The organism is Ginsengibacter sp. (assembly GCF_057362405.1).
Map to the genome: position 1 here is coordinate 1 of NZ_JBMQQG010000078.1, position 48,887 is coordinate 48,887.

The 48,887-nt window shown below is 39.2% G+C and carries 37 protein-coding genes, 2 tRNA genes and 1 riboswitch; of the genes, 25 read left to right on the forward strand and 14 right to left on the reverse strand.

Annotation, left to right across the window (positions count from 1 at the left end; all coding sequences use genetic code 11):
* Positions 1-3: 3 nt before the first annotated feature.
* Positions 4-77 (reverse strand) — tRNA-Asp (locus ACO1O5_RS06735).
* 214 nt (positions 78-291) lie between these two features.
* On the opposite strand from ACO1O5_RS06735, the gene ACO1O5_RS06740 reads away from it, so the two are divergent.
* Together ACO1O5_RS06740 and dapA are read left to right on the forward strand one after the other, a co-directional pair.
* The gene (locus ACO1O5_RS06740; RefSeq protein ID WP_486269072.1) at positions 292-1,266 is read left to right on the forward strand and encodes an acetyl-CoA carboxylase carboxyltransferase subunit alpha; all 975 of its coding nucleotides are present in this window, start codon (positions 292-294) and stop codon (positions 1,264-1,266) included.
* A gap of 102 nt (positions 1,267-1,368) precedes the next feature.
* Complete coding sequence (gene dapA, locus ACO1O5_RS06745; RefSeq protein ID WP_486269073.1) at positions 1,369-2,256, forward strand: 4-hydroxy-tetrahydrodipicolinate synthase; 888 nt, start codon at positions 1,369-1,371, stop codon at positions 2,254-2,256.
* 86 nt (positions 2,257-2,342) lie between these two features.
* Here dapA and ACO1O5_RS06750 read toward each other — a convergent pair whose 3' ends face one another.
* Both ACO1O5_RS06750 and ACO1O5_RS06755 read right to left on the reverse strand, forming a co-directional pair.
* Entirely contained in the window at positions 2,343-3,245 is a 903-nt protein-coding gene (locus ACO1O5_RS06750) for a ribonuclease Z (RefSeq protein ID WP_486269074.1), read from the reverse strand.
* 49 nt (positions 3,246-3,294) lie between these two features.
* Positions 3,295-3,660: an STAS domain-containing protein gene (locus ACO1O5_RS06755; protein ID WP_486269075.1), complete on the reverse strand. Its 366-nt coding sequence runs from the start codon at positions 3,658-3,660 to the stop codon at positions 3,295-3,297.
* Between the two features lie 361 nt (positions 3,661-4,021).
* Between ACO1O5_RS06755 and ACO1O5_RS06760 the strand changes: the two genes are divergently transcribed.
* Together ACO1O5_RS06760 and cmk are read left to right on the forward strand one after the other, a co-directional pair.
* The gene (locus tag ACO1O5_RS06760; RefSeq protein WP_486269076.1) at positions 4,022-6,559 is read left to right on the forward strand and encodes an ATP-dependent Clp protease ATP-binding subunit; all 2,538 of its coding nucleotides are present in this window, start codon (positions 4,022-4,024) and stop codon (positions 6,557-6,559) included.
* Positions 6,560-6,685: 126 nt separating this feature from the next.
* On the forward strand, positions 6,686-7,390 hold the full coding sequence (gene cmk / locus ACO1O5_RS06765) for a (d)CMP kinase (RefSeq protein ID WP_486269077.1): 705 nt from the start codon (positions 6,686-6,688) through the stop codon (positions 7,388-7,390).
* A 29-nt stretch (positions 7,391-7,419) separates the two neighbouring features.
* Here cmk and ACO1O5_RS06770 read toward each other — a convergent pair whose 3' ends face one another.
* On the reverse strand, positions 7,420-8,646 hold the full coding sequence (locus ACO1O5_RS06770; RefSeq protein ID WP_486269078.1) for a 4-hydroxy-3-methylbut-2-enyl diphosphate reductase: 1,227 nt from the start codon (positions 8,644-8,646) through the stop codon (positions 7,420-7,422).
* 94 nt (positions 8,647-8,740) lie between these two features.
* Between ACO1O5_RS06770 and ACO1O5_RS06775 the strand changes: the two genes are divergently transcribed.
* Complete coding sequence (locus ACO1O5_RS06775; RefSeq protein WP_486269079.1) at positions 8,741-10,045, forward strand: alpha-amylase family glycosyl hydrolase; 1,305 nt, start codon at positions 8,741-8,743, stop codon at positions 10,043-10,045.
* A gap of 55 nt (positions 10,046-10,100) precedes the next feature.
* Here ACO1O5_RS06775 and ACO1O5_RS06780 read toward each other — a convergent pair whose 3' ends face one another.
* Both ACO1O5_RS06780 and ACO1O5_RS06785 read right to left on the reverse strand, forming a co-directional pair.
* Positions 10,101-11,642 carry a trypsin-like peptidase domain-containing protein gene (locus ACO1O5_RS06780; RefSeq protein ID WP_486269080.1) on the reverse strand — a complete coding sequence of 514 codons (1,542 nt, stop codon included), beginning with the start codon at positions 11,640-11,642 and terminating at the stop codon, positions 10,101-10,103.
* A 241-nt stretch (positions 11,643-11,883) separates the two neighbouring features.
* Positions 11,884-12,879: an acyl-CoA reductase gene (locus ACO1O5_RS06785; RefSeq protein ID WP_486269081.1), complete on the reverse strand. Its 996-nt coding sequence runs from the start codon at positions 12,877-12,879 to the stop codon at positions 11,884-11,886.
* Positions 12,880-12,987: 108 nt separating this feature from the next.
* Between ACO1O5_RS06785 and ACO1O5_RS06790 the strand changes: the two genes are divergently transcribed.
* The 5 genes from ACO1O5_RS06790 (at position 12,988) to ACO1O5_RS06810 (ending at position 16,184) form a co-directional block, all read left to right on the forward strand.
* Positions 12,988-13,335, forward strand: a complete 348-nt coding sequence (locus ACO1O5_RS06790; protein ID WP_486269082.1) for a 4Fe-4S dicluster domain-containing protein — start codon at positions 12,988-12,990, stop codon at positions 13,333-13,335.
* Positions 13,336-13,440: 105 nt separating this feature from the next.
* The gene (locus ACO1O5_RS06795) at positions 13,441-13,923 is read left to right on the forward strand and encodes a YybH family protein (RefSeq protein ID WP_486269083.1); all 483 of its coding nucleotides are present in this window, start codon (positions 13,441-13,443) and stop codon (positions 13,921-13,923) included.
* 81 nt (positions 13,924-14,004) lie between these two features.
* Entirely contained in the window at positions 14,005-14,994 is a 990-nt protein-coding gene (locus ACO1O5_RS06800) for a D-alanine--D-alanine ligase (protein WP_486269084.1), read from the forward strand.
* Between the two features lie 48 nt (positions 14,995-15,042).
* Positions 15,043-15,867: a PASTA domain-containing protein gene (locus tag ACO1O5_RS06805; protein WP_486269085.1), complete on the forward strand. Its 825-nt coding sequence runs from the start codon at positions 15,043-15,045 to the stop codon at positions 15,865-15,867.
* A gap of 11 nt (positions 15,868-15,878) precedes the next feature.
* The gene (locus ACO1O5_RS06810; protein WP_486269086.1) at positions 15,879-16,184 is read left to right on the forward strand and encodes a rhodanese-like domain-containing protein; all 306 of its coding nucleotides are present in this window, start codon (positions 15,879-15,881) and stop codon (positions 16,182-16,184) included.
* Between the two features lie 418 nt (positions 16,185-16,602).
* Here ACO1O5_RS06810 and ACO1O5_RS06815 read toward each other — a convergent pair whose 3' ends face one another.
* Complete coding sequence (locus ACO1O5_RS06815) at positions 16,603-18,768, reverse strand: TonB-dependent receptor (protein ID WP_486269087.1); 2,166 nt, start codon at positions 18,766-18,768, stop codon at positions 16,603-16,605.
* 46 nt (positions 18,769-18,814) lie between these two features.
* Positions 18,815-18,917, reverse strand: a riboswitch (TPP riboswitch).
* A gap of 95 nt (positions 18,918-19,012) precedes the next feature.
* Between ACO1O5_RS06815 and ACO1O5_RS06820 the strand changes: the two genes are divergently transcribed.
* The 8 genes from ACO1O5_RS06820 to ACO1O5_RS06855 all read left to right on the forward strand — a co-directional run bounded on the left by ACO1O5_RS06820 (position 19,013) and on the right by ACO1O5_RS06855 (position 29,525).
* Entirely contained in the window at positions 19,013-19,729 is a 717-nt protein-coding gene (locus ACO1O5_RS06820) for a head GIN domain-containing protein (RefSeq protein ID WP_486269088.1), read from the forward strand.
* Positions 19,730-20,509: 780 nt separating this feature from the next.
* Complete coding sequence (locus ACO1O5_RS06825) at positions 20,510-21,316, forward strand: sensor histidine kinase (protein ID WP_486269089.1); 807 nt, start codon at positions 20,510-20,512, stop codon at positions 21,314-21,316.
* Between the two features lie 2 nt (positions 21,317-21,318).
* Positions 21,319-22,086, forward strand: a complete 768-nt coding sequence (locus tag ACO1O5_RS06830) for a LytR/AlgR family response regulator transcription factor (RefSeq protein WP_486269090.1) — start codon at positions 21,319-21,321, stop codon at positions 22,084-22,086.
* A gap of 449 nt (positions 22,087-22,535) precedes the next feature.
* A complete protein-coding gene (locus ACO1O5_RS06835; RefSeq protein ID WP_486269091.1) occupies positions 22,536-25,766 on the forward strand; it encodes a SusC/RagA family TonB-linked outer membrane protein in 3,231 nt (1,076 codons plus the stop codon).
* 18 nt (positions 25,767-25,784) lie between these two features.
* Entirely contained in the window at positions 25,785-27,284 is a 1,500-nt protein-coding gene (locus ACO1O5_RS06840) for a SusD/RagB family nutrient-binding outer membrane lipoprotein (RefSeq protein ID WP_486269092.1), read from the forward strand.
* A 22-nt stretch (positions 27,285-27,306) separates the two neighbouring features.
* Positions 27,307-27,966 (forward strand): DUF5011 domain-containing protein, encoded by a 660-nt coding sequence (locus ACO1O5_RS06845; RefSeq protein WP_486269093.1) that lies wholly within the window; start codon positions 27,307-27,309, stop codon positions 27,964-27,966.
* A gap of 27 nt (positions 27,967-27,993) precedes the next feature.
* The gene (locus ACO1O5_RS06850) at positions 27,994-28,473 is read left to right on the forward strand and encodes a lipid-binding protein (RefSeq protein WP_486269094.1); all 480 of its coding nucleotides are present in this window, start codon (positions 27,994-27,996) and stop codon (positions 28,471-28,473) included.
* 131 nt (positions 28,474-28,604) lie between these two features.
* Entirely contained in the window at positions 28,605-29,525 is a 921-nt protein-coding gene (locus ACO1O5_RS06855) for a tetratricopeptide repeat protein (RefSeq protein WP_486269095.1), read from the forward strand.
* A 1-nt stretch (position 29,526) separates the two neighbouring features.
* Here the strand turns inward: ACO1O5_RS06855 and ACO1O5_RS06860 are convergent, their stop codons facing one another.
* Entirely contained in the window at positions 29,527-30,390 is an 864-nt protein-coding gene (locus ACO1O5_RS06860; RefSeq protein ID WP_486269096.1) for an alpha/beta hydrolase, read from the reverse strand.
* 128 nt (positions 30,391-30,518) lie between these two features.
* On the opposite strand from ACO1O5_RS06860, the gene ACO1O5_RS06865 reads away from it, so the two are divergent.
* The 4 genes from ACO1O5_RS06865 to ACO1O5_RS06880 all read left to right on the forward strand — a co-directional run bounded on the left by ACO1O5_RS06865 (position 30,519) and on the right by ACO1O5_RS06880 (position 33,066).
* A tRNA-Met gene (locus ACO1O5_RS06865) sits at positions 30,519-30,590 on the forward strand.
* 41 nt (positions 30,591-30,631) lie between these two features.
* A complete protein-coding gene (locus tag ACO1O5_RS06870; RefSeq protein WP_486269097.1) occupies positions 30,632-30,883 on the forward strand; it encodes a GIY-YIG nuclease family protein in 252 nt (83 codons plus the stop codon).
* Positions 30,884-31,077: 194 nt separating this feature from the next.
* Positions 31,078-31,944, forward strand: coding sequence for a GTPase Era (era, locus tag ACO1O5_RS06875; protein ID WP_486269098.1), 867 nt, complete (start codon positions 31,078-31,080; stop codon positions 31,942-31,944).
* A 129-nt stretch (positions 31,945-32,073) separates the two neighbouring features.
* Positions 32,074-33,066, forward strand: a complete 993-nt coding sequence (locus tag ACO1O5_RS06880; protein WP_486269099.1) for a chorismate synthase — start codon at positions 32,074-32,076, stop codon at positions 33,064-33,066.
* A 59-nt stretch (positions 33,067-33,125) separates the two neighbouring features.
* On the opposite strand, the gene ACO1O5_RS06885 is transcribed toward ACO1O5_RS06880, so the two are convergent.
* Positions 33,126-33,482 (reverse strand): YraN family protein, encoded by a 357-nt coding sequence (locus ACO1O5_RS06885; protein ID WP_486269100.1) that lies wholly within the window; start codon positions 33,480-33,482, stop codon positions 33,126-33,128.
* A 148-nt stretch (positions 33,483-33,630) separates the two neighbouring features.
* On the opposite strand from ACO1O5_RS06885, the gene ACO1O5_RS06890 reads away from it, so the two are divergent.
* Positions 33,631-34,212 (forward strand): DUF6580 family putative transport protein, encoded by a 582-nt coding sequence (locus ACO1O5_RS06890; protein ID WP_486269101.1) that lies wholly within the window; start codon positions 33,631-33,633, stop codon positions 34,210-34,212.
* Between the two features lie 21 nt (positions 34,213-34,233).
* On the opposite strand, the gene rnhA is transcribed toward ACO1O5_RS06890, so the two are convergent.
* From rnhA to ACO1O5_RS06905, 3 genes are all read right to left on the reverse strand, one after another.
* The gene (rnhA, locus tag ACO1O5_RS06895; RefSeq protein ID WP_486269102.1) at positions 34,234-34,707 is read right to left on the reverse strand and encodes a ribonuclease HI; all 474 of its coding nucleotides are present in this window, start codon (positions 34,705-34,707) and stop codon (positions 34,234-34,236) included.
* A 140-nt stretch (positions 34,708-34,847) separates the two neighbouring features.
* Positions 34,848-35,582: a choice-of-anchor J domain-containing protein gene (locus tag ACO1O5_RS06900; RefSeq protein ID WP_486269103.1), complete on the reverse strand. Its 735-nt coding sequence runs from the start codon at positions 35,580-35,582 to the stop codon at positions 34,848-34,850.
* A gap of 111 nt (positions 35,583-35,693) precedes the next feature.
* Entirely contained in the window at positions 35,694-37,364 is a 1,671-nt protein-coding gene (locus tag ACO1O5_RS06905) for an acyl-CoA carboxylase subunit beta (RefSeq protein WP_486269104.1), read from the reverse strand.
* 921 nt (positions 37,365-38,285) lie between these two features.
* Between ACO1O5_RS06905 and ACO1O5_RS06910 the strand changes: the two genes are divergently transcribed.
* Both ACO1O5_RS06910 and ACO1O5_RS06915 read left to right on the forward strand, forming a co-directional pair.
* On the forward strand, positions 38,286-44,708 hold the full coding sequence (locus ACO1O5_RS06910; protein ID WP_486269105.1) for an MBG domain-containing protein: 6,423 nt from the start codon (positions 38,286-38,288) through the stop codon (positions 44,706-44,708).
* 52 nt (positions 44,709-44,760) lie between these two features.
* The gene (locus tag ACO1O5_RS06915; RefSeq protein ID WP_486269106.1) at positions 44,761-46,755 is read left to right on the forward strand and encodes an adenylate/guanylate cyclase domain-containing protein; all 1,995 of its coding nucleotides are present in this window, start codon (positions 44,761-44,763) and stop codon (positions 46,753-46,755) included.
* A gap of 19 nt (positions 46,756-46,774) precedes the next feature.
* Here the strand turns inward: ACO1O5_RS06915 and ACO1O5_RS06920 are convergent, their stop codons facing one another.
* Positions 46,775-48,406 (reverse strand): sodium:solute symporter family protein, encoded by a 1,632-nt coding sequence (locus ACO1O5_RS06920; RefSeq protein ID WP_486269107.1) that lies wholly within the window; start codon positions 48,404-48,406, stop codon positions 46,775-46,777.
* 243 nt (positions 48,407-48,649) lie between these two features.
* The coding region (locus tag ACO1O5_RS06925) for a hypothetical protein (protein ID WP_486269108.1) at positions 48,650-48,887 on the reverse strand (238 nt) is incomplete at its 5' end.

Sequence of the window (48,887 nt, forward strand, 5' to 3'; positions counted from 1 at the left end):
AAGCGGACCGGACGGGACTCGAACCCGCGACCTCTGCCGTGACAGGGCAGCATTCTAACCAACTGAACTACCGATCCATTTTGTAATTCGGGAGCGCAAGATAGTAAAATTTCAACTCAGGCAAGCACCTAATCTAATTTTTAAGCGAATTCTTTAAAATTCGATATAACTGATTCATCGCCAGGTACCACATTATATAACGTGTAATAATAATTTCATTTTAATTTTCACTACGTAACTTTATCGCCTCAAAAAAACGAACCTGATTATTTTCTAATTGATAAACTTACTATGTCAGTAACTTTAAACCGACAGTTTTTAAATTTTGAACAGCCTATAAAAGAGCTCTACGAACGCGTTGAGGAAAATAAAAAACTTGCTTCAAAAAATTCCAGCGCAGAATATGACACAATAATTGCAAAGCTCGAAGAAAATATCTTAGTAAAAAGGAAAGAAATTACCGAACATCTTACGCCCTGGCAGAAGGTTCAGTTGAGCCGTCATCCGGACAGGCCGTACACTTTGGAATATATATTAAAAGTGTTTACCAACTTTATCGAGTTGCATGGGGATAGGAATGTTAAAGATGATAAAGCTATGGTCGGGGGCTTTGCCCAACTCGATGGCGAAACGATTATGGTAATTGGTCAACAAAAAGGAACCAATACCAAAATGCGTCAGATGCGCAACTTTGGAATGGCTAACCCGGAAGGTTACCGTAAGGCACTCAGGTTAATGAAGCTGGCTGAAAAATTTGACAAACCCATCATTACCCTAATTGATACGCCTGGTGCTTATCCCGGCCTTGAAGCTGAAGAAAGAGGACAGGGAGAAGCGATTGCGAGAAATATATATGAAATGTTGCGGCTAAGCGTTCCCGTTGTATGCGTGATAGTAGGGGAAGGCGCAAGTGGTGGCGCCTTAGGTATTGGCGTCGGCGATAAAGTGCTTATGCTCGAAAATACCTGGTATTCTGTTATATCGCCGGAAAGTTGCAGCAGCATTTTATGGCACAACTGGGATAAAAAAGAAATTGCCGCTGAGCAGTTAAAATTAACTTCTGACGATATGCTAAAGTTTGGTTTAGTAGACGGAATAATTCCTGAACCGGTAGGGGGTGCTCACTGGAACTACGACGAGGCAGCTTCCAATCTCAAAGCTTACATAAAGCCAGTTCTCGCCGATCTGAAAAAAATAACGGCGGCAGAAAGGATAAAGCTGCGAATCGAAAAATTCCGCAAAATGGGATTTTGGTCAGAAGAATAATATTTGTAATCCTTTAGATATCTTTAACCCAGAATTCCCCAATTGCCTAATCGCCAATTGCCAACATCATTGAATTTTTCCAAAATAAATTTCTAATTATCTATGTCTTTAAAAAGTACACATTCCGGAACAGGGGTTGCGCTAATAACACCTTTCAAAAGAAATTTTGAGGTAGATTTTGATGCCCTGGAGAGGCTTATCGAGAATCTTATTGCTAACGGTGTTGAATATCTTGTGAGTTTGGGTACTACCGGCGAAACCCCCACCCTAAGCAAGACGGAAATGGTTGATATATTAGATTGTACATTCGACAGGGTTAATCAGCGTGTACCCGTAGTAGTTGGTATTGGTGGAAATAACACCGCAGAGCTATTAGCAAGCCTGGAACTATTTTCATTGGATAAAGCCAGCGCTGTCTTGAGTTCAAGCCCCAATTATAATAAACCGTCACAAGAAGGAATTTTTCAACACTATAAAAAATTTTCGGAGGCGTGCCCAAAACCGGTAATACTTTATAATGTACCGGGACGGACGGGTAGCAATATTACAGCAGAAACAACGCTGAGGCTTGCACATGAATGCAAGAACATTGCAGGAATAAAGGAAGCGAGCGGCAACATGATACAATGTATGCACATTTTGAGAGACAGGCCTGAAGATTTTTTGGTAGTTAGTGGCGATGACCATCTTGCACTTCCGTTAATTGCCTGCGGAATGGATGGTGTAATAAGTGTTGCGGCTAATTGTTTCCCTAAAGATTTTTCTGAATTAATACGTTTGTCCTTGTCTCAGAATTTTGCGGCAGCCACCAAATTGCAATATAAATTGTTAGCTGGCATTGACCTTTTGTTCGCAGAAAATAATCCTGCAGGTGTCAAATGTTTTCTGGCAGAAATGGGACCGATAGAAAATGTCTTGAGACTTCCGCTGGTGCCTTTAAGTGCAACCATTCATCAAAAGGTAAAAGAATTTATTTCAACCTTATCTTAACTCCTTAATTGGTGGCACTTATTTAGATCTGATCAGACAGGCAATTCAATTCTTAAACAGACCTTGTAGGAATCTTCAGATAATTACTATATGATATAACAGGCACCTTCTTCGGCAACCTCCGTATTTTCAAAAACTTCACATGCCTCTGTTTTAAATTCATCGAGCGTTTCATACATGGATGAAAAATGTCCGAGCAGCAATTTCTTTACGCCTGCTTTTTTTGCAATCATGGCGGCTTGCCGCGCGGTTGAGTGAAACCTGCTTATAGCCTTTTCCTCCAGTACGTGGAGGTAAGTTGCTTCATGATAGAGTAAATCTACACCCCTTATCTTTTCAATTATTGGTTCGAAATAACTGGTATCAGCAGAATACGCATAGGACCTCGGAGGTTTCACGGGCGTAGTAAGCATTTCATTTTTTATTACGTTATTATCTTTTGTAATGAAATCTTTTCCCTCGTGAAGACTCTCATAAAATGACGTCGGGACATTGTATTTTTTTATTTTTTTGGGATCAATTTTCCTGGTATTCTTTTTTTCCCTGAATAAAAATCCCCAACATTCAACACGATGATTTACTTTAAAGCTCTCCACCTCAATTGTTTTGTCTTCATAAATAGTTTGCTCATTTTCTAAATCGTGATATATTACGATGTAGGGAAGATTTGCTTTGCAAACATCTAATTGTAAATTGATAATTTCTTTCAACGGGGCTGGCGAATAAATGTGAAGTTCACCCGAACGTTGGTTAAGGCCAAGACTTGTGAGCAGACCTATAAGCCCAAAATAATGATCGCCGTGTAAATGAGAAATAAATATTCTGGAAATTTTACTTCTTCGTATCTTATACAAAGTCATCTGCATTTGAGTGCCCTCACCACAATCAATCAAAAAAGTATGGTCGGGAGTTTGCAGTACTTGTGCAGTTGGATGCCGGTTATGTGCCGGCACCGCAGAATTGCATCCTAAAATGGTTACAGAAAACAAGGTTATGTTCTTAATTTTAGCATTTGATCACTAGTACCTGAATATTCGCTCAACTAAATTCTCTTTCAATTTCTTCCATTTGTACAATATCCCAGGCTTCACTTTCTGTTGGAGTCACATTCATTAACTCCAACAACTCCTTTTCGTCGAGGTACGTTTCAACTTCTGGCTGAATATTGCAAATAACCAAAGAACTATTTGCATCATAAAATGTTTGTTGTATAGTGACAAGAGCATTTGCAATCGATTCGTCAATTTTCTTAACGTTGCAAAAGTTTATTATTATATTTTTAGTAGATTTATTTAGGAATGGTAGAAGCGTTTCATTGAATTTTTCTGTCATATTAGCAGGCAATTCAGGTTCATCTATAGTTATGACGTGAAATTTTTCTTTGGTATCAATTTTGACTTTCATGCTTAATCAGTTTTTGAACTAATGATTTTGAATGAGTTTAATAGTAAATTTGTAAGGCAGATATTCAAAGTTATTAAAAAGAAAAAGTGTTGAATAAATAAATTGTATAATGTTTGAATGCAATTTTTTAGTTGGAAAAGCGTAATAAGATAAACAATAAGATATTTGTGTAGTTGCTGGCTGACTTTTTAATTTTAGTTATTGTACTTTCTTCGGGTTTGTGAATCAGCTTCAAGTGTTTTAAAATATTCCTTTCTTTTTTTAACCATTTATTGTATTGTTTTCAACACGCTGTGGATTGTTTTTGAGAACTGTTAGTAAATTTTATTCGTTATTATTGTAAAGTATTAAATTGTTTTAAATGGACAACAATTTTTCAGCCCAGGTAAAAGAAATTATTTCTTATAGCAGGGAAGAGGCATTACGCCTCGGCAACGATTTTATAGGCACTGAGCACCTCGTGTTAGGCCTTATAAGAGACGGTGAGAATACCGCTATAAAAATATTAAAATCGCTTAATGTCGATCTCTATGAACTCCGCAAGGAAATAGAACTGGCGGTTAAAGACAAAACCGGTAAAAATATCGCCAACATTAATTCTCTGCCGTTAACAAAACAGGCAGAAAAAGTTATAAGGATTACAGTATTGGAAGCCAAAGCAAACAAGAGCCCGCTGGTTGAGAGCGAGCATCTCATGCTTTCTATATTGAAAAATAAAGAAAATATCGCTACGCAAATTCTTAACCAGTTTGATGTAGATTATGATATGTTTAAAAATGAATTGGGGTATGTAAAGACAGATCCCAAGGCAGAATTTCAGGATGATGAAGGCGAAGAATTTGATGAAGAAAGAAAGTCATATTCACAACAACGTTCATCAAAAGGAGCCGCAGCCCAAGCCAAATCGAAAACTCCGGTTCTTGATAATTTTGGACGGGATATAACCCGTCTTGCGGAAATGGGTACATTGGATCCCATTGTTGGCCGCGAAATTGAAATCGAAAGAGTTTCACAAATTCTTAGCCGCCGTAAAAAGAATAATCCAATCTTAATTGGGGAACCCGGCGTTGGTAAAACCGCCATCGTTGAAGGTCTGGCTTTAAGGATTATTCAAAGAAAAGTTAGTCGTGTTCTTTTTGATAAAAGAGTGGTTTCTCTTGATTTGGCTGCGTTGGTTGCAGGTACTAAATATCGCGGACAGTTTGAGGAACGAATGAAAGCCATCATGAATGAGTTGGAAAAGAATCGTGATGTGATTTTATTTATTGATGAAATACATACTATTGTTGGAGCGGGAGGAGCGAGTGGTTCCCTGGACGCCTCGAACATATTTAAACCAGCCCTTGCAAGAGGTGAACTACAGTGCATTGGCGCCAGCACATTGGATGAGTATCGTATGTACATTGAAAAAGATGGCGCATTGGATCGTCGTTTTCAAAAGGTAATGGTGGAGCAGCCGAGTGTTGCAGAAACTATCGAAATTCTTACAAATATTAAAAGCAAGTACGAAGATTATCACAACGTAACCTACAGTGACGATGCCATTGATGCTTGCGTGAAACTGAGCGATAGGTATATGACAGATCGTTTGCTGCCGGATAAAGCAATTGATGTGCTTGATGAAGTGGGTGCACGTGTTCACCTTAAAAATATAAACGTGCCGGAAGAAGTGATTGCATTGGAGAAAAAGATAGATGATATAAAGCACGAGAAGAATAAAGTGGTAAAAAGTCAGCGCTTTGAGGAAGCCGCTTCATTACGTGATACCGAGAAGAGATTACAGGAAGAACTTGAAAAAGCCAAGTCTGATTGGGAAGAAGAAAGCAAGCACAAACGGTATCCCATAGACGAAGAAGCAATTGCCGAGGTTGTTAGCATGATGACGGGTATTCCTGTAAAGAGAATGGTGCAGGCTGAAACAGAAAAGCTTCGCAGGATGGGTACAGATCTTACAGAAGCCGTGGTTGGCCAGGATGAAGCAATTCAAAAAGTAGTAAAGGCAATTCAACGGAACAGGGTAGGACTGAAGGATCCTAAAAAGCCAATAGGGACCTTTATTTTTCTTGGCCCGACAGGTGTTGGTAAAACTGAACTGGCAAGGGCTCTGGCAAAATATATGTTCGATAGTGATGATGCGCTCATTCGCATAGATATGAGTGAGTACATGGAGAAATTTACTGTATCAAGATTAATTGGAGCGCCTCCGGGTTACGTGGGTTACGAAGAAGGTGGCCAGCTAACTGAAAAGGTTAGACGCAAACCATATTCTGTAATTCTTTTGGATGAGATAGAAAAGGCGCATCCCGATATTTATAATATTTTGTTGCAGGTTTTGGACGATGGTTTATTGACAGATGGCCTTGGCAGAAAGATAGATTTTAAGAATACGATGATCATCATGACGTCCAATATCGGGGCAAGGCAATTGAAAGATTTTGGTGATGGAGTTGGCTTCACTACGGCCGCAAGAGCGCAGAACACTGAGGAAAATAACAAAGCAGTTATAGAAAAAGCATTGAAGCGTACTTTCAGCCCTGAGTTCCTGAACAGGATAGACGATGTAGTAATATTCAACCAGCTCACCGAAGAAAATATATTCTCAATTATCGATATTTTAATGAAAGGTGTAACGAAGCGTTTGTTTAACCTTGGTTTGACACTTGAGCTTTCAGAAGACGCGAAGAAATTTATTTCAGAAAAAGGATATGATTCACAATTCGGCGCAAGGCCTTTACACCGGGCGATTCAAAAATATCTTGAGGATCCGCTGGCAGAAGAAATTTTAAACATGCATATAAAAACCGGCGACGTCCTTATTGCGGACCTTGATAAAGAGAACTCCAAAATCACTTTTGAAATTAAAGGTGGAGTTGTGAAGGAAGCGCCCTCGAAAGCATAGTGTTTTTCTATAAATATTTTCGAACTAATTTAAAACTATTAATACCATCCACCATCATGCGGATGGTATTTTTTTATTTCTCTTTTAAGATTTTGCGCTTCTTTTTATTTGTCTCATTTTTGCAGGATGACGGATAAAATCATTATTACGATAGATGGTTGGTCATCCTGCGGGAAAAGCACACTGGCAAAACAGCTTGCGAAAAAACTGGGTTATCTATACATTGACAGTGGTGCCATGTATAGGGCAATAACACTTTATTTTTTGAGAAATAATGTTGACCTGACAGACGAGGATAAAATAAAGGAAGCCCTTAAAAACATAACGCTTGAATTTAGAGTAAACGAATATTCTAATCAATCAGAAATTTATTTGAACGGAGAAAATGTAGAATATATCATTCGAGATTTGATTATTGCGGAAAAAGTAAGTGACGTAGCTGCCTTAAAAGATGTACGGACATTTGCAGTAGATGTACAACAACAAATAGGCAAACATAAAGGAATAGTAATGGATGGAAGAGATATTGGCACCACAGTTTTCCCTGATGCTGAACTTAAAATATTTATGGTTGCGGATGAAGCTATTAGAGTGGAGCGCAGGTTTAGGGAAATGTTTGACAAAAATCCCAATATAACCCTTGACGAAATCAAGGCAAATATCGAAATGCGGGATTATATAGATTCTCACCGCGAAGTAAGCCCGTTACGCAAGGCCGCAGATGCGGTTGAACTTGATAATACAAATCTTAGTGAAAAAGAACAACTTGATTTTGCTTTGAAATTATTAAGAAAAAATAAAAGAATTCCAGAGCTTGAGAAAAGATCCTGAGACCGGGATGTTTAAAACTGCCAGAACAATCATTTATATTCATCCATCACTTCAGTTACAGGTCTTGTTGCTTTGTAAAATGAAACCAGCTTCGTGATTACTGATTCTACAACCGCATCCGGGCAACTTGCCCCGCTGGTCAATAATATTTTTACTGGTTTTTTTTCCGGCAGGAACGATATGGTAATAACTGCTTCGTTTTTATGAAGATTAAAATGAGATATTTCTTTGGATGAAATAATATCTTCTTCGGAACGGATAAAGTAAGTTGGAAACTTTTCTTCACATAACTCAACAAGGTGAGAAGTATTGGAACTGTTATAACCGCCAACTACAATGGCAAGATCTGCATCAGTCTCTAAAAGTCCATACACAGCGCTTTGATTTTCGTAAGTTGCATAGCAAAGTGTATCACGAGTGTCCGCGAATCTTTCACCAATACTTTCTTCCGTAAGACCATATTTTTTTATCATAATGTTTTTCAGGTAATCGGCAATTGCCTGTGTATCGCTTGCTAACATTGTTGTTTGATTTACCACTCCAATTCTTTGCAAATCTTTTTCAATATTAAATCCATCAGAGAACCTGCCTTCAAATTCCTTGTAAAAATCCTGGTAAGGTTTTTCTTCATTTATATACTTAGCGAGTTCAATGGTTTCCTTCATATCGGTAACAACAACGGTGGGCGAGTTGGCAGCACTATGGCTAAATGTAGCCCTGGTTTCCTCGTGCCGCGGTTTACCGTGCACTACAATCGAATATTGATTTTTTGCGATCGCTTCTGCACGGTTCCAAACTTTTTCAACAAAAGGACAGGTAGTATTATATTTTTCAATTTCAATACCAATTTGTTTTAGCTCTTTTTCAATTTGAAGCGTTGTTCCAAATGCAGGGACAATAACAATGTCGTCCGGAGATAGATCACTGAAAGGCACGAGCACATTGCCCTTTGTATCCATTAAGAATTGCACGCCTCTATTTTTAAGGTCTTCATTAACCAGGGGATTGTGAATCATTTCACTCAGCAAATAAATTCTTTTGCCGGGATTTTCTTCTATCGTTTTAAATGAAATTTCAATGGCATTTTCCACGCCATAGCAAAACCCAAAATGACGTGCAAGGTAAATTTGAACCTGGCCAAAATCCAGGAGGCTTGGTGTAAAATCTTTCTTATACTTATCGTTTTGTTTCCGTTTATTTTTAATAGCACTTATTAAAGGGCTGCGGTAAACTAATGGTACGTTGAATTTTTTCATGAGCTTAAGAGTCAAAGTTACAACCAGCAAAGCATCGTACAAGCTAATAAAATATTAATTGATTACTTTTAATTTATATAATGAATCATAATCTATGCCGAACAAACAAAAACCATTTGAACATCCCGATTGGAGCTACTCTGCCAGTATCTATGAAGTAAACCTCAGGCAATACACCCTGGAAGGAACTTTTGAAGCGTTTGCAAAACATTTACCCCGCCTCAAAGATATGGGCATTAAGATATTGTGGTTTATGCCCATAACGCCTATTAGTGAACTGGGCAGATTGGGAACTCTTGGCAGTTATTACGCCGTAAAAAATTATATAGCTACCAATCCAGAATTCGGCACGATGGATGATTTTAAAAGCCTTGTTAACGAAGCCCATGCCCTTGGATTTAAAGTGATAATTGACTGGGTTGCTAATCACACAGGTAATGATCATCCCTGGACAAAAATATTCCCCGAATTTTATCGCTATGATGTTAACAACGAACTAAATCATCCACATGGATGGAGTGATGTCGCGGAGTTGAATTATGATAATCTGCAGCTTCATGATAAAATGATTGAAGAAATGAAATTCTGGATTACAGAATGCGATATTGATGGTTATCGATGCGACATGGCGCACCTGGTTCCCCTTAACTTTTGGGTGCAGGCGAAAAAGAAATTGGCAAAGTGTAAAGTGGGATTATTTTGGCTGGCCGAATGTGAAGAACCTTTATACCATAAAGTCTTTGATGCCACCTATACATGGAGATGGATGCATGCTTCCCAGGAATTTTACCAGGGAAGAATGGACCTGCATGCGCTTATTACTGTGTTATATAAAACGGTGACGGAATTTCCTTATGATGCTTTCAGGACTTATTTTACCAGTAACCATGATGAAAATAGCTGGAATGGTACCGAATTTGAAAAGTATGGAGATGCAGCAATGCTCCTGGCGGTTTTTTCATGTACCTGGAATGGCATTCCAATGATTTATAGCGGGCAGGAAATGCCAAACAGAAAGCGATTGAAATTTTTTGAAAAAGATCCAATAGAATGGAATGGCAAATTTGAATTACATGATTTTTATAAGACATTGCTTACGCTGCATGCGTACAGCAAGTGCCTTAGGGCGGGCGATTTAAATGTTTTAACAAAGATCGTTTCTCACCCTGACGACCACCAGGTATTTTCTTATGCAAGAGCTAACGGTGACGACGAGGTGCTGGTAGTGCTAAATTTCTCCGGAGGTGAAATGAACTTCCAGGTTAATGGAATGCATGGACTGTTCAGGAATGTGTTTGGAGGAAGAGATATCAATTTCGATTTCGACGATCATGTATTTTTAAAACCATGGGATTATCTTGTTTTTGAAAAATTGCCGATGCTTTCGGAAACGGTTTAAAAAGTAAAAACCCCGGCATCTGTTCCGGGGTTTCCATTTTTTTTCAATTTAAATTTTATTCTGCAGAGTCATCTAACACCAAAGGATATTCGAAGGGCTCGCTATAGCCTGGATAAATTCCGGTGATGGTCACCTGTTTATCAGTTCCGATTATATTTTTTAAATCGTCCACTGACTTAACATCTTTTCCATTTGCCTTTGTAATAATAAAGCCATCCCTCATCCTCGTCTGATCGTTAATAGCACCTTCATTAATTTTTCTTACTACCACACCTCCGTCAATTCCGTATTCTTTTGCTTTTTTGGGATCAAGCGTTTGAAGTTCTGCCCCTAACTTATCGATCATTCCGGCCGGCTTTACAATTGCATAATTCCCTGCATTGTTTTTTAAAGTTACGTCGTAAGTGTGATCGGTTCCATTTCTGTTGATCGTTACGCTCACTTTGTCTCCTGGTTTGTACTTACTAAGTTGTTCTTGTAATTCTGAGCCTGAGTTTATTGAATAGTCATTAATCTTTTTTATCACATCACCCTTTTGAATTCCTGCCTGTATTGCAGCTCCATCTTTAGTAAGATCGGTAATATAAATCCCGTCAACGTTTGATGGAATGTTTTCCTTTTTCTTGTCCTGGTCAGAAAGTATGCCAGCATCAATATACATAGCCCCTAAAAATCCCCTCTGCACACTGCCATATTTCACCAGGTCATTCACCACTTTTTTAACGATATCAACAGGTATTGCGTAAGAGTACCCATTGTAATAACCGGTAGGGGAAGCAATTGCAGAATTGATTCCAATTAATTGCCCGTTGGTATTTATTAATGCACCTCCGCTATTACCCGGATTTACTGCTGCATCTGTTTGAAGAAATGATTCCACTGCCATAGACTGGCCTCCGTTTCTATCGTGATTCAATCCTAAATGCCTTGATTTTGCACTTATAATGCCGGCGGTGACCGTGGCATCAAGATTTAACGGGTAACCAAGAGCCAGCACCCATTGCCCAATTTTAACATCAGCGGAGTTGCCATACAGCATAAAGGGCAGGTTATTGGCGTTAATTTTTACAACGGCTAGATCGTAAGACGGATCGGACCCGATAACTTTCGCAGTGTAAGTCTTTCTGTCGCTTAATGTTACTGTTACTTCATCAGCACCTGCGACAACGTGATTGTTGGTAACGATATATCCGTCGTCGCTAATAATTACGCCAGAGCCAGAACCTTGTTCGGGGTACATGCGCTGTTGCCGTCCGTTTCCAAAAAATTGGTTAAATAAATCATCGTTTCCAAACAAATCCGAAAATGGATTTTTTTGATTGGGAAGATTATTGCTCACTTGCCGTGGATTTGTTTTTGTCTTTATATGAACAACAGTAGGGATTGCTGCGCTTGCAGCCTCAGTAAAATCTGCCGGACCTGGTGAAGGGTTCCCTTTGTCATCAAAAAAACCTGCATACTTATAATTAGATGGAATGTTAACTGCCTGGAAATTTGGATTGTTGTTATTATGCTGATACTTGTTGTATCCAAAAATAACAGACATGGTGGTTAGTGCACTTATGAGCACCGTAAGTAAAATGTTCTTCGTTTTCATTTATGGAAATTTTTAATTTTTTAAATTCGTCGCTTAAAAATGAAATCCTCAAATCCTGTGCCCCAAAAATTCTTGAAGTACTTAAAATTAGAATAAGTGTTTAAATCTTATCCTACCGTTTATTTAGCTTTAACAAACAATTAGTAAGGGTTTCGTAGATATAAATTTAAGCATTTTAAATAAGTAATATTGACAAGTTTTAAATGTCAGCCTTTTTGGTAACTGTAATTATTGCAGCATCTTAAAGAGCCAGTAAAAATTCCATTACGTCTATTCCATCTGCATAATCAAATAACTGTGGTTTTTGTGATTCACCAAAGGCGATAAATTCGTTCCCAACTATACATTGTAGTTTCTCATTATTAATTAAATCATCGGGAATAACGTTTTTGCCCCCGTAAAAAGTATAGTGGAGCTGGCTTACGGGTGAGAAAATGTTATCTTCTTCTAATAGGATAATGCTTTCGTTGGTCATGTATTTTTTGTTATTCATGATAATAAGAGCAAGATTATAATCGTAATTGTTTTTGTATTTGGTATGGTCTTCAAAATAATTGTATTTCCTGAAGGCATTTAATACAGGAACAAAATCGTATCCTTTGGGGACATATAATTTGGTAACGTTTCTGCATCCTAATCCGAAGTATGTATGAACGTCGTCAGCAAGCAAACTTAATTCTGTTGCAGATTCATTTCCGGATAATATGGCAACTGAAGTTTTATTGCCCCGTATGATGGATGGATATTTTCCAAAATAATATTTAAAATACCTCGAAGAATTATTACTTCCGGTTGCAATATATGCGTCACAATTTTTAAGAAGATCGCTAACCTGCACCATACCGGCAACGCTCTTATCCCATTCAACGAGTTTTTCAATTACATGCTTCATCAGTACATTGTCTTTCTCCGAAAGTTTAATACTTTGGTTATGTCCTGAAATAAAGACACATAAGAAATCGTGAAAGCCGACCAGCGGAATATTACCCGCCATCACAATCCCAACATTTTGAGATTTGATATTATCATCGAGATGGTAGTGATTTATCCACTTTTCTAATTTGGATCGGTTAAGAAATTCATCTGAAATATTTTGTAGTGACAGGTTTACGAATTCTTCAGTAAACCACTTGTTCTTCTCGTATGCCTTTTGCTTAATAGCATTCAATTCCGCACTGCTATCAACAAGGTAATTTCTTAACTTTTCGAGTAAATTAATTCTTTCAACTAAATTCATTTTGATAAAAGATTATCTGGTATATCTATTATATTTGTAAGAAAAATTAAAGCATGCAAAACTCGTATATAATTGGTTTGTATGTTGTGAATGATTAAATAAAAAAAAATGGCAATTAAAATCACCGAAGAATGTATTAACTGCGGGGCATGCGAACCCGAATGTCCAAACAATGCGATATATGAAGGGGGCGTGGAATGGGCTTTGGCAGATGGAACAACTGTGAAAGGCGACGTAACACTGCTTGATGGTTCTGTAATGGACGCCGACCAGCGTAATCCACCAATTTCAAACGATATTTATTACATCGTACCTAATAAATGTACCGAGTGCCAGGGGTTTCACGAAGAGCCTCAATGTGCGGCTGTGTGCCCTGTTGACTGCTGTGTGCCTGACGAAATGTACCAGGAAACGGTTGAAGTACTTCTTGCAAAAAAAGAAAAATTGCACGTATAAAATATTCAAGGCCACTGGCCTTATAAGGCAGGTGATATTTCCTGTTTTGGCGAGGGTGTTGAAAAATGCTTTCGCCTTTTTCTAAAATACTAATGCCGAAAACTTTTGAAAAAATTACAAATTATTTCACCTGCCACGGGATTGTTATTGTTATTATTAACTTCTTGCCACCAAAAAAATAACCTGCCGAAAGTGAGATCAACCCAGGAAATTATTCAGGCAGATGAAGCATTTTCAAACCTCAGCAAAAAGGAGGGAATGAAAAGAGCTTTTATCGAATATATTGACAATGAAGGTATCTTGCTGCGGGGAGGTCATCCTCCTATAATTGGCGCTAATGCAATTGATTTTTTGAGCCAGGTAAACGATTCGTCGTATACACTTACATGGAGCCCCGCCGGTGCGGGAATAGCTGCATCTGACGATCTTGGTTATACGTATGGGATATATAAATTAGCATTGAAGGATACTGTATTAAGAGGTACCTACGTGAGTGTTTGGAAAAAGCAAAAAGATGGTAAGTGGAAGTTTGTTTTGGATAGTGGCAACGAAGGAATTGGCGTAGGAGCAATAGTCAATAGTCAATGATCAATAGGCAGTAGTATTTCAATGACTTTTAGCTAAATGACTAGTTTAAAAGCAGTTTATAAATAAATATCATCAAATAAAATGAAACCAAAGATTGCATTTGTAACTGGTGGATTTTCCGGCGAGGCAGAAATCTCTTATAAGTCTGCTGTAACTTTTGAAAATAATATTGACAAAGAAAGATATAACTTATACAAAATTGATATTACTGTTGACGGATGGTTTTATGAATTGGAGAATGGCGATAAAGTTGCGGTGGATAAAAATGATTTCTCCATATTAATTGATGAAGATGAAACGATAACTTTTGATGCGGTTTTAATTGGTATACACGGGACACCTGGCGAGGACGGAAAACTGCAGGGATATTTTGATTTATTAAAAATCCCATACACTTCATGCGATTGTGCTACTTCAGCACTTACTTTTAATAAAAGATATACGGTAGCTGTAGCCGGTGCCAGTGGAATAAGCGTATCAAATTCGGTATTGCTGTTTAAGGATGATTATAAAAGCCCCGATGAGTTGGTAAAGAATCTTAGGTTCCCCGTTTTTGTAAAACCCAATAATGGCGGGTCAAGCATAGGAATGTCTAAAGTGAATGCTCCTTCAGAAGAATTAGGGAAAGCTATTGAAAAAGCCTTTAATGAAGATGACCAGGTATTGGTTGAAGAATTTATTGAAGGAAGAGAATTAACGATTGGTGTTTTTAAGGCAAAGGGAGAAATTATAGCATTGCCCATCACAGAGATAATCTCAAAGAATGATTTTTTTGACTTTGAGGCAAAATATCATGGTGCAAGCAATGAAGTAACGCCAGCAGTTGTAGATGATCATGTTGCTGACCTGGTAAGGGAAAATGCAGTGAAAGCATATCGTGTATTTAATTGCAAAGGAATTATACGAATTGATTTTATTTATAACGAAAAAGAAGACAAGCTTTATATGCTTGAGATTAATACAGTTCCCGGCCAAAGTGAAGCCAGTATTGTTCCGCAACAATTAAAAATACTTGGTTGGACCTTGAAGGAATTTTATACTGCATTAATAGAAGAATGCCTGCATAATTAAATCTCATTATATTGCATGTCCAAAATCTTTTAACCTATACCTTTTATTGTGTTTAAATTTATTTCCAAACAACCTTTCTGGGTAAACCTTCTCGCAGCTGTTTTATTAATTTTCCTGTTAGGATTTTTATTCCTTCAATCGCTTAGCTGGTTCACTAACCATGGCAGTTATCTTAAAGTTCCTTCGGTAACGGGCAAAAAAACTGATGAAGCCGTGAAGTACCTGGAAGACCAGGGTTTTGATGTAACAATTACTGATTCCGTCTATAACGATACGCTTCCTCTCAATACTGTAAAAAAGCAATTACCGGATGCCGGGGCTACAGTAAAAGTCAACAGGACAGTGTATCTCAATGTTAATCCTGTAGTTTTGCCAATGGTTGAAATGCCAAAAATAGAAGGCCTTAGTTTTCGATTTGCGTTGGAAAGACTCACCAAGAATCATTTAAAATTAGGTGACACTACTTACCGTCCTTATTTTATGAAAGGTACCATTCTTGAGCAAAATTATAATGGTTCAAAAATATTACCTGGAACAAAACTTCGTTGGGGCTCGGCCGTTAGTCTTGTCATAGGAGGCGGTGTCGAGCAGCAGGAAATTCCTGTTCCGGAGTTATATGGAATTACACTTGGCGAAGCAAAATCAGTGTTGGAAGCGCAAGGTATTACACTGGCGGCCATTATCCCGACGGGTCCAATTACTGATACGCTGAAGGCATTTATTTATAAGCAAAATCCACAGGCAAGAAATGATGAAGGCCAGCTAAATGTAATACAGCCGGGTCAGATAATGGACGTATGGATTTCAGCGAGTGCACCGCAACCGGATAGCTCGGCAATTGAAACACAACCTGCAGACAGCATAAAAAAATAATAACTATCGATATGCAAAATATAACGCCTGAAGAAGTTAAACAACGACTTGATAAAGGGGAAAAACTTAACCTGGTAGATGTAAGAGAACCCTACGAAAATGCCGAATTTAATATTGGCGGTACACTACTTCCATTAGGAAAAATTCAGTCGCTTCAATTAGACGCCATTGAAGACCTGCGTGATGAGGAAGTGATTTTATATTGCCGCAGCGGCAACAGGAGCGGCATAGCGGCTATGATGCTGGATCAATCGGGATTTACAAACACTAAAAACCTTACCGGTGGCATGCTTGCCTGGCAGCAAAAATTTAAATAGCGGTAACACGAATTACGAAAATCGAATTACAAATTCCTTTAAAAATAATATTTGCATATTCAGGTATAACACGTAATTCGTGTAATTAGATATAATTCGTTTCATAAAAAAATAAAAGCGGACAAGACTGCCCGCTCGGAATGTGCTAAAACTAAAAAGCACATGAGAAAATTTCATTTGCAATGTATTAGACATTAGCCTCCAAAAAAAATTCAGATTACTGAACCATGAAATACAGCGTTTAATGGATGAAAAAAGTAGATCCAGTAGTTCTTGAAAAGGAATTATTTGATTTATATTTTTTGATATAAGTAAAACAATTGTCGCCCAATCACGGCATTGCTTTATCTAATTCAATAAATTAGATGTAAAAATTAGTATATCGGTTGGGGTCGACTTAGCATCAACCATTGAATATTTACAGTTTAAAATTCACCCCGGCTAAAAAGTTAGTACCCGCCATTGGGAAATAATAATTTTCAACAGTCAATTCGTTACCGTAAAAATAGTTATAGGTGTAACCGTTAGATTCATATTTTTTATTGAAGATGTTATTAATTTTAAAAATAAAATCTATCGTTTTGAAAGTTCTTTTGGTACTTAACCGGTACGATAATCTTACGTTTTGTACATAGTAAGGATCAATACTTCTGCTTATATGAGAAGTATTATCCAGGAATTGCCGCCCCACATATTTCGATTGGAGACTTATTTCACTATTTAATATTGGAATAATATTTATTGTAGCACCCGCGACTTCATCCGGTGAAAACGAAATGTTGGTGTTGTGATATTGATAAATTATTTGTCCTCCATTATCATAGTCATCAACATACTCGGTAAAGTTTTTTATTTTATTTCTGCTGAAAGAAATATTTCCTGAAACATTGAGCCATTTGGTAAATTTTTCACCTGCCTGTAATTCAATACCAAGCCGGTAACTCTTGGCAGCATTAGTTCTTGTATAAGCCCCAACATCATTTATTTTTCCAGTTGAAACCAACTGGTTATGGTAATTCATATAATATAATGTAGCGCCATAAGTAAAAGCCGTGTTTCTTCTTTCGACGCCCAATTCCGCATCGTACAATATTTCAGGCTTTGGTAATTCGTTTGCCGCAGCTTCAAAATCATCACGGTTCGGCTCTTTTGCTCCAATAGAATAAGAGGCATAAGCCTGGAAATTATTTCTGTTGAAAGAAATCCCAACCTTAGGATTAAAAAAAGTGTAGCTCTTGTTAATTCGCAAACCAGGATTGTCCTCAAAACCTTTAATGTCATAATTCACAAATCGTCCCTGCAAATCAACAAAGCCTGAAAAGCCGGAGCCAAGATTCTGCAATAGCTTTCCATATAAATTAAAGTCACGTTTGTTAGCGGGTACATTCGAGTATACGTAGTTGTTAGGAAAGCCCTGCGTTGCCCATGTTACAATGTCATAATGTTTACCATCATATTCATCCCAGCCGCCACCGAATGTAAGGTGTGTTTTATTATGGTGATATTGCAGAGAAAAAATTCCACCGTAAAAATAATTGTCAAGCCACAACCTTCTTATTAAATCGGTGGAGGTAAGTGTGTCGGCTCCATTAATGTAATCAGGTAGTCCATAGTCGCTGTAAAGTTGACCGGCCCTGTATTCTTCGTAGTAACCTTTGCCGCGTGTAAGAAATATAGCGGTATTAAAACTTACATGGTCATTAATCTTCTTGTCGTAAAAAAGCTGGTAATGGGTCTGTGTATAATTGTCCGTTTCATTGCTGTACGGTGCACCTGGTTTTTCGGTTCCCGCCGGGTTATAAGTGCGGTCGCTATCTAAATAACTTTCCGGAACGCCGTACCAGGCCTGGTAGGTTTTTTCTTTTCCGCTCAAAATATTAAACCGTAATGAACTGCTCTTGCTGATATAAGCAGCGCTTACAAAAAATGATTTGAGTTTCGAGGTAGCACGATCTATATAACCATCACTACTTATCCTGGATATTCGGGCATCTACCGTAAAATGTTTCGCCAGTAACCCTGTACCAACTTTTAATGTGTTTTTCCAGGTATTAAAAGAACCATAGGTATTATTTAATTCAATATACCTTTCCTTGTTTACCTCGTTGGTAGAAAGATTGATAGTGGCTCCAAAAGCACCTGCTCCATTGGATGAAGTGCCAACGCCCCGTTGTACCTGGATGGAATTTAGTGAAGAAGAAATATCCGGCAAGTCAACAAAATATGTTCCCTGGCTTTCCGCATCGTTATAAGGGATGCCATTCAAAGTAACATTTACTCTTGATGCATCCGAGCCACGAATACTTATTCCCGTATACCCTATACCGTTACCTGCGTCTGAATTCACTACCACCGATGGAAGTTGCCCTAAAACAAAAGGAAGGTCCTGTCCAAGATTATTCTTTTCAATTTCCGCTTTCGTGATATTAGTTTTTGTAAATGGTGCTTTGTCAGCGGCTCTTATAGAAGTTACTTCAATGTTTTCAAGCATTAGGGTGTCACTTAGCTTATGACGTGAAGTGTCTTGTGTTAGCCCGGTAAAATAGAAGCTTAATGCGGTACAGGTAAAGATTATTTTTTTCATGTTTACTATTCTTTAAAGCGACCAGAACAAAACATGAAAGAGAGATAGAAAAAATTGTTCAACCTCCCTTCGCAGGCATTATCCTGATCAGGTCTGCGGGTCTTATCTCAGCATTCCGACTGTAATCGGAAGCACCCCGGTAACAAAATTGATTTTAGAATGCAAAAGTAATCTACTTCCCAGTTTAATTTCAAAAATATTGTAACTTTTATTTTTCGAAACCGTTACAGTTAAAAAGGTTAGTATGAAATATTTTTATCTATTCCTGTTTATTCTATTTTCTTCCGCCGCTTTTTCGCAGCAAACCATAATCAATGATGCGAATGCCCAGGTAAGAAACATTACCGCTTTTTCCGGCCTGAAAGTTTCTGGTGGTATCGATGTTTATTTATCGCAGGGAGATGATTATTCATTGGCAGTAAGTGCCAGCGAGGACAAGTACCGCGATAATATCAGGACGGAAGTGAAAAATGGCGTATTGGATATTTGGTACGACAGTGATCACTGGGGAAAAAATAGCGACAATAAAAAGTTAAGAGTGTACTTATCGTATAAGACCCTTGAAAGAATTGAAGGTTCGGGTGCCTGTGACTTCATCATAAACGGAACGCTTACTTCAAACAGTATACGGGTGAAGCTTTCAGGAGCAAGCGATATTAAAGGTGCGGTTAAAATAGTTAATCTTAGCCTGGACTTAAGCGGTGCTTCCACCGTAGCTTTAAACGGATCTGCGGAAAATGTGAAACTGGATGCAAGCGGCGCCAGCGACATGAAGAATTATGATTTACAGGTAGAAAATTGCACGGCTAAACTTTCCGGCGCTTCCGATGTGAGGCTAAAAATAACCGGTTCAATTGCGGCGAGCGCGAGTGGCGCAAGTACTTTGTACTACGAAGGAGATCCTGAAAGGAAAGATATCGCAACGAGCGGCGCAAGTTCAATAGGCCGGAAAAATAATTAATTACTGCAGGAATTTCGACTTAGCCGGATTTTTCCTCTTCGCAGTAATCTATGAATACTTTACTATATAAAATGCGTCCTTAATTCATAATTCTTCAACAATATCGATTATGCTTCAATCTGGTTGCCTTATAAGTTTAGGCGCCTCTTTGATATTTGAATTCTTTCTAAAGTTGAATCATAAGTATCCTCCATTTTTGAATCTACTTTAAAACTAATCCTGAAAACTTTCAAAAAATATTTCATCGGTATCGCTGCAAATATTTTTATCACCTGTTGCCGATGTAAAAATGTGACATGAACAAAAATAATATCCTACAAAAATTGTAGGAAATATTTTCTATGATGCGGCACAATGCTATCTTTTACTATCAACTATATGTATTTCTATTATATGCCTTACAACTTTAAATCAGTAACCACTTATAATTGAAATTTACCATGAAAACAAATTTGCTATTCCATAACATTATATGCAGATAGTTTTGATAGTAGAATTTGGTGTGCCAAAATTCATGGTTGATGCGGCGAAATTCATGTTTTCAATTAAATCTTAACCCAGGCTGCTATGATCAAGGATAAATATTTGCGATTGTTTTTTATTCCGCTCCTTGGGATAATGATTCCTTTTTTTTCGGGGGTTATTACATACAGTCATTACTCACCACTGGAATTGATCGCCATAAATTTGTATTTTATCCTGCTCTCATTTTGTATTTGGTCAGGCGCCAGTTGGATCCATCGCAAAAGCCGGGTTATCTTCAAAACTTTTCGCAACCCTATGATTAAAGTATTTTCAATTTCTTTAATAGGAGGTTTGTTCGGAGCAGCTATATCAGGCGTTTTTTCCATTGCATGGTATAAAATTTCAAGCGAAACTTTTGACTGGGCGCCCATAACCCGGTGCGTAGCTTTTTCATCCCTGGCGGTTTTATTATTTACCCTCTTGTACGAAATTTTGTTCCTCAGTAGCCAGCGGGTGCTGTATACAAAAATTGTGAATCAGCTCGATTGGGAGCGGTCAAAAGCTGAAATGTCTGTGTTAAAGAATGAGATTGAACCGCATTTTATTTTTAATTCGCTTAATACATTATCCTGGCTTATTTTAAACGACCCTGACACGGCACACCAGTTTAACAGTAAACTCGCGTCGGTTTATAAATATTTTTTAATTAATAAAGACCGGGAATTAATAACACTGCAGAGTGAACTTGAATTTATTGAGAACTATTTTTTTGTGTTGCAGGTTCGGCACGACAATAAGCTTCATTTATCAACTGACCTGAGTAACTATCATGAAGGCACTTTAATGATTTTGCCTTATGCTTTACAGGTTCTTGTGGAAAATGCTGTTAAGCATAACGAGTTTAGCGATGCAGATCCCTTGTATATAAATGTTGCCCTGAACGGAGAGTATATATATGTAAAGAACAATAAAAAGCCGAAGTCGTACCCGGTTAATTCAACCGGTATAGGATTGCGGAATTTAAGTTCCCGTTACCGGTTAGTGTGCCATAAAGATATTGTGGTAGAAACAAACGATAATGAGTTCACAGTAAAACTCCCATTAATCAAAACAAACCTATAGCCATGCTTAACGCCATTATCATTGAAGACGAAAGACCAGCCATGGAAGTGCTGGTAAAAAAATTGTCGGAGGTATCAACACCCGTAAATATACAGGCGAGGCTGAATTCTGTGAAAGAAAGTATTGAATATATTTCAGCACATAATGAAGCCGATATTATATTCAGCGATGTTCAGTTAGCAGATGGGTTATCTTTCGACATATTCAGGCAAACCGGTGTTCACTCGCCTGTAATTTTTATTACAGGCTACGATGATTATATGATGATGGCCTTTGAGAATAACGGTATCGACTACCTGCTAAAACCGGTTGATACCTGTGATCTTGAAAAGGCTCTGCTGAAATACAATAAGCTTCAGGAACATTTTTCCAATACCAGCGCAATAGTACCTGTTGAGAACCTGTTGAAATTTATTAACCAGCACAGGAAGACCAGGTTACTTGTAAAAAAAGGACTGGAAAATATTGCCCTGCGGCTTGAAGATGTCGCTTTGATATATACGCAGAACAAGCTGGTATATGTAATTGATAATTTTTCTAAGAAATATATTTCCGATAAAACATTAAGCGAGCTGGAAGAAGAACTCGACGATACGACTTTCTTCCGGGTTAACCGCCAGTACATTGTTAATATCAATTATGTGAAAAGTTTTAAAGCGTTCGAGAAGGTAAAATTGCTTATCGATATTACTATACCTGAAATAAATCATTCCATTGTTATAAGCCAGGAAACCGCGCCGGCATTCAGGAAATGGATGCATGATGCGTAAGATGTTCCATAAGGAAATTCCGCGAAATTAGTTAGTATGAGTATGCAGCTGTTGTTACTATTAAACGATGACTCTGTCTCTTTGTAATCCGAAAAGGCGGCCGAATTAAACGTGTATGACGTTATTCATATCCTGGCAATTCTTTCTTAACTACGTTTAACCTTTGAGGTTATAATCTTAAACTTGTGCATCAAAGAAATTTCATCCCATCAATATGGTGTTTCGCATTTTGCATTTCCAGTTTTAGTCACATCCTTTAATCCCAAACAGTATTTGTTACGTTAGTTGCATTTTAACAAATGCAAACAATATTTTTTTTTCAGAAATAAATCTACATGTCTCATTATAAAAATTTCATGCTTCGGTAATTAAGCTTTTAAGTTTTGACACATATTAACAAATATTGTTGCCTTCTGGTTACTTCATTTATCAAAACTTAAAAAATATCAATGAAAAAATTTCTAATCTTTTTTATAACGCTGATGCTTGGCGGAGTACTGGCATCTGCGCAAAGCCATGTAGTTACCGGCAAAGTGGTTGATGACAAAGGCAGCCCGGTTAGCGGAGCTTCGGTTATTATCAAAGGTACGCCTAAGGGCTTGCCTGCTAATGGGGAAGGAGTTTTCTCCATACAAGCAAAACCCAGTGATGTGCTGGTAATCACGGCGGCCAACTACGGTAAGAGCGAAGTTAAGGTGGGTAATCAAAGTAAAGTGGAAATAACCTTGAAACCGGCCACTGGTGTAATGGAAGAGGTTGTTGTAACAGCCTTGGGGCAAACAAGCAAAAAAGCTAAACTAGGTTATGCCACTACCACTTTTACCAGTGAAGCTATCAATCGCACAGCAAATGTAAATGCGTTTGATGGGCTGGCAGGTAAGGTACCTGGCGCCGAAATATCTAATACCGGCGGACCAGGATCATCTACCAAAATAATTATGAGAGGATATGGAGTATTAACAGAAGGTGGCAACCAGCCCCTTTATGTTATAGATGGTGTTCCGCTGTTGGACGCACGATTAAATTCCGGGTCTAATGTATTGGCGGGAGCCAACAACGTTGGAACAGTTGGTTTAACAGGGCAGAATGATTTTGGTAATGGCGCTAACGATATTAACCCTAACGATATTGAAAGCATAACTGTTTTAAAAGGAACAGCTGCTTCTTCATTGTATGGCTCTGCGGCAAGAAACGGCGCCATCATGATAACCACTAAAAGAGGTAAGGCTGGTAAAATAAGTATTGATTACGCCGGTTCTGCCAATTTTAGCAGGGTTGGCAAGCTTCCTACTTTGGAAAAAACTTTCGGGCAGGGATGGAATGCGACCTTTGTATTAGGTGAAAATGGCAGCTGGGGTCCAAGGCTGGACGGAGTTGTCCGGCCATGGGGGTCTATTGTAGACAATTCGCAACTCATAAAACCCTTTTCATTTATTGAGGATAACATCCGCAAGTTTTACACTACAGGGCTCGAATTGAACAATACAATAGCTGTTTCCGGGGGAAATGACAGATCAACATTTTATTTCTCTTATGGTAACATAGAAAGTGATGGTGTTATCCCAACCAAGTCTGATTACCTTGGCCGCAATAATTTATCGCTCAGAACTAATAATAAGTTTAAGAATTTTTCAATAAATACTTCTTTTAATTATGTAAACCGGAAGGTTAACCAACCGGCAACCGGGCAGGGAAGCACTGCGGGATCAACCATATTCCAGGATATTTTACAAATACCAGTAGACATACCAATTCATGATTTCAGGGATTACACTAATAAATTCTTCGATGTAAATAGTTACTTCACCCCTTATGCCGAGAACCCTTACTACGGTTTACATAATAACAGCAACAGTCTTTCTGCAGACAGGTTCTTTGCAAATCTTGATATGAGTTATCAAATCACTTCGTCACTGGCGGCTCAACTTCGTGTAGGCGGCGACGTTGAAAATTCGAAAGGACATGCCTATAACGCAAAAAATGCTCCGGATCCGGGAAGTTGGGATGCAGGAGGAAATACAGAAGGAGCACCCAGAACAGCTGATGTTGGTTCTGTAATTGAGAGCAATAGTTATGTAGGAAGTATTAATGGCGATTTTATTTTGAAATACAATAAGGACATCGGCAATAATTTTAACCTGGATGTACTTGCGGGTGTAAATTATAACCAGGCGGATACAAAAAATGGATTTGCAGCAATTACTAATTTATTGATTCCGGGCTTTTATAATCTTTCCAACTCAACCAAACAACCAACAACTGCCAGCGCAACCAGCAGGACAAGGCTGATAGGTGTATATAGCCAGGCGACCCTGGGATACAAAAGCCAGCTTTACTTAACGCTTAATGCCCGTAATGACTGGTCTTCTACATTGCCAATAAACAGCAATCACTTCTTTTACCCCGGTGGTGATTTAGCGTGGATAGCCTCAAATAGCTTTAACTTAAAAAGTTCTCCAATTTCCTATTTGAAATTTAGAGCAGGATATGGCAAGACGGGTACCACCGCTCCTGTCTATTCAGTTTACCCGGTTTTAGTTGCGGGTTCAGTTCCGCTGCCATTTGGAAATGTCGCATTTCCATTTAATGGCGTGAGTTCTTTCAGAATTCAAAATACTCTCGCCAATTCAAATCTCAAAGGTGTCATTACAACAGAAACCGAAGTAGGCATGGATATTAGATTTTTCAATAACAGGATCGGGTTAGACGTATCGCTTTATGATAAATCTGCAGATGGCCAGATTCTGAATGTGCCGATTTCCCCGGGTTCTGGTTATAGCGCTCTTACCGAAAACATCGGACTCATTGATAATAAGGGTATAGAGCTTTCTTTGGACATAAAACCAGTGTCTACGAAAAATGTAACCTGGTCATTTAATTACAATTATACCAAAAATGTAAACAAGGTTGAGCATTTGACAAATGGCCTTACGAAGGTTACCATATTCGGAATTAACGGAGGTGCGGAACTCGATGCGGTTCCCGGTAAGACGGCTACCGGTATATATGCATTTGGACCACAAATGACTGCCGATGGAAAAGTAATTGTTAGTCCTACCTCAGGCAAACCATTGCCTACAGCTAACCGGATATATTATGGCAATGCAGAAAACGATTTTGCTATGGGATTTTCAAATACTTTAAAGTTTAAAGAATGGCAAATCAATTTCTCACTCGATTACCGTGATGGAGGCAAGTTCTACAGCAAAACTGCAGAACAATTGTTATTCACCGGGGGTGCAGTCCCAACCACCTATAACGATCGCCGCCCATTTATTTATCCTAACTCAGTTATTCAAAGTGGCCTGGACGCCAGTGGCAAACCAATATATGTTGAAAATACAATACCAATAACCGAAAATAATATACAGGATTTTTTCCCTGAAGGAAACAACCCTGCACTTGCTTTTCGCAACGATATTCTTGACCGGTCATTCCTGAAACTGAGAGACGTTTCCTTATCCTATGTGCTTAATGAAAAAATTGCTTCAAGAATTAAAATGCATAATCTATCCCTTACGGTTTATGCCAGGAACCTGTTACTGTGGACTCCCGCATCGAACCTCTATATAGACCCTGAAGCATCCAATTGGGGCAATGATCTCAGCAGCCAGTTGGGCGAATTTGAAACGGCTCCTCTTTCCAAGCAGTTTGGTGTCGCTTTAAAAGCAAATTTTTAAAAACTAATTATTATTAAAATGAAATTATTTAAAAATAAAAAAATCATTGCAACCGCTATTGTAAGTTCCCTGCTTATAATTACCGGCGAAGGTTGTAAGAAGACGCTGGATATAAATCACGACCCCAATAATCCGGGGTTGGAAGTTGGTACGCCAAAAATAGTTTTTCCCATCGCCGTAATGGGAGTGGCTGCGGAAGAGGGCGGCGACCTGGCGATAATAGGCGGTTTGTGGGGAGAATATATAACCCAGGGCGCCACATCAAATCAGTACAAAAATGTTGACCAGTTTGACATGAAGACGACTGATTATAACAGGCAATACACGCAGTTATTTACTTATGGCTTAAAAAATATACAATTTGTAATCGACAAAGCTAACGAAGCGCAGGACTGGAACTTTTATCTAATGGGAAATGTAGTGAAAGCATACGCAACCGGGCTATTGGTTGATATGTACGATCAGATCCCCTATACGGAGGCGTTGCAGGGCTTGGGAAACCTCACTCCCAAATTTGACGATGGGTATTCAATTTACAAATCTCTAATTGCCGGTATTGATTCTGCGTTGAGTAAAGATTTCAGCGCCAGAACTGCAATTGATTTAAGAGAAACAGGCGAGGGGAATATTGACCTTTTGTTTGGAGGCGACATAGAAAAATGGAAAGCATTTGCAAACACGGTAGAACTAAAACTTTATCTCCGTATGGTTAATGCAAAACCTGCCGAAGCACAGGCGGGCATCGAAGCCCTTTACGCAAGAAATGCTCAATTTTTGCAAGAGGATGCAGTGGTTACCGGGTTTAGCGATAATCCAAGTCTCTCTAATCCACTATACGAACAGAATGTTCGCCAGCTCAATTTTCCAAATAACCTGGTAGCTAGTAAAACTTTTGTCAGTTACCTGGAAGCTCATAACGATCCAAGAATAAATTACTTTTTCGGCGCCAATCCTACACCTCTTGACCAGGGGGACTTTACCAATACTTCTCAAGCTGCATTATCAGCTACAGTATTTAAAGAGAGCCCAACTGACCCTGTAGTTTTTTTGTCGGCTGCAGAATCTTATTTCATGCAGGCTGAAGCAAGAGAGCGCTATTTTGCCGGAAGCGGTGCCAAAGCATTATATGACGCAGGCGTTCTTGCCTCATTTAGAGATGTAGGCGAAGATGGCAGTTCGTTTATTGCTTCAGGAGGCGAATACGAGTATCCGTCAGGTTCATTCAGTCAAAACCTGGAAGCCATTATAGTTCAAAAATGGGCATCTTTCGCTTATGGTGTGCATTTTATAGAAGCCTGGTTTGAAAGAAACAGAACGGGTTTCCCAAGAACCAGCCCTGTGTATTCAAACGATCCGTCTTACGTTACGGGGCATGCAGGCGAGTTTGTTGTTCCAACGAATTCAGTGTTAGGGAATCAATTCCCCAAAAGACTTGTATTTCCTGATGCGGAAATATCAACCAATCCCAATACACCAACACTGGTTCCCATTACCACGCCCGTTTGGTGGGGAAAATAATTTTTAAATAAAACTAATTAAGATGAAAAATAAATATTTATTTCTATTGATTACCTCGGTTGCGATGTTGGTTTCGTGTAGTAAAGATAAAATCATTAACACGCATGACAGGGTAGGAATTTCAAAGGTTACTTACTATCCGATTGTAACCCTGGCTGGCGATCTAATAATCCCAATACCCAAAGGAGGAACTTATACAGAACCGGGTGTTAAAGCCGAAGCAGGGGGAACAGTAGTGCCAGTTACAACTACCGGTAACGTCGACACAAACACGGATGGCATTTATAGAATAACCTATTCAGCAACCAATAGTGATGGATTTAGTGCCAGTGCTTCAAGAACGGTTGTCGTGTACAGTACTGACGCAAGTGCCTCTTCTCACGATTTATCCGGGACGTACGTGAGAGGAGCAACCGGTGAGTCCTGCATCTGGACGAAAATCGCACCCGGCGTTTACAAGGTCGCCAATCCAGGCGGCGCGTCTGTCGGGCGAAATTTGATTGTTGTATTAATTAATCCTAGCGGCTATACGATTACGGTTCCTGATCAAATAGCAAGTGACGGAAGCGAATCAAGCACGTCTAACGAGAAATATGATTTTACTGCAAACCCGGTGACTTATTCCTGGAAATTCTTCAACCCCATCTATGGTACCGGTTTGAGAACTTTTGTGAAACAATAAAATTCAAAAAATTTTTAATTGAAGAAAATGAAAAAAATAACTTTAGTATTAGCAATAGTGGTATTAATATTTTCATTGAATTCGTGTCAGAAGGTCAAAGACGCTGGTGCAACTTCTGCGGTAAAAGTTGCCAACGAATGGTGGGTGACCCTTACCTTAAATGGAGACGATATCTATGGCATAGGGCATTTTAAAATAGCGACGTATAACACTGCAGCTAATGATGGAACCATTTGGATTGATGATTATGGAAACGGATGGAATGTTAAATTTAAATCGCAGGTGGATTATAAAACATTGACATTCTCCGCAAATAATGCGCAGAATGAATATTACAATATCACCGTAAATCAAACTGATGGAAAAATACTTCCTAAGGCCGGTCATTCCAAATCCGGCAACGTAGCCGATAGCATTCACATGAAAGTTGAGTTTTCTGATGATCCCGGAACTTTTTATGAGATGAAAGGGGTTGAGAGAACAAGGTTTCCCGAAGATGATTATTAAGAATTTTTATTTGTAGTAAGGATAGGTAAATAAGGTTACATTATTTGTGGCCTTATTTCATTTATCATAATGCTCAAATAATTTAATAATAAATTGCGATTTACTTCTACGTTCACCACTAAAATGGTTCCATGAAAAGCGTTTATTTTATCTTAATTTTTTTAATGCCGGTTTGTCTCGCGGTGGAAGCTCAGCAAAACGGCCCTTTAATTTCAACGGCAGACACATTCTATACAAAGCAGGACTGGCAGGCTGCAGCAAAGGCTTATGAGAATGCTTTTGCTCAAGGAGAAACTCAAACGGCTCTTTCAACAAACCGGCTTGGTTTTTCTTATCTCAACATGGGACGGTATGACCTTGCTATTAAAAATTTTGAGCTCTCATTAACTAAAAAACCAACGCCTGCCGGTGAACCAATTATCCGTTCGAGACTTGCGAGAGCGTATGCTGCAAATAAGGAAAAAGATAAAGCCCTGGAGCAATTAGACAGTGCTATTGTTCACGGATACTCGAACATTCCTGAACTTGATTCAGCGAAGGAATACAATAACATAAGGGAAGATGCAAAATTTAAAAACCTGGTTTTAAAAGCCACTGATAAACTATATCCCTGTTTACATAATGCACATGCCCGTGAGTTTGACTTCTGGATCGGTGACTGGGATGTGTATCCCACCGGCGGCAATCAAATTGTGGGATCCAGTAAAATTGAAATGGAAGCGGGGGGTTGTTTTATTCTTGAAAACTGGACGGCAATTGGTTATCCTAACACCGGTAAGAGTATGAATTTTGTTGATCCAAAGACCAATAAGTGGAAACAGGTTTGGGTTGGCTCCGGGGGCGCCGTAACGGAATATATCAATGGCGTGTATAAAGATAGCGTGATGGAATTTGAATCTTCATCAACTAACGCACAGGGTAACACGAAAATCAGGTTCAGGTTTTTTAACCAGGGACCAGACCAGGTTCGACAGTTCCAGGAATATTCAATGGATGATGGTAAAACCTGGAATGTCTCTTACGATCTTACATATAAGAGGAAGAAAAAATGAATCAATTTCCATCAACCCAAATTAAAAATTGCGGCAACACATGGCTCCACGAATTGTAGTCATGAGTGCCTGCGGCAACTTCAGTATAGTTGATATCACCCGGTGGGCAAACATTTTTGTTTTTAATTAAGTCAATCAAATCTTTAGTGTCATCGATTACGTCAATAATACCATCCTTATCACGGTCTGCAGTTTCTTCTTTTCCTCCCACATAAAACCAATATTTTAAATGCGGTCGTTTTCTCGACGATCTTATTTTGTTTATGACGAGCCTATCTTTATCATCGGAATAGGTGGCATCGTTTGCATCTTTATCGCGGTACCAAAAAGAACCTGAGAATACACCAACCTTATCAATTTTATCAGCATGGTCCCACGCAACGTCAAATGCGGAAAGGCCACCCAAAGAACATCCTGCAATAGTTATCGAATTAAATTTTCTTACACCTGCTCTCTTTTTTATAAAAGGAATTAATTCGTCGTCGATAAATGCTGCATACTTTTCGGCGGCAGTCCCGTTGTTCTGATAATCCGGGTAACCGGCAACTCCATATTCCTGCATTCTGTCGAAAGCATTAACAGCAACTATTAATAACGGCTGCAGTAGTTTCTTTCTGTTGAGACTATCTACAATTTCCTTTATCCGCAATTGACCAATGTCTTGTCCATCGTTTAGCAAGAGAAGGTTAAACGAATTTTTATCCCTGGGAACCGGTGTACTGAGGATGGTAAGATCAATATGTTTTTGAAGGTGACGTGAATAAACTGAATCCTTTGCCTCTTTTATTTTGTGATGGCAGGACGTAAATGCGCCAATAAAAAAAAGTGATGTTAAAAATTGATGTAAATATTGTTTGATTTGCATTTGCTAATGTATTAAAATTTGGTTTAAAAATTATAAACCTTACATTTGCAATCCAAAATCGAGAAGTAGAATAAGATCGCGGAGTTGGACAAAACATCTAAAACAATAAAAAGTATTAAAAGATATATCGCGAAGTAGAGCAGCGGTAGCTCGTCGGGCTCATAACCCGAAGGTCGGAGGTTCGAACCCTCCCTTCGCAACAAGACCGTATCAATAAAATGATGCGGTTTTTTCAATTAAGATGTTTACTGTTTATATTTTATATTCTGAAAAGCATAATAAAACCTATACCGGTATGACATCTGATCTCGAAGAACGATTTAAATCGCATAATGAACTGGGGACAAAAGGTTGGACTAAAAACTTTCGGCCTTGGGTAATTATCCATACCGAAGAGTATATCAATAAATCAGATTCGTTAAAAAGAGAAAAGTATTTAAAAAGTGGGGTAGGAAGGGAGTTTATTGCATCTTTAATTACAAATAAAAAATAGGGACTTATACCCGCGAAGGGCGGATTCGCCGCGGCGAACTCCCTTCGCAACAAAGTCCCGGAATGCCGGGATTTTTTATTTTAAAGGGAATATTAATTAGTAAGTCTCATACGAAAGGTTGAAGATCCGTGAGGTGAACTATGTTTTCTTTGCGTTTTCATCGCGACCTTTGCGATACTCAATTGCGGTAATTTATGAAATCAGGCTTTGTAAATATTTTTGGTAAACCCAATGCTGGTAAAAGCACACTGCTTAATGCCTTAATGGGAGAGAAGCTTGCAATTGTGTCACCGAAAGTTCAAACTACCAGGCATCGTATTAAGGGGATACTAACAGACGCAAAGTATCAAATAATTTTTTCGGATACCCCCGGTATCATCGAGCCCAAATACAAATTACACGAGAAGATGATGAAGGCTGTTAAGGATAGCCTCGAAGATGCGGATGTAGCGCTGCTGATTGTTGATATTAGAGATGACTTAGCAGAAGCCGATACGATATTTTCTTCTCTTTCATTGAGAGTGCCCTCCTTAGTAGTGCTCAATAAAATTGATGTTGCTGATAAAAGAAGGCTTGAGGAAGTAACCGCTTTTTTTTCTGATAAAAAATACTGCAAAAAGATAGTTGCCATTTCGGCGCTTAAGAAAGTCGGGGTTAAAGAATTACTGGACGAAATTATTTTGTTGTTACCGGAAGGAGAACCATTTTACCAGGATGATAATTTGAGCGATCTCCCAATGAAATTTTTTGTTGGCGAAATAATCAGGGAGAAAATATTTTATTTATACCAGGATGAAATTCCTTATCATGCAACGGTACTTGTGCAGGAGTTTAAGGAGAAGACAACACTTACAAAAATAGCTGCTGATATTATTTTGCAAAGAGAAACGCAGAAAGGAATTGTGTTGGGCGAAGGTGGTAAAATGATTAAAGAATTGGGAACGCAGGCCAGGAAGGATATAGAGGCATTTATCGGGAATAAAGTTTTTTTGGAACTGTTCGTAAAAGTGCGGCCAAAGTGGAGAGATAATGAAATACAGTTGAAGGAATATGGGTACTAGCAATGTAATGTGTACGGTGTACGATGTTGGATGTACGATGTTCGAACACTTCAATTAACTTGAAAACTATGTATTCCATCGCACTTCGTACATATAATAATTTAATTTCGTGACATATTAAGCACAGACATGAATTCATTTGGAAGAATATTCAGGATGACCATTTTTGGAGAATCACACGGCAGTTTCGTTGGCGTTAATATAGACGGTTGTCCTGCCGGGATAACAATGACAGCAAGAGATTTTACAGAAGATATTGAAAGGCGTAAGCCCGGGGCAAAAGGTACGACGCCACGTAAAGAAGATGACATTCCGGAATTTATAACCGGCGTTTTTGACGGTAAAACAACCGGGGCGCCTCTCACTATTTTATTTAAGAATAGTAACACGCGTAGTGGTGATTATGAAAAGCAAAAAGCTGTACCAAGGCCCGGCCATGCCGACTTTGTGGCGCATAAAAAATTTAACGGATTTGAAGATTACCGGGGTGGCGGCCATTTCAGCGGAAGACTAACAGTAGCCATAGTCGCTGCAGGCGTTGTTGCCAAAAGAGTTATAGCGTCCCTTTCACCCGAGAATAAAATTGGCATCCATTCAACTATTCTTGAGATAGGAGGGGAAAAGGATATTGAAAAAGGCTTGCAAAAAGCAATTGATGAAAAAGATTCTGTTGGAGGAATTGTGGAGTGTCGCGTAAGTAATCTACCGATTGGATTAGGAGAGCCTTTTTTTGATTCAGCAGAATCTGTGTTAAGTCATGCAGTGTTCTCTATTCCAGCCGTAAAGGGAATAGAATTTGGCGCCGGTTTTGCAGCTGCAAAAATGTTTGGAAGCCAACATAACGATGCGCTCATAAACGCCGATGGAACAACTGCAACGAACAATGCAGGTGGTATTTTAGGTGGAATTACCAATGGCAATGAATTGGTATTTCGCATTGTCGTAAAGCCCACTTCTTCAACTCCGAAAGAGCAACAAACATTAAATACAGAAACCGGCGAGGTTGAACCATTTTCAGTAAAAGGCCGTCACGATCTTTGTATTGCTCTGAGAGTTCCAGTTGTATTGGAAGCAGTAACAGCGATGGTCATTGCAGATCTGATGATGGTTGTGAAGACGTAACAAGTTAAGAATACATAGGGCAATTCATAACTAATAAATCGTAACGCATAACTAATAAGCTACAGGTGCACATCTTCAATAAAGAAAAATTCAGTAGGCTCATTTCCCGACAAATTGATAGCAAGAATATCAAATTGAATTCGTTTCCATTCGGGATATATAAGTAGAAATTCTTCCGAGGCATTAATAAGGTTGGTAACTTTCTTTTTCGTCACATCATCTTCAGGATATCCAAATTTTTTTGTTCTTCTTGTTTTTACTTCTATAAAATGCAATATGCCTTTCATAGATGCAATTATGTCGACCTCCCAATGGCTGTGTCTCCAGTTTTTGTGGAGGATCACAAATCCATTTTTTGATAAATATTCTGATGCCATTTGTTCCCCGAGCTTGCCGGTAGAATTGTGGTGCGCCATGTTACAATTTATAAAATTTAAACATAGGCATAACTTTTAAAAAATTTGAACTTTTCAAAAGATTAAACGAGTTCTGCCAATATTTTGTTGATAAAGCCACCCTGTAAAAAAATTAATATTGCTTACTTTTGCCCAAACAGTAATAGTTATGAAAATATCAAGGCAGGTTCTCATTAGTCTTCTCCTTTTAATTGTAATTGCATCTTTATATAGAATCATGCCGGGAAGGCCTTATGGTTTTGCGCCGCAACTGGCTATGGCAATTTTTGGCGGAGCGATTATAAAAGATAAAAAACTTGCGTTTATCCTTCCGCTTTTGTCGATGTTCATTTCAGATGCCTTCTACGAAGTTTTATACAGGAATGGAGTTGGTAACATAAGTGGTTTTTACGAAGGCCAACTGACGAACTATATTTTATTTGGCCTGATGACTTTCTTCGGGTTCTTTATTAAAAATTTCAATATTGGCAAAATTGCTCTTGCTTCAGTAGCTGCTCCAACGGCTTATTTTTTCCTCTCCAATTCTATGGTGTGGATGAGCAATTCACCTTTAGCTGGATTGGGAAGGCCCAAAACTTTTAACGGGCTTATTTTAACACTAGGTGATGGGTTGCCTTTCTATGCGTGGAGCATCGCGGCAACTTTAATTTTTTCTGCTGTGTTATTTGGAAGCTATTTTCTTATTGCGCAACGTTCTTTGCATTCTCTTGCGAATCCTGTAAAGGAGTAAAATAACAACTGCGGATTTTCGTTATTTTTTTTCTTCATATCCCGCATCAATTAAGAGATGATTGCCATCTGCCGCTTCTGTTGCGAGTACGTCGCACCGGTTGTTGTAAATATTTTCTGCGTGGCCTTTTACCCATTTAAAATTGATGGTATGATTTTGCGAAAGATCATCGTAGCGTTCCCATAAGTCGCGGTTCTTTATATTGCCTTTAAAATTTGTCCTGATCCATTTTTTTAGCCAGCCTTCCATAACCGCTTTTACAACATAGCTGCTGTCTGAGTAAATTACAAGGTTCAAATTGTTTTTTTTCATTGCTTCGAGTGCCGCAATAACGGCCATAAGTTCCATTCGGTTGTTAGTTGTCAGCCGATAACCCTGCGACAATTCTTTTTTGTGGCTGCCCCACAGCAACACAACTCCGTAGCCGCCTTTGCCGGGGTTTCCCCGCGAAGCGCCGTCAGTATAAACTTTTACAATGCCGGGTTGTTCATTCATTTTAGGTATATCTTTTAAAGCGAATTTCAGTATGAGCCTGCCAGATGTATTATTAGAAAGATGATCTGCGGCACTTAGCAGCACAAAAAGCTACAATTAAATATTATACTTTTGTTTTTCATCAACTACCAATCAATTAATTAGTGCCCTGCACTTTTATAGGCCACCGAATCAATGCCTATACCTGAGGCATTCCCGTTTGATCCACCGTTAGTAACATAATAGCGAAAACCAAATCTTGATCTTTGTGCAACATCAAGTCCTGTAACAGTTATTTCGAATCGTGTCCATTGAGATGGATATGCGAATACATCAGGATGAAGGATACTGCTGTATATAAGATTTGGATTTATGTAGAGTAATACTTTTGAAAAACTTCCATAACCAGTTCCTTGCCCTACATCGACGCTATCATTTGAAGGATTCATTCTCACTTGTAAACTATTGCCAAAATCCGTAGTATCACTCACTCCATCGAAAAGCTGCCAGGCTCTTGTATAAAAAATGATCTTATCACCATTTTGCATAATTATTGATGGCGAAATCAGCCAGTTGCTGATCGTTCCCTGTTGCGCTGAAGTAGACAGATAATCAGCACCAATAAACCCCGCATAATTACCTTTATTGGAATAAGCGTTAAAAAATGGAGGAATGCGTCCACCGTTTTTCCAAACGCCGCTACCTTTCGGAAGACTTGTATTTATCAATTGCCACCCCCTCGCCACTGCGGCGGAAGATGTATCGAATTCTTCGACAAATGATTGATCCACTACCGGTGGAATTTTTGCAAGATAACCAGCGTCTTTACAGGAATATAAAATCAGTAAAATCGAACTTAGAGCAGCAAGAAATTTTGTTTCAATTAAGAATCTCATGTACGTGTTTCCTGGTTAATCCCGGTAATTAATGGCTTGAAGTGAAATTAATATTTTTTTCAGGACTTGCGGGGAATAGTTTTACACTAATTTAAAAAATCGTGACGCGGTTTACACCTGGAAAACACCAGTCTTAAAAGCACTTATTTCTGCGTTGTTATTTGCCGCACTTAGATTTTCTGAAATGATATTCCTGGTTTCCAATGGATCGATTATTGCGTCTACCCATAATCGTGATGCAGCGTAAAAAGGAGTGGTTTGCTGCGTATATCTGTTCGTCATTTCCAAAAGAAGCGTTTCCTCGTTTTCCTTTGTTATTTCCTTTCCTTTTGCTTTTAGTGATGCTACCTCAATTTGTAATAATGTTTTTGCCGCCTGCTCACCTCCCATGACAGCAATTTTTGCCGATGGCCAGGCGTAAATGAATCTAGGTTCGTAGGCCTTACCGCACATGGCGTAATTGCCCGCTCCGTAAGAGTTTCCAAGTACGATGGTTATTTTGGGAACTACTGAGTTGGCCACTGCATTAACCATTTTCGCACCATCTTTAATAATGCCGCTTTGTTCGCTTCTGCTTCCAACCATAAAGCCTGTAACATCCTGCAAAAAAATCAATGGAATTTTCTTTTGATTACAATTCATAATAAATCTTGCGGCCTTATCGGCACTATCGTTATAGATAACGCCGCCCATTTGTAATTCGCCTTTTTTGTTTTTAATATTCAACCGTTGGTTCGCCACTATCCCTACCGCCCAACCATCGATCCTGGCATATCCACACAAAATCGTTTTTCCGTAACCTTCTTTAAATTGTTCGAAGGAGCTTTTAGTTTCAGAACCACTTTTTGGCGAATTATTAGAAAATTCAGCATCAACTATTCTTTCAATAATTTCCAGCATATCATATGGCTTTGTATTTCCTTCTGGAAAAAAGCCATAAATTTCTTTAGGATCTTTTGCGGGTTGTAATGCAGCAATCCGGTTGAATCCGGCTTTTGGAAAGTGTCCGATCTTACTAATTATTTTTTTTACTTCGTCCAGGCATGCTTCTTCTGTTTCAAATTTATAATCAGCAATGCCGCTAATTTCAGTGTGTGTTACCGCTCCACCTAAGGTTTCGCTATCGACGTTTTCGCCTATGGCGGCTTTTACAAGATAAGGGCCTGCTAAAAAAATTGAACCATTCCCCTCGACCATTAAAGTTTCGTCACTCATTATAGGAAGATAAGCTCCGCCGGCAACACAAGGGCCCATTACTGCCGCAATTTGGGTGATACCCATTGCACTTATTTTTGCATTATTACGAAAGATGCGACCGAAATGCTCTTTATCGGGGAAGATCTCATCCTGCATCGGAAGAAAAACACCGGCACTGTCAACAAGATAAATTACCGGTAAATTGTTTTCCATCGCTATCTCCTGCATGCGAAGATTCTTTTTGCCAGTAATCGGAAACCAGGCGCCGGCTTTTACCGTTTGATCATTAGCGATAATAACACATTGCCTGCCGCCTACATAGCCAATACCGGCGACAGTACCGCCTGCAGGGCATCCGCCGTATTCTTCATACATTCCGTAACCAGCAAACACACCAATTTCTATAAATGGTTTTTTTTCATCAAGCAGGTACTGCAAACGTTCTCTCGCTGTTAACTTATTTCGTTCTTTTTGCTTTGCGATTGCTTTTTTGCCGCCACCTTCTTCAATTTTGCTAACTAAATTTTTAATGTGGCTTAATGCAAGCTTCATTACATCCTCGTTCCGGTTAAAATCTATATTCATATTAACTCAATGTATGTCAAAACTAAAACTTTAAATCTTAGTTTATACGAGAGGGGAGCACTTCTAACCTGAAAGGTTTGCATTTTTGTCGTTAACATTTCTGCAGCTCGTCTTATTCACAAATGCGTTTGGCTGGTATTGTAGCCTGTAATATTGGTATTTTGCCTAAGGCTAAAGGCCTGAATCGTTTCCCGGGATGCACTACACCCGTATTCGTCGTATCCAAAGAAAACGGCAGATCCATTAAAACCTGCTGAGTTGGAGTTTCCGAAAAAATGGGCGTCGGAAATAATCTTAATCAACGATTAGTAAAACAAATTTAATTTTGTAGTCCAAGTAAAGTTTTAGCTAGCCCTAATCATTTATCAAACGTGAAATTTGGTTCATTAACATCATGTGCGGGAATCTATTTATTGATATTAATAAATAATTTTGGTTGAGGTTGTTGAAACTAATAAATTTACAACTCAATATCTATTATTAAGCCACTCCCTTAGATGCTTATATTACCAATGTTTTTTAAGATCGTCTTGATACCATTTGGATTCGAATCAGAATCTGAATTGAGAAAATGTTGCCCTGGAAAGGTTTACGGATGTTTTTTATTTGGCTAAAACCTCGTATTGCTGAGGAACTTGGTCGATTAAAAAAAAGGCCCGACGCCTAAATGAATAAAACAAACTTTATTAGCTGATGTAGCCATCAGCAATTCTTTTTCAATGAATATCAATCGGCTTGTGATTGAAAGTATTTGCTGAAAATAAGTTTGAATCATCAAATTTGATTCTTTGTCCAATCCTCCTTGAAACCAAAAGGCTTACAACAGTGACTGCAAAGATTAAATATGATAGAAGCATATAAAAATCCTTTCACAGGCTCGTTTAACCAATTATTATTAAATTATTCAAATCATAAGTCTAAATGAGAAAAAAAGTTACTTTCAGAATTAATAAGAAAACTTGCATCTTTTTAGTCACTTGTTTGCTTTCAGTGCAAAGCATGCGTGCGCAGCAAACACAGATTACAGATTATGTAATTTTTGGGGGCAAGAGTGCGGCGGGTCAAACGATACCCTCTTCTCCGGGTTATGGAGTTCAGATAGGATCTTCCTGCAATATCAGTGGAAATGTAATTAAAGGTTCCGTTGGAAGCTACGATCTTGTGCAATCAACCGGAAACCTGGCCATTGGAACCAGTGATTTACCCTTCGACATCTTTAGTGGCGGTACTATTCAACTTGCGAATAGCAACGTAGTCACCGGAAGGCTGTCCGCAGCAGGTTCAACAGGAACGGCTGTTTCGGTTGGTTCAAGTGCCACTATCGGAGGAAACATCGATGCCAATGGAAATATCATAATTGGCGGGGGAACTGTATCGGGCGTGGTTACCCATCCATCCGGAACAATATACTCTGGTCCAACTCCTGGCGGTGGAGAAATTCTGGGTACACCGAATCTTCCGGTTCTTCCTGCTATGCCCGTCATAAATGCGTTTCCGGTCGTTGGAACTACTAATATCAACGGCACAAAGAAAATTACTTACGGGTCTTATGGAGATGTTACCCTGTCCGGCAATAAAACACTTACACTTTCGGGAACAGGGGTATATGTTTTTAAGTCAATCAAAAACTCTGGAACCACCAATAATTTTGTTTTTGATTTTAAAAATGACGCAACAGGTACTATCAAAATTTATGTATATGGTGATGTGGATTTAAACAAAGTGCAGGCAAGCATAATAAATGGGGGAAGCGAGTCAAGAATCTATCTTGAAACACACGGAACCGGTTCTACGTCTCCCGATAAAACGGTTTCGTTTAATATCGCTAACGGATCATCAGGACAGGATTCAAAATGGCTGGGCTCCGTTTGGGCGCCTTACGCCGCTATCAACATTGGCTCTGGAACGGGTTCTTCTAATATAGTGGGTGCTCTTTGGAGTGGTACTCAGGTTATTTTACAAAGTAATATTTCGGTGATCTTTTCGCCTTTTAGTTTTTGTACTGCGCCGACTGCAAATGCAGGTGTTGATAAAGCATTAGATGTAAATTCACAGGCTCTGCTAACGGGAACTACAACGTCATCTGACGTTTCTTTTAGCTGGCGGGCAATCAATGGCGGAATAATCAGTACGCCAACAAATCAGGCCTCGGTTATTGCATCAGCTGCCGGCACTTATATTTTTACCGTAAAAGCCTCGGCCGGTTGCTCAACATCGGATACGGCGATTGTGACCAGCAAATTAAGAAGTGTCATTGGTTCTGAATTGCAGTCGATCTACGATAATTATAATCCTGGCGTGCCGGCACAGCCGTCTCCATTTTTCGTAATAAGCCCTGACGGTTATGTAACGATAGATGTAATTGCAGACGCAGGCTACTATAATACCGTGTTGAGCCTGTTGCAAACGGCTCCTTATGGGTTAAAGGATATTATTACTAACGGCGTCAGCAACTTCATCATCTCAGGAAGATTTCCGATCATCAACTTACCTAAGCTGAATCTATTAGGTGATATCATTAATTACTGTCGACCGTACTACCAGGCTGTTATTAATAGTGGCATTGTTTCATCGGCGGGCGATACTAGCATGAGAACTAATCTTGTTCGAAGTGGGTATAGTATAAATGGCGCTGGCGTTAAAATAGGCGTCATATCAAATAGTTTTGCCACTATCGGCAACGGTTCAACTGCAACACTCCCTTTGCAACCGACTATTATTCCGCCATATTCAACAAATCCATTGGGATCATTGAATCCTTCACCGCAAACTTTCACTACAAATACTCTTTCACAGGATATTACAAATGACGATCTTCCCGGCCCGGGAAATCCCAAAGGATTTACTACGCCGGTAACTGTTTTGCAGGATTTCCCTATCGAGCAGTCGGACGAGGGCAGGGCTATGTTGCAGATAATACATGATGTGGCTCCTGGCTCCCAGCTTTATTTTCGTACCGGATTTTTTAGTCCCGGTGACTTTGCCGTTGGGATCAAGCAATTAAAAGCCCAGGGATGTAACGTAATTGTAGATGATGTTACTTTTATTACTGAGCCTTTTCTACAAGATGGAATTGTGGCCAAAACCGTTGATACGGTTACAACACAGGGAGTTTCCTATTTTTCTGCCGCTGGCAATTTTGCAAACAGATCTTATGAAGCGGCCTTTAGGCCAGCTGATGCTACTGCTATTGGATTTCCAGGTAAAAAAGCACATGATTTCTCCGGAAGTGGTGATTTATTTCAAAAAGTACGCCTTGCTCCGGGCAATTATACCTTTGTTTTTCAATGGGTGGATAGCATATATTCCAACGCACAAAGCGGTGGAACAAAAAATGATATGGATATTTACCTGACTAAAAACACTGATGGCACTGGTTTGATTGGTTATAACAGGGATAATTCCAATGGCGATCCAATTGAATTTATTCCCATTACAATTAGCGGCACAGATTCGATTGATTATAATATTCTCATTGTAAACAATACCACGACCAGTAATCCTTCGCGTATGAAATATGTTGTTTTTAGCGGAGGTATACGGATCATGGAATACAATGTGGGCACCTCAACGCTTGTGGGCCAGGCAAATGCAGACAGCGCTATCGCAGTTGGCGCAGCCAGGTACAATTATGTTCCCGGTTATATCAATCATCCGCCAGCCGGTTATCCAATTGCGGTACCCAACAATTCTGCTAATCCAGCTACCAACCTGACTCAGCCTCAAATCGAAACCTTCTCTTCTTTAGGAGGAACGGAAACTAATGGGGTGGTGCGAAATAAGCCAGACTTTGTTGCGCCCGACGGTGTTAAAACCACGGTTAAGCTGGGCCAGGATTATCCCGACTGGGCACTTAATGGGTACTCGAATTTCTTTGGAACTTCGGCGGCTGCACCACATGCTGCTGCTGTGGCCGCATTAATTATGCAGGGAAGAAAAAAATTCTTGAACCAGGCAACAACCGCTTCTTCCCAGATGAGGACGTTGTTGCAAACAACTGCTACCAGCATGAGACCTCCGGGCCTTGTTGGATACGATTACAATTCAGGCTACGGATTGATAAATGCAGATTTAGCGATGCGGACGTTTGCAGCACCAACTCCGGAAATAGATTCCCTAATAATTCCCGTAACAACTCCTGCTACCATGCCAGGTGATAGCCCGTTCACCCTGGAGATCAAAGGCCAAAATCTAAGTTCTAATTCTCAAGTTTATTATAATGATTCTGTCCTCACTTCAACAAACGTACTTTCCAACAATCTAATCACAGCCGTTATTCCGGCCTTTGACGACAACCCGATTATAAGAGTTTATACACCGCCGATGACGGTGAATGGTGATGGAGGGTTTTCAAATAGCTTATCATTCTTCCAAGGCAGCATAGAAGTTAGTACAGATACAATAAAGAAAAAGTATGGCGAGCAACTTCCAAAGTTCGATACACTGATAACCATTAATGGGGTTCGGTTACAGGATACTACCTTATCGCTGGCGGCCATCGGGCTTAGTAAACTTACATTAACAACAGCGGCAACCGCAAACAGCGACGTGGGTACCTACCTCGTTACAATATCCGGAAATTTCAACCTGTCTGATCCTGGTGACTTAGCCTTCCTGGCAAAATATCACTATAAGTTCAATACGGGAATTGTTACAATTAGTAAGATGCCATTGAAAGTAACCCCGGGTAACCAAATTATTCAGTATGGTCAATATCCCGGCAAAGTGATATTTAATTACGATTATGACAGAAGCAAGGTACCAAATCCCGCACACCTGGATAGTCTTATCAAAGCTTTTCACCAGGCTTATCTGCCCGATAACGCACTGGCGGTAGTAAAGGATTTTTCAAAGACACAATCCGATGGTTCAGTTCTTACCGTAGCTGACCTTGCAAACATGAACATGATTGCCAGTTTCAAGGCGGTAAACAATTCACGCAAATTCCAGCTCGACAATAATAACTACCTGATTCCATCAGCAAATCAAAATAGTTTCAATAATCAATACCTTGTTGATATTGCGTCTGAGTCCATTTTTAATTACAAAAAAAATCCGTCAACCGGAAAATTTTTCCAAGTATATCCGGGCGTTAATTCAAAGGCGTTATTAAGTGCGTCTTCATTAACTAACAACACGGGAAAGGTCTCAGTGAATGGTTCATTGGTGCAGATGGTTAATGGCTCGTTGGTTCAAATGGTGAACGGCACCACGGGATCTTTAGTACCTATAGTTAATGGTTCCTTGGTACAAATTGTGAACGGCAGCCTGGTGCAACTGGTAAACGGAATACCGACGCCTATTCCGAATTCTTCCTTGGTGCAGTTAGTTAACGGCAGCCTGGTGCAATTGGTGAATGGCGTGTTTACAGCTATACCGAACGGATCGCTGGTGCAATTGGTTAATGGTTCGTTGGTGCAGATGGTTAATGGTTCATTAGTTCAATTGGTGAATGGATCCCTGGTGCAGTTGGTAAACGGGGAATATGTTCCCATTCAAAATAGTTCATTGGTACAACTCGTCAACGGCTCGCTGGTTCAGTTTGTCAATGGGGTATATTCTCCATTGCCAAATGGTTCCCTGGTACAATTGGTAAACGGTTCATTGGTGCAACTCGTGAACGGTTCTCTTGTGCAATTGGTAAATGGCGACGGATCTACTGTGACTCCAATCATAAACGGTTCACTCGTTCAGCTAGTAAATGGCTCGCTGGTTCAGTTGGTTAACGGCGTTGCGAAGCCGATATTAAATGGATCACTAGTGCAATTGGTAAACGGCTCGCTGGTGCAAATGGTAAATGGTTCATTGGTGCAGTTAGTAAATGGCTCGCTGGTACAATTGGTGAACGGATCCCTGGTGCAATTAGTAAATGGCTCCCTGGTGCAGCTGGTAAATAGTGAAGTTATAGGAGCGACTTCTTCCAGTAACAACACCGCCGAGATTATTGACACATCCGATGTTGATCTTCAAACCAATTGGATCGGTCCTATGTTTGGTATTAATATGATTACCGGACTTAACCCCGGACAGCAATCATTAATCCCAGGTGTTTTGGTTAATTCGAATTTTGACATAAGTTACGGGCTGGGTTCAGTAACGATTAAGCCAGATACCATTACGGTTACCGCAAAAGATACATCAAGACAATACGGAAATGTAAATCCCGCCTTTGCGGTAACGTATAGCGGTTTTGTAGATGGGGATAGTTTGCAAAACAGCATTACCGGTGTTCCGTCAATTACTACCACAGCCACATCTACGAGCCCGGTTGGTTCTTACCCGATTATAGCAGCAATCGGTACACTTGCCTCATCTAAATACGCCTTTAAGTTTATAAATGGAACACTAACGGTAACGAATAACCCATGTTTATTAAGTCACGGTACATTTACGAATTTCAGTAATACCACTACAAAAGCTACAAGCTTATGGTTGAATGTCGAGACTAAAATCAGTGGCCAGCTTATTAACAATGGCGATTACCTTCTGTTCACGGCAGGCACATTTACTTTAAATAATGTTAAATCGAATCCATTAGTAAAGGGCCTATCTATACCGGATGGCAGAATCATCGCAGATAATACGGTTTTAGCACCTGTCACAAGTTTTGATGCGACCGATAATTTATGGATTACCAAAGTTCCTGTCGGTTTTAGCAGCACCTCTAATATTTTTATTACCGGTGCAATCATTAACTCGTCAAACGGTTTTGTAAAGAACGGAGGTAACACCAGTTCTGACCTTAGTGGAATATTTTACACCAATCAAAATTATAGTGACCAGTGGGGATATGGTATGGCAGCTTATCAACCCCAATTTAATTATTCTTCTATTGCGGGACCTGGAATAGTAACGTCTGTTAAGGGAGACTATCCAACAGGAACGCCAACTTCGCAAATACAAAATTTAGTAAGTGGGGGTAGCGGTAATGGAGGAAACAGTTATAGTGGGAGCACCAGTTCATACGATAACTTTACAGCCTGTCCTATACCGGCAGATTATCCTTTTAAAGGGATGACTGTTGCTATAGCCGGCTTCAATTCTTCTTTATCTCAACAGGTTCAAATTGCTAATAGCCTGACAACGGGCACAATTCAGATAATTCCCAACCCCGCATCCAATTATATAACGGTATCTTTCGTTCCGGTGAGAACAGGCAACTCTAAAATTACTCTTTATAGTATCGATGGAAAGATGGTTTATGAATCTGAAAATGGTGTGTACCAGGCGGGCAAAAATTACATTAAAAGAATCGATGTAAGTAAGTATACCAGTGGCATATACCTGGTACAAATTTCAAATGGAGACAAGGTGTTAAGCAAGAAACTTATCATCACTCGTTGAGTTTTATGTTTACCCTGATATTTTTGCCCTAAATTCGGGTAAAATTGTGCTTATGAATTTGAAAACGGTGAAGTTGTTGTGTTTATTCATAGGACTTTCTATTGTTACTTATTCGCAGTCACCGGAAGATTCTATAACAGGCAACAAGACAGATACAGCTGCTGTCAACAATTTGCTGCGACAAAGCAAGGGACATTTTTCTGACAATCCGGAATTGGCCATCAGTTTGGCGAACCAGGCAAAAGACCTTGCAGAAAAAATAGATTTCGGGGAAGGGAAAGCATTCGCTTTGAAAAATGTCGGAATGGGATATTATTACCAGGGTAAATATCTTGAGGCCCTTCAAAACTGGAATGGATCATTGGAGGCATTTGAACAAATAAAAGATGAAACGGGGGAGGCCAACTTATTAAACAATATTGCAGCTATTTATGCTCAACAGGGCGATGACGAAAAGGGCCTGGAATATTCGTTGAAATCATTAGCGATTTCGGAGAAATTGAAAGATAAACTTCGGATACTTTCTGCCCTGAATACGGTGGGCAGCATTTACTATAACAAGAAAGCCACGTGGGATAAAGCCCTGAATTACTTATTGCAGGCTTTGCCTTATTGTGAGCAATTAGGTGACAATGATGCCTTAGGTACTATATCTGAAAATATAGGGGAAATCTATTTTGAGAAGAATGATTATGCCAACGCGGTAAATTATTTTGAAAAATCTATAAAGGCACTCGGCAACTCGCCTAATAGTTCCTTTGCGTATACCGGTATAGGAAAGGTTTATCTGCAAAAAGGAGATATTACAACAGCCCTGAGCTATAACAATAAAGCACTTGCCATCGCAGAAAAATTTAATAGTAAGCCTAATATTGTGCGTGCGCTTCAGGGTATTGCCAACATATTTGTTGTTCAAAAAAATTATTCGACCGCTTTGGAATATTTGAACAGGGCGAACGCTATTGCGGCAGAAATAAATGCTGCTCCGGACCTTAAGGACATTTACCGTGACAAGGCGGTAGCCTTTGCGAATATATCGGACTTTAAAAATGCTTATAAGTACCGAACGCTTTACGCGGACATAAAGGATACTTTGTACAATATTGAGACAGACAAAAAGTTAGGAAGCCTGCAATTTGAATTTGATCTTGAAAAGAAACAAAGCCAGATAAATCTGCTAACAAAGGACAAGGCTTTAACTGCATTGGAGCTGCAACGACAAAAGTTCGCCAAAAATGCATTTATGATTGGACTAGGACTGGCATTTATGATTGCCTTGCTCGTATTTAGAAGCTATCTTATTAAGAAGAGAACCAACAAAATTTTGGATCAACAAAAGGCTGAGATTGAAAGTTTATTACTGAACATATTACCAGCAGAAGTTGCAAAAGAACTGCAGGTAAAAGGCTATGCTGAACCAAAATATTACGAATCGGTTGCAGTAATGTTTACGGACTTTAAAGGATTTACACTTATAGCAGATAAAATGTCGCCGCAGGACCTGCTGGAAGAATTGAATGTGTGTTTCCTCGCATTCGATGGAATTATAGAAAAATATAACCTCGAAAAAATAAAAACGATCGGCGACTCGTACATGTGCGCTGGAGGCATCCCTACTCTCAACGAACTTCACGTTGAAAATGTGGTTCATGCCAGCCTGGAAATTAGAGACTTTATTTTAAGCTTTAATCAAAAAAGAATTCAGTCCGGGTTGCAGCCCTGGGATATGAGGATCGGTATTCATGTTGGCCCCGTTGTAGCAGGCGTAGTTGGCAAGAAAAAGTATGTGTACGACATTTGGGGCAGTACCGTTAATATTGCGAGCCGAATGGAAACTAATGGCGTACCTGGGCAGGTGAATATTTCATCTGCAACCTATGAGCTAATCAAAGACAAATTTACCTGCGGACACCGCGGGAAAATATACGCCAAAAACATTGGAGAAATTGATATGTATTTTGTAGAAGAGAAGATACTGTCTCTTGAAATAAATAAATCCGAAAATGCTTTTAATGTTGATAAGAAAAATCCTGTTTCATACAATTAACAGCAAGAATTTTACCACTTCATATCCCTTCTAATATTTTCGATCTTGAAAATACCTGGAAAATAAACCCGAACAAAATAACCAACAACGCTCCGATAACGTTCAACCACAAAAAAGAAATAACATCAGCTTTGTAGATAATAATGATAAAGATTTCTGAAACAACTGATGAGTAAAAAGTAGCGTTCGCTTTAATTTGTTTAAACCAAAAAGCTACGAGAAAAATACCAAGTATGACCCCATAAAACAGGGAGCCAAGAATATTTACGGTTTCAATCAGGCTGTTGCCGAGGTTACTTGCAAATTCTGCGACAGCTATACTAAAGAGCCCCCAGGCCAGTGTATATAATTTTGAAAGCCGGTAATCCTGGCCTTGCGTTAGGTCTCTCCTTACAAATCTTTTATGAATGTCCACAACCGTACAGGATGCCAATGCATTTAATGCTGCAGCAATACTTCCCCATGCCGATAAGAAAATGATTGCTATCAGTAAACCGATAAGTCCTTTGGGTAAATAATCCAGCACAAACCTTAGAAAGATGTAATTGGTGTCGTTTATTTCCTGGCCAGGTAAAGCTTTTGATAAAATATTTTTATACGCGGTTTTTATGGTTGCTTTTTCAGCGTTATCATCGGGCTGCACTTTTGCATATTTCATCTCAAGTGCTACAAAAGAATCTTTATACGATGTTTTTTTAGCGAGTTCAATTTGTGTTTCATTAAAATAAATCGGCGCTTTATGAAACTGGTAAAATGAGAACACCATCACGCCCAGCAAAAGAATTAAAAATTGCATGGGAACCTTCACGATGCCATTCATTAATAATCCCATCTTACCTTGTCGATTATTCTTTGCCGTTAGATACCGGCCAACCTGGCTCTGATCAGTTCCAAAGTAAGACAGCGCTAAAAAAAATCCACCGATTATTCCGCTCCAGATGTTGTATTTGTCTTTCCAGTCAAACCCTTTAGCAGTTCTCCCAGTAGTTATAATATTCATCTTTCCATTTTTGCCACCAATATGCAAAGCATCGATGAAACCGGTACCGGAGGGCATAAGGTGAACAACAAGGTATCCTGCTAAAAACATACCGGCAAATACTATTATCAATTGTAATTTCTGAGTATGAGCTACTGCCCTTGCGCCACCGCTAACCGTATAAATTATCAAAAGGCCGCCCATAACAATATTGGTAAAATAAATATTCCATCCGAGCAGGGAGCTCAATATTATTGAAGGAGCATAGATACTAATGCCTGTTGAAAGACCTCGTGATATTTGAAAAAGAAATGAAGTGAGCGTTCGCGTTTTAAGATCAAACCGTTTCTCTAAAAATTCATAAGCGGTATACACTTTCAGTTTATTAAAAACCGGCACAAAAACAATGCATATAACGATCATGGCTAAAGGCAGACCGAAATAATATTGCACGAAACGCATGCCATCGGTATAAGCCTGGCCCGGTGCGCTTAAGAAAGTAATGGCGCTGGCCTGGGTTCCCATAATACTCAACAACACAAGATACCACGGCATATCGCGGTTGCTTAAAAAATATCCATCAAGGTTTTTGGTGGTGCGGCTTTTATAAACCCCATAAATAATAATGGAAGAAAGTGAAACAATCAATACTATCCAATCAATACTACTCATACTGCATGCAGCTTATGAAGAATTTAATTTTATTAGGAATATCCCACAAAAAACAAAGAGGCAAGTGCTTTGCGGTCTTAGTGTTTGTGGGATAAAACAATTACCTGCCGTTAAAATAAACTGAAAGAAAATAATACAATACAATCTGAAATAAAAGGAATACGAGTACAATAGCGTACCATCTGTTCCAGTATTTTTTTTCAGAAGAAATCATATCAGCAATTTTAATTTATGATTTGGTTCTTATTTATTTTTTGGTAGTGCAATTAGATTTGCCAGCAACCTGTAAGCTCCCGGAACACCCGCAGGTAATTGGCGAAAGAAAACAAGACTCGCGTACACGAAATTTCCTTTGCCATATTTTGCAATGGCAAGGCTACCGTTAGTTTCATTCTCGTCTGTATCATGCATGCCTAAAGGTGTTTCGTAATGCGGATCCAGCGTGGTTGCCTGGTAAGTACTTCTTTCCTGCACCCAGCCT

Bases quoted from the DNA above. Each gene is read 5' to 3' on its own strand.
- ACO1O5_RS06740 (WP_486269072.1), top strand. From the start codon at position 292: ATGTCAGTAACTTTAAACCGACAGTTTTTAAATTTTGAACAGCCTATA.
- dapA (WP_486269073.1), top strand. From the start codon at position 1,369: ATGTCTTTAAAAAGTACACATTCCGGAACAGGGGTTGCGCTAATAACA.
- ACO1O5_RS06755 (WP_486269075.1), bottom strand. From the start codon at position 3,660: ATGAAAGTCAAAATTGATACCAAAGAAAAATTTCACGTCATAACTATA.
- ACO1O5_RS06760 (WP_486269076.1), top strand. From the start codon at position 4,022: ATGGACAACAATTTTTCAGCCCAGGTAAAAGAAATTATTTCTTATAGC.
- cmk (WP_486269077.1), top strand. From the start codon at position 6,686: ATGACGGATAAAATCATTATTACGATAGATGGTTGGTCATCCTGCGGG.
- ACO1O5_RS06770 (WP_486269078.1), bottom strand. From the start codon at position 8,646: ATGAAAAAATTCAACGTACCATTAGTTTACCGCAGCCCTTTAATAAGT.
- ACO1O5_RS06775 (WP_486269079.1), top strand. From the start codon at position 8,741: ATGCCGAACAAACAAAAACCATTTGAACATCCCGATTGGAGCTACTCT.
- ACO1O5_RS06780 (WP_486269080.1), bottom strand. From the start codon at position 11,642: ATGAAAACGAAGAACATTTTACTTACGGTGCTCATAAGTGCACTAACC.
- ACO1O5_RS06785 (WP_486269081.1), bottom strand. From the start codon at position 12,879: ATGAATTTAGTTGAAAGAATTAATTTACTCGAAAAGTTAAGAAATTAC.
- ACO1O5_RS06790 (WP_486269082.1), top strand. From the start codon at position 12,988: ATGGCAATTAAAATCACCGAAGAATGTATTAACTGCGGGGCATGCGAA.
- ACO1O5_RS06800 (WP_486269084.1), top strand. From the start codon at position 14,005: ATGAAACCAAAGATTGCATTTGTAACTGGTGGATTTTCCGGCGAGGCA.
- ACO1O5_RS06810 (WP_486269086.1), top strand. From the start codon at position 15,879: ATGCAAAATATAACGCCTGAAGAAGTTAAACAACGACTTGATAAAGGG.
- ACO1O5_RS06815 (WP_486269087.1), bottom strand. From the start codon at position 18,768: ATGAAAAAAATAATCTTTACCTGTACCGCATTAAGCTTCTATTTTACC.
- ACO1O5_RS06820 (WP_486269088.1), top strand. From the start codon at position 19,013: ATGAAATATTTTTATCTATTCCTGTTTATTCTATTTTCTTCCGCCGCT.
- ACO1O5_RS06825 (WP_486269089.1), top strand. From the start codon at position 20,510: ATGATTAAAGTATTTTCAATTTCTTTAATAGGAGGTTTGTTCGGAGCA.
- ACO1O5_RS06830 (WP_486269090.1), top strand. From the start codon at position 21,319: ATGCTTAACGCCATTATCATTGAAGACGAAAGACCAGCCATGGAAGTG.
- ACO1O5_RS06835 (WP_486269091.1), top strand. From the start codon at position 22,536: ATGAAAAAATTTCTAATCTTTTTTATAACGCTGATGCTTGGCGGAGTA.
- ACO1O5_RS06840 (WP_486269092.1), top strand. From the start codon at position 25,785: ATGAAATTATTTAAAAATAAAAAAATCATTGCAACCGCTATTGTAAGT.
- ACO1O5_RS06845 (WP_486269093.1), top strand. From the start codon at position 27,307: ATGAAAAATAAATATTTATTTCTATTGATTACCTCGGTTGCGATGTTG.
- ACO1O5_RS06850 (WP_486269094.1), top strand. From the start codon at position 27,994: ATGAAAAAAATAACTTTAGTATTAGCAATAGTGGTATTAATATTTTCA.
- ACO1O5_RS06855 (WP_486269095.1), top strand. From the start codon at position 28,605: ATGAAAAGCGTTTATTTTATCTTAATTTTTTTAATGCCGGTTTGTCTC.
- ACO1O5_RS06860 (WP_486269096.1), bottom strand. From the start codon at position 30,390: ATGCAAATCAAACAATATTTACATCAATTTTTAACATCACTTTTTTTT.
- ACO1O5_RS06870 (WP_486269097.1), top strand. From the start codon at position 30,632: ATGTTTACTGTTTATATTTTATATTCTGAAAAGCATAATAAAACCTAT.
- era (WP_486269098.1), top strand. From the start codon at position 31,078: ATGAAATCAGGCTTTGTAAATATTTTTGGTAAACCCAATGCTGGTAAA.
- ACO1O5_RS06880 (WP_486269099.1), top strand. From the start codon at position 32,074: ATGAATTCATTTGGAAGAATATTCAGGATGACCATTTTTGGAGAATCA.
- ACO1O5_RS06885 (WP_486269100.1), bottom strand. From the start codon at position 33,482: ATGGCGCACCACAATTCTACCGGCAAGCTCGGGGAACAAATGGCATCA.
- ACO1O5_RS06890 (WP_486269101.1), top strand. From the start codon at position 33,631: ATGAAAATATCAAGGCAGGTTCTCATTAGTCTTCTCCTTTTAATTGTA.
- rnhA (WP_486269102.1), bottom strand. From the start codon at position 34,707: ATGAATGAACAACCCGGCATTGTAAAAGTTTATACTGACGGCGCTTCG.
- ACO1O5_RS06900 (WP_486269103.1), bottom strand. From the start codon at position 35,582: ATGAGATTCTTAATTGAAACAAAATTTCTTGCTGCTCTAAGTTCGATT.
- ACO1O5_RS06905 (WP_486269104.1), bottom strand. From the start codon at position 37,364: ATGAATATAGATTTTAACCGGAACGAGGATGTAATGAAGCTTGCATTA.
- ACO1O5_RS06910 (WP_486269105.1), top strand. From the start codon at position 38,286: ATGAGAAAAAAAGTTACTTTCAGAATTAATAAGAAAACTTGCATCTTT.
- ACO1O5_RS06915 (WP_486269106.1), top strand. From the start codon at position 44,761: ATGAATTTGAAAACGGTGAAGTTGTTGTGTTTATTCATAGGACTTTCT.
- ACO1O5_RS06920 (WP_486269107.1), bottom strand. From the start codon at position 48,406: ATGAGTAGTATTGATTGGATAGTATTGATTGTTTCACTTTCTTCCATT.